Here is a 55,778-nt window from a genome sequence, read left to right on the forward strand (position 1 = left end):
ATGAAAGAATTCTGGCAGACCTGCGTCAGTCGTCTTGAGCAGGAACTCCCCCCCCAACAAATCAGCGCGTGGATACGACCGCTGGTCCCGCTTGCGTACGACGAAACGCAGGCGGTGCTGCGCGTTGCCGCGCCCAACCGCTTCAAGCTGGATTGGGTGCGCAAGAACTTTTCCCACCAGATCGAAGCGTTGGCCGCGGAGTGGTTCAAGCGTCCGGTGCAGGTTCTGTTCGAGCTGCCTTCGCACGGCGCCGCGCCGCGCATGCCGGTCGCGCCCGTGCGCGCCCAGCAGCCCGCCCAGCAACCGCACCTGTCCGCTGCTCCTCCCTCCGGCGCCGCGCCGCCAGTGACCGTCACCGTGACGACCGCGCCGCCGGCGCCCGCCACGACCGCCGCTGCGCAGGCCGTGAACGCGGACGCCGCCAACATCGTGTACGAGCGGTCGCGCCTGAACACCGACCTCACGTTCGAGAACTTCGTGACCGGTAAGGCCAACCAGCTCGCGCGCGCCGCCGCGCTGCAGGTCGCCGAAAACCCGGGCACCTCGTACAACCCGCTGTTCCTGTATGGCGGCGTCGGCCTGGGCAAGACCCACCTGATCCACGCCATCGGCAACGCCATGGTCGCGGCGGGCACCGGGGTGCGCGTGCGTTACGTGCATGCGGACCAGTATGTGTCCGACGTGGTGAAAGCCTACCAGCGCAAGGCGTTCGACGATTTCAAGCGTTATTACCATTCGCTCGATCTGCTGCTGATCGACGACATCCAGTTCTTCTCCGGCAAGAACCGCACACAGGAAGAATTCTTCTATGCGTTCGAGGCGATGGTTGCGCAGCGCAAGCAGATCATCATCACCAGCGATACGTACCCGAAGGAACTGTCGGGCATCGACAGCCGCCTGATTTCGCGCTTCGACTCGGGCCTGACGGTGGCCATTGAGCCGCCGGAACTGGAAATGCGCGTGGCGATTCTGCTGCGCAAGGCCGAGTCAGAAGGCGTGCCCATGCCCGAGGAAGTGGCCTTCTTCATCGCCAAGCATCTGCGCAGCAACGTGCGCGAACTGGAAGGCGCGCTGCGCAAGGTGCTTGCCTATGCGCGTTTCCACGGCCGCGATGTGCTGACGGTCGATGTCTGCAAGGAAGCGCTGAAGGATCTGCTGTCGGTGTCCAACGGCCAGATCACCGTCGAAAACATCCAGAAGACGGTGGCGGACTTCTACAAGATCAAGGTCGCCGACATGTACTCGAAACGCCGGCCGGCCAATATCGCCTTGCCGCGCCAGGTCGCGATGTACCTGGCCAAGGAGCTGACCCAGAAAAGCCTGCCGGAAATCGGCGATTTATTCGGCGGCCGTGATCACACCACGGTGCTGCACGCCGTTCGCAAGATTTCCGATGCCCGCGCCAAGCAAGCGGAGCTCAACCATACCCTGCACGTGTTGGAACAAACTCTAAAAGGATGAACATGCAACTCGTACAAACCACACGCGATGCATTGCTGAAACCGCTGTCGACTGTGGCGGGCATCGTCGAAAGACGCCATACCCTGCCCATTCTTGCGAACATCCTGATGCGCAAGGAAGGCAACAAGGTTGCCTTCATTGCGACCGACCTGGAAGTGCAGATCACCACGCACGCCGACTTTGGTGTCGGCCAGGACAACGAGTCCACCACGGTGGCCGCGCGCAAGCTGCTGGACATCCTGAAAGCCCTGCCCGATACCGGCGACGTGCGCCTGGCCCTGGCCAGCAACAAGCTGTCGGTGCAGTCCGCCAAGAGCCGCTTTGCGCTGCAGACGCTGGCCGCCAGCGAATTCCCCACCGTCGCTCAGCCCGAGCAGTGGGACGTGTCGCTGACCATGCCGCAGCGCACCCTGCGCCACCTGTTCAACATGGTGCATTTCGCCATGGCCCAGCAGGACATCCGCTACTACCTGAACGGCATGCTGCTGGTGTTTGAACCGGGCCGCGTGCGCGCCGTGGCCACCGACGGTCACCGCCTGGCGCATTGCTCGACCGAAGCCGACGGCATCGCCGAGCGCCACGAAGTCATCGTGCCGCGCAAGACCGTGCTGGAAATGCAGCGTCTGCTGGAAGACTCCGACGAGACCGTCTCCATCGACGTGGCGCCGGGCCAGATCCGTTTCCGTTTCGGCGACGTCGAGCTGGTGTCCAAGCTGGTCGAAGGCAAGTTCCCCGATTTCACGCGCGTGATTCCCACGAACTACACCCGCCATTTCCTCGTCGGCCGCGAAGCGCTTCAGGGCAGCCTGCAGCGCGCCGCCATCCTGACCACGGACAAGTTCAAGGGCGTGCGCCTGCAACTGGCGCAGAACCAGATGAAGATCTCGTCCTCGAACGCCGAGCAGGAAGAGGCGCAGGAAGAAATCGACATCGACTACAGCCATGAAGCGCTGGACGTGGGCTTTAACGTCGGCTACCTGCTCGACGTGCTGTCCAACGTGAAGGTCGACAACATCCAGTGGTCGGTCATGCCCGATGCCAACGCGTCGGCGCTCATCACCCTGCCCGAAGACGACCAGTTCAAGTACGTCGTCATGCCCATGCGGATCTGATCCGCACTCCCCCCGTGGGTTTGTGCCGCTTGCGGACCGGTTGGTCCGCGGGCGGTCCGGCCGCCAGGCCGTTCTTTAAAGCGTTATCGATACAGACATGTCAGATCAGCAGAACACCACTCCCGAGACCAGCGGCTACGGCGCTGACTCGATCAAGATGCTCAAGGGGCTGGAGGCCGTGCGCAAGCGCCCCGGCATGTACATCGGCGACACGTCCGACGGCACGGGCCTGCACCACATGGTGTTTGAGGTCGTCGATAACGCCATCGACGAAGCCCTGGCCGGCTATTGCGACGACATCGTCGTAACCATCCACACCGACAATTCCATTTCCGTCACGGACAACGGCCGCGGCATCCCGACCGATATCCACAAGGACGACGAGTTCCACCGCAGCGCGGCCGAAATCGTCATGACCGAACTGCACGCCGGCGGCAAGTTCGACCAGAACTCGTACAAGGTGTCCGGCGGCCTGCACGGCGTGGGCGTGTCCTGCGTGAACGCACTGTCCGAATGGCTGCGTCTCACCATCCGCCGCAACGGCCAGGTGCACCAGATGGAATTCCGCCAGGGCGAGCGCGTGGCGCCCCTGGCCGTGACCGGCACGACCGACAAGCGCGGCACCGAAGTGCGCTTTTTGGCCGATCCGATCATCTTCAACAACATCGAATACCACTACGAGATCCTCTCCAAGCGCCTGCGCGAGCTCTCGTTCCTGAACAACGGCGTCAAGATCCGCCTGATCGACCAGCGCCAGGGCAAGGAAGAGAACTTCGCCTTCTCGGGCGGTGTGAAGGGTTTCGTCGAATACATCAACCGCGCCAAGACCGTGCTGCATCCGAACGTGTTTTCGGTCACCACGGAATCGGCGGCCGGCGGCGTGCCGGTGGGCGTGGAAGTGGCGATGCAGTGGAACGACAGCTACAGCGAAAGCGTGCTGTGCTTTACCAACAACATCCCGCAGCGCGACGGCGGTTCGCACCTGACCGGCCTGCGCGCCGCGATGACGCGCATCATCAACAAGTACATCACCGACAACGAACTGGCCAAGAAGGCCAAGGTCGAGACGTCCGGCGATGACATGCGCGAAGGCCTGGCCTGCGTGCTGTCGGTGAAGGTGCCCGAGCCCAAGTTCAGCAGCCAGACCAAGGACAAGCTGGTGTCCAGCGAAGTGCGTCCGGCCGTTGAAGAAGCCGTGGCCCGCACGCTGGAAACCTGGCTGCTCGAACACCCGAACGACGCCAAGGCCCTGTGCAACAAGATCGTCGAGGCCGCCCGTGCCCGCGAAGCCGCGCGCAAGGCGCGCGAGATGACGCGCCGCAAGAGCGTGCTGGAAGGCGCCGGCCTGCCCGGCAAGCTGGCCGACTGCCAGGAAAAGGATCCCGCGCTGTGCGAGCTGTACATCGTCGAGGGCGACTCCGCAGGCGGCTCGGCCAAGCAAGGCCGCGACCGCAAGTTCCAGGCCATCCTGCCGCTGCGCGGCAAGGTGCTGAACGTCGAGAAGGCGCGCTTTGACCGCCTGATCGCCAGCGAACAGATCGCCACGCTGATCACGGCGCTGGGCACCAGCATCGGCCCGGACTTCAACGTGGAAAAGCTGCGCTACCACCGCCTCATCATCATGACCGACGCGGACGTGGACGGCGCGCACATCCGCACCCTGCTGCTCACGCTGCTGTACCGCCAGATGCCCGAGCTGGTGCAGCGCGGCTACGTGTACATCGCCCAGCCGCCGCTCTACAAGGTCAAGGTTGGCCGCGAAGAGCGCTATCTGAAGGATGACCAGGAAGAAGCGCAGTTCATGCTGACGCTCGCGCTGAAGGACGCCGAGATCATCTCCGGCGGCAACATCATCCGCGGCGAAGAGCTGAGCGACCTGGCCCGCCAGTACGTGGCGGCCGACGGCGTCATCGCCCGCCTGTCGCGCGTCTTCGACGTGGGCGCGCTGTCGGCCATGGCCGAAGGCGTGGAGATCAACCTGGAGACGGCCGAATCCACCGCGGACTCCGCCAAGCGGTTGGCCGACGCCATGCGCGATCCCATCAACGGCAACGGCGTCGAAGTCGTGCCGCAATTCGACGAGGCCACCGAGCGCCATCGCCTGTCCGTGCAGCGCATGCACCACGGCAACGTGCGCGTCAGCATCATCGATGCCGACTTCATCAATGGCTCGGATTACGCCATCCTGTCCAAGGCCGCCAAGAGCTTCCTGGGCAAGGTCGGTCCGCGCTCGCTGGCCGCTCGCGGCGAAGGCGACAAGCGCAAGGAGCAGCCGGTGTCCGACTTCCGCGAGGCCATGCAATGGCTGCGCAGCGAAGCCGACCGCAGCATCTCCAAGCAGCGCTACAAGGGTCTGGGTGAAATGAACCCCGAGCAGCTGTGGGAAACCACGATGGACCCGAAGGTGCGCCGCTTGCTGCGCGTGCAGATCGAGGACGCCATCGCGGCCGACGAGGTCTTCACCACGCTGATGGGCGACGACGTCGAACCGCGCCGCAACTTCATCGAAACGCACGCGCTGTCGGCGGGTAATATCGACGCCTGATCGTGTTGTTGGGTGACAGAGAAAGTGAAAATCTCGATAGGTTGGTGAAAATGCATTGACGCAGTTAGTAGAAAAATCCAACAAATAAAGATCGAGAACGCCCGGCTATGCCGGGCGTTTGCGTTAGAAATCAGTGTTCGAGGCACGTAAGACCAAAAGGTGTCTAACCCGGCGATCGATCAAGGCACTCCCGAAATTTTCTTGACGCCCACCCTTCAGTTTTAGGTTTCCATCTGGGAACGGGCGTCCGGATGGCACTGCTGCCGCACGCTGCGAGATTGCGAATAAATCTGAAATATTGGCTGTGATTTTTTGGTGTCACGCCACGGCTTCGTCGCTATTCACTCGATATCCCATCGCACGGTAACCGCGCTGCCGCTTATCCCACATTCGCAGCAACGCAGTGTGACCCGTGTCCACGAAGTCGATGATCCGCACGTCAGTCTTGCTGGCATGCTCGCGATGCAAGCGCCCGGCGTATTGCTGCAGCGTACCCTTCCAGGAAACTGGCATCGCCAGTACCAGTGTGTCGAGCGGCGGATGATCGAAACCCTCACCAACCAATTTCCCGGTCGCCAGAAGCACGCGCGGTGCATCGGGCGGCAGTCCGTCCATGTCAGCGACCACAGCAGTCCGCTGTTTTCTGGACATACGGCCGTGTAACACGAAGGGCGCTGGAGTCAGATCGCCGAGGGCTGCCCTCAGCGCATCGAGGTGTTCCGTGCGTTCTGTGAGAACGAGCACCTTGCGACCCTGCTCATAGGCATCTTTGACTTCTGCCGCAATGGCCTCGGTTCGCGCCGGATCATTGGCGAGATGGCGAAATACATCCTGAATACCCGTATTAGTTGGCAGGTCAATTCGAGTGAGTCGTGATCGAGGCACTACTTCAAGATCATGAGGTGCGCCAGCCGGTTTGGCTGCGGTGTATCGAATTGGCCCGCATTGCATGAAGATGATCGGCTGCAGGCCATCGCGACGGATCGGTGTCGCTGTCAGCCCCAACAAGAATCTAGCTTTGGTCCGTTTCAAGATGGCGTCGAACGAAACTGCGCCGACGTGGTGGCACTCGTCCACGATCACCTGACCGTAGCTCTCGACCAGCGGATTGACCTCACCCTGTCGGGAGACGGATTGCATCACGGCGATGTCAATTTTTCCGGTGGGCTTGGCCTTGCCGCCGCCGATGGTGCCCACTATGCCTTTGCCAACGCCCAGAAAAGCCTGAAGGCGCTCCTGCCACTGCTTGAGCAATTCGGTTCGATGCACCAGCACCAGGGTGTTGACACCTCGGCGCGCGATCATCGCGGCGGCAGTGACTGTCTTGCCAAACGCGGTCGGTGCGCACAGCACGCCGATGTCGTGATGCAGCATTCCCGAAACGGCGGACTCCTGGTCCAGACGCAAATTGCCGACGAAGGAGACCTCAATCGGCTTACCGCCGAAGCGCTCATCGAGCAGATCAACGGCGATGCCGTTATTGCGCAGCAAGTTCAACGCGGTATCGAGGCATCCGCGAGGCAAGGCGATGTGCTTTGGATAGTTTTCCGCGTTGCTGATGACACGCGGCTTATCCCATACCGACATGCGCATGGCTTGGGCCTTGTAGAACTCTGGATTCTGGAAGGCGGCCAGGCGGATTAGGCGGTTGGCCAGGGCCTGCGGCAGTTGAGCCTTTTCAAAGTAGATGAGGTTGGCCAGCGTCACCGTCAGTGATTTCGGCATTTTCCCGGCCAGCTTTTTTGTTGGCGTGGTATCTCGCTTCCAGGGTGTGGCCAAGTCCTCGTCATCAATGAAGTTGACATCCAGCGGATGCACGCCGCCCGTGGCCCGTAGGATGGTCGAATCGATGTCGTGCGCGGCCATTGGTTGAATGGACGCCAAGAATGCCCATTGGTCCGGGTATGGCCGCAGCTCTGCATCTACGAACACGCTGCCGCCGCTTTCGCGTGGCCGCTTCTGCAGCGGTAAGGCGATCAGATTGCCAAAGCCACCCTTGGGCATCGTGTCCTGGTTGGGAAAAAGGCGGTCATACGAATCCAACTTCAATTGCCGGGTGCGCGAGCAGGCATGGCTGATCACGGCCGTGCCCAGGCGCCGGGCATCGCGGGCCGAAACGCGGTTGGCGAAGAACACCCACACATGCGCGCCGTTGCCTGATCTCGAAACTTCCATCGCGGCCGGCACTCCCAGCTCTTCACAAGACTGACTGAAGGCTCGCGCGTCGTCGCGCCACTCGGCCTCGTCAAAATCGACTGCCAGAAAATGGCAGGTGTCATCCTCCAGCAGTGGATAGACGCCGACCGTATGTTTGCCGGCCAAATGGTCGTAGATCACCGCATCGGACAACGGGATCAGCAGCCGGTTGCTGCAATCGCCGCATCTAATGCGTGGCTTTTCACAGATGCCGGCTCGCCATTCGTTGGCGCAGGCGGGGGTGTAGCCTGCTTTTCCTGAGGTCATACTCTCCCATCGAATGGGATAAACATCCGTACGACCGCGAAATCGCCGCCGAAACAGCGCCACCTTCTCAGCGGTAGAAAACCGGGATGGTCCCGGTTCTTGAACCGTAGCCGCGGCAGGTTGCGGCAAACGCCAATCAATGCCGTGGGCTTCGAGTAGTGCGATCAGGCGGGCGTTCTCGGCCTGGAGAGCGGTAAGTGGATCTGGTTTGGGCATGAGGCGTTCTTCATGCCGCCAGCCGTTCGCGGAACCCCTCTCGCTTCGACCAAATAATCGGAGTGATGTCGTAGCTGAGCAGGGCTTCTTTCACGGGATCGCTGACCTTGCGATCACGATCATTGAGGACGGCGAATGCCAAGGAATCGGCTGGCCGAACATCCTTGGTATCTACCCAAGCGAATGCAGCGCTTTGGGCATTGTCTTTGTTGGGGTTGTTGATCACCCGAAGAATCCGCTCCGGCGCACGCCTGGACTTGGGCACGACGAAATCGAACTGGTGGTTATAGCGGCTATGCCCTACGAAGTTCACCTTTGGCGTGTAACGCACATCGGCATCATCCAGCCAGAGCGCCACATCTTCAAAGAAGAAGCTCTCGACATTGGCGCGTGCCACGTAGAACAGATCGTTGACGGCCAGGATTGCCTGCAACAGGCTGTGCTTACGCAGCGCAAAGTTGTCTTCAGTTGCCTTGATCTCCAATGAATCGTCTTTCTGCTGCACGCCGAACCCATTCAGTGTGGAGGCCAGCAGTGCCTTGCGGCGTGGAGTGTCGATTTCGCAGCCTGACTGAGCAAGGTCAGTCAAGGTGTAGCCGTCGTCGGTCAGCATCCATTCATTGCCCTGTTGGCGCAAATAGATCTGGATGTAGTCGTTGTGGCGGTCCAGGTATGGCGTTGTGATCTCCACCCAGCCATTGATCTCTCGCCACGCTGTCTTCGCTTTGAGCCAGTCGTAGTAGTTGCGGATCAGGTCGTCAGTGGTTCTCATGAGAACAGCCCTCTCACAATATTTGGCCGCTCCTCAACGACGCAATAGGTCATGAAGTCGTGCAGCACCTGCCAGGCGTCCTCTGGCTTGCTGAGCATGCCAGAGGGGATTGCCACCGCCCATTTGTCGCCGAATCCTTCTCGGTAGACGTGCAAATGCGGCACGCCGATCTCGGTACCGTCGGGGTTCCGATGCGGTGCGGCGAAGTCGAGTCGAGCCAGTACGACGACCTGTCGGCCGCGCGCTTGGTACCCCGTGGTCAGTGCAATGCGCTTGCGGTTGATGTCCAGCGAGAAGCGTTCGCGCTCATCGCGCGATACCAATGGAACCTCGATGCGCCCGCCCAAGTCGGGAAAGCTGAAAGCATCCGCCGTCGCAGGCTTTTTGGGCATGCGCAATAGGGTTTCGGCATCCGCTTGTGAAAGTGCATCATCGGCCAATGGCTTCTCCCTTGTCTATGTTTTGAATACCTGCTCCAGCGTCGCGGGCAACAGTGTGGCGTTGGCTTTGCGAATGGCCGTGTGTTTGGCCTTGACGGTCAAAGTTTCGGCCAGCAGGCGATCAAAGGCTTTCTGCTCGGACAAGCGGGGCATTGGTACTTCGATGGCCATCAGTTTTTCTAGCCCGAGCGTGCGGTTGCGACCTGCTCCGCCAGGCGATGCCTCGCCGATCTTCAGCAGCCCCTCGTCAGTCAAGAAGTAGTCGCGCAGGAACGCGGCCGTTGTCAGTTCCGGGTTTGCCAGGCACGTAATGAAGCGGTGTGACCCAAAGCGGCCGGAATCGTCAGTTTGCGCGATTGCAATCGCGCCCTCCCATGCTTTCATACGCAGCCCTCCGTATCGTCAACGCGTACGATACGCCGCGCTTCCAACTCCCGCCGTGTTTTATCCAGTTCCTTGGCCAGCAGCTTCTCATCCGGCAACACGGTCTGGTACTCGGCAGCCAGCACCTTGTTGGGCAGGCCTTCCAGCGCGTAGTGCGCCTCGTTGCTGCCTTTGCTCGCACACAGGATCAGGCCCACGGGCGGGTTCTCGCCCGGCTTCATCCAGTGCGCGCGGGCATAGTTCAGATACAGGTGCATTTGTCCGGCATCGGCATGGCTGAACTTGCCGATCTTCAGGTCGATGATCAGCAGGCACTTGAGTCGGCGGTGGAAGAACAGCAGGTCAACGCGGAACCAGGTGTCATCCAGGCGCAGGCGGCGCTGACGGCCGACAAAGGCGAAGTCGTCGCCCAGCTCCAGCAGGAAGTCGGCCAAGTGCTGAATCAGGGCGTCTTCCAGGTCGGACTCGGAATACTCATCCTTGAGGTTGAGAAACTCCAGCACGAAGGGATCTTTGATGGCCTGCTCGGGCGTGATGGCATCACCGGGTTCGGCCACTTCCCCCTTTTCCAGCATCGCCGCCTTGTTGTGCGACAGAGCGGTGCGTTCGTAGAACTGGCTGTTGACCTGGCGGTCAAGCTGGCGCACCGACCAGCCGCAACGCAATGTTTCGGTCTCATAAAACGCCCGCGCCTGCAGGTTCTTGACCGAGAGCAGGCGCACATAGGCCGACCACGGCAGCGGAAAGGCTTGCGCCAGCGCCGCCAGGTCGAAGGATGGCCGAGGCGTGCCGGGTGTCGTACGCGACACCAATTCCGGAGACGTTGTCTGCGAAATCTGGATTAGGGGCAATTTCGCAGACGCTGTCTGCGAAATGTGCTCCGGTGGCCAAGCGAGGTAGAACAGCCGCATTTGTTCGAGATTCCGCTCGGAAAACCCCTTGCCAAATCTTCCGGACAGGTCGATGGATAGACGCTTGAGCAGGGCCTGTCCGTACTCGGCCCGTTCCTTGCCGCCCTGTTCCAATTCGACGATGCGCCGCCCGATTTCCCAATATGAGGCGGTCATCAGCGCATTGACGCTGCGCGCGGCGGCATGGCGCGCCGCTTCCAGCAACGCGACGATGTCGGCATGGACGGCGACATAGGCGGTCTGATGCTTTGGGAGCGGCATGGTGGGTGTTGTCATGCCTGCACCTCGGCGACCAAGGCCTCGATCTCACCCAGCTGGCGCATGACATCTGCCTCGTGGCTGGGCATGGCGCCGATCAGGTCTTTCGGGGCGGCGTGCTCCAGTCCGGCGCGGGCGTGCGGGTTGTTGATGTCCAGGTTGTAACTGGGCCAGTACAGGTTGTCACCTTCGGCCTGGGCCACCTTGGCTGATTGCTCAAGCGCTTGCTGCTCAGCCTTCAAGGTGTGCGGTTGATCTTGCAGCGTTGCCTTGTTGCCCTCCTCCAAACGGGGCGTCACAAATTCGCGGCAGATATCCACTTCGGTGGCCATGCCTTCTCGCATTGACTCCCCTCCCATCGTGTCGTCCCTCAGTCAATCAGGAACTTGAAACTGGTTGCCAGCGCGACAGGCTCGATCTCGCGCACGTTCTTGTTCAACTCGACCAACCCGTAACCCTCCATCATTCGAAGAGAGCGTGACAGGTTGGGCACCTGCCGTCCCGTCATTTCGGCCTGCTCGGTGAACGACTTGGGGCGCCGGTCACGGATAAGGCGAAGCAAAGACTGATTGTCCTCAGACAGCACCGCGGCCATCGAGGGAAACCAGACCGTCGGCGTTTCTTTGCCCGGAGGCGATTTCGTGTCACTGGGACGGCGAATGCCGACGACGCAGCGCTTCATTTCGGGTGTCCTGATCGACTTGGTACAAGTTCTTCATTTTATGAGTGTGGCACAACTGCGGGCAGCTGATGATGAGCGGCTCGACTTTCGGATCGTTCAGCGCGTGGATGGTCGCGCCATCAATCCAGACGCCGCCGTGACGACATGGCGAACCGGGTCTCACACCGTTCGGTACCACGTCAGAGACCGGCTCCACTAGCCGGCTGTAGATTTCTCGATCTACAGACTTTCGCGAGCGAAAGTTCTTGACTGGTCCTGTTCGCCCATCGGTACTTTTGGCGCAGTCTGTCGCGCAGGAACAAGCTGAACGAGTACCTTCTCCAGAGGAGGTCACCCACGTTTCGGGCGCTGATGTCCGAGGTTATCGCCGGTGTCGCTGATGCTATGACCATCGATGCCAAGGACTTCGGTCCCGAGCGGGTCTCGGTAGCACTGCCATGGTCGTTCGGCAGCATGATCTTCTTGCTCAGCCTTCGCGGCACGCCTGAGCGGGTAGCCAGCGCATTGCGTCAGCTAGCGACGCATGACGAAATTAGTGAAAGACCTTTTGCGTCAACGACCTGCTTTTCACTTTGTGCGTCATCCGACACACACGCCTGCTTAGTCATCGAAGGCCAGCCCCGCAAGGGCCTGCCTTTGGCTTTGCTGCCCCGAGAGTCGGCCAGACACCTAATCAGTGGGCGTCGGACCCAGATCGAAGTGCTTCGCCGCCGCGTACGGCTACCGCGGCGGCCGCGCCTTCAGATCCCCCATCTCTTCCTGCATCAGTTGATGCGCATACCGCGAGAACACCGTGACCAGCCGGGTGCGCGTGTGATACGGCGGATACAGCAGCGCCACCGTGACCGGCACCGCCGGGCTGAAGGGCCGGACTTCCACGCCGTTGGCTTCGTATTCCTCGCGTGCGGCCAGCGGGTTGATCAGCGCCACGCCCAGGCCCGCGCCCACCAGCGCGCAGACTGACGAACCCAATCCGGCCTCGGCCACCGTGTGGCGTTCGACCTTGGCGGACTTGAAGACGGCGTCGATCTTTTCGCGCAGCGGCGTGCCGCTGGGAAAGGCGATGAAGGGCTCGCCCGCGAAGTCGGCGGGCTTGAGCTTTTTCAGTTTGGTCAGGCGGTGTCCGCGCGGCAGCACGGCCACGCAGCTCATCGTGAGGACGGGTTCGACCTGGATGCCGGGGGTTTCGCCCGACAGCATGGCCAGGCCGGTGTCGCAGAAGCCCGAACTGATCCAGTTGTGGACCGTGCTGGCGTTGCCCGAGTGGATCGCCACCATGACTTCCGGGTACTCGGTCTTGAAGGCAGCCACGATGCGCGCCAAGAGGCCGCCCGCCAGGCGCGGCATGGCGGCCACGCTCAGTCGGCTGGCGCTGAACGAGCGGATGCTGGCCGCCGCCGACTCGAGGCCGGCCAGGCCGATGAAGGTCTTTTCCACCTCCTGAAAGAAGCGCGACCCGTCCTGGGTTGGACTGAGCCGGCTGCCGTTGCGGTCGAAGAGAGGAAACTGGGTGATGGCTTCCAATTGCGCAATTAAGCGGCTAACGTGCGGCTGCGAGGTATGCACTCGACGGGCTGCTGCCGTCATGGAACCGGTCATCATGACGGCGCGGAACGCCTCGATGTGTCGCAAGCCCATCCGGGGAATGGCCATGTCAAATCCGTATAGAGGAATACTTGATTGGAACTGGATAAAACCATACTGCTAGTTGATACTTTTTGCCAGCCGCGGGGCTCATCGCGGGACGCGGCGGTCACCAGCAAGCCTGGATCCGCCGATCGTGAACATAAACACGCGCCGCACGCACGGCGCCAAGGGAATCAGATGAAAGCACTTGCCGCGATCTCCGTCGCCGCCACCCTTCTGGGCAGCGCCGCGACGGCTCATGCCGAAGGTCCCAGCCGTCTGGACAAGATCCGGGAAACCGGCGTCATCACGCTCGGCCACCCCGAGACGTCGGTGCCGTTCGCGTACCTGGACGGCAATCAGAAGCCCATTGGCTACACGGTCGAGATCTGCCAGGAAGTCGCCAAGTACGTGCAAGCGGCGCTGAAGCTGCCCAAGCTGGAAGTGCGCTACAACCCGACGACGTCGGCCACGCGCATCCCGCTGCTGGCCAACGGCACGATCGATCTGGAATGCGGCAACACCACCAACAACGAAGCGCGCCACAAGCTGGTGTCGTTCGCGCCCACGACCTTCGTGGCGCAAGTGGTGCTGGTGGCGCGCAAGGACGGCGGCGTGGACCCCAATGACCTGTCCTCGTTCCGCGGCAAGACCATCGCGGCGCAGGCCGGCGGCCAGACGTTCAAGCTGATCTCGCAACTGAATGCGCAGGGCAACCTGGGCATTTCGATGGCGCCCACCAAGGACACCGCCGAAACCATCCTGATGGTGGAATCGGGCCGCGCGGCCGGTTCGGCCAACGACGACGGCATCGCCTATGGCGCGGTCGCGTCGTCCAAGAACCCGGATGCGTTCGTGATCGGCAAAAAGGGCCTGGAAATGGCGCCCTACGGCATCATGGAGCCCAAGGATGATCCGAAGTTCAAGAAGGTCGTTGACGACGCCGTGATCGATCTCATGAAGACCGGCAAGGTCGCCGCGCTGTACGACAAGTACTTCAATTCGCCGATCCCGCCCAAGCAGATCAACCTGAAGTACCCCATGAGCGACGCGCTCAAGCGCGCGTTGGCCAACCCCACCGACTCCGGCGATCCCAAAGCCTACGAGTAAGCAGCATGCCGCGGGGCGCAGCGCGCGCCCGCGGCGCATGAAGGGGCAAGGACGCCGGCAGCGACCGGCGCCGCGATCAAGGGCGAGGGCATGAATTACAACTGGAGTTGGAGCGTCTTCCTGGAGATGTCGCCGGACGGCGTGCATACGTTCCTGGAGACGATCCTGATCGGCGTGGGCTGGACGCTTGCGCTGGCGTTGACGGCGTGGGTGTTTTCGCTGCTGCTGGGATCCTGGCTGGGCGTGATGCGCACGGTGCAGTCCCGTCTGATGAACGCCATCGGCGCCACCTACGTGGAATTGTTTCGCAATATCCCGCTGCTGGTGCAGATGTTCCTGTGGTATTTCGTGCTGCCCGAATTGCTGCCGCATGCATGGGGCCTGGCGATGAAGCAGATGCCCCAGCCGTGGGGGCAGTTCGTGCCCGCGGTGCTGTGCCTGGGTTTTTACGGGTCGGCGCGCGTGGCCGAGCAATTGCGCGCCGGCATCCAGTCGCTGCCGCGCGGCCAGTTTCAGGCGGGGACCGCCCTGGGGCTGACCGAGGCGCAGGTCTATCGCCACATCATCCTGCCGGAGGCCTATCGCATCGTGCTGCCGCCGCTGACCTCGGAGTTCATGGGCACGATCAAGTATTCGTCGGTGGCGCTGACCATCGGCCTGTTGGAGCTCACCGGACAGGCGCGCTCGATGGCGGAGTTCAGCTTTCACATCTTCGAGGCGTTTTCGGCCGCGACCGTGATCTACCTGATTCTGAACGGCATCGTCGTGCTGGGGATGCGCACGCTCGAGCGCCGCGTGGCGGTGCCCGGCCTGATCGGTGCGTCGGCAAAGTCGCCTGCGGGATTGGGGCGCTAGCATGGGCAAGTTCGATTTCGATGTGATCTGGGGCGCGCTGCCGTACCTGTTCCAGACCGGCATGACGTTCACGCTGACCCTGACCGTGCTGGCGGCGGTGATGGGGCTGGCGCTGGGCACGCTTCTGGCGATGATGCGGCTGTCGCGCTACAAGATCCTGTCGGTGCCGGCGGGCATCTACGTGAACGTGATGCGGTCCATCCCGCTTCTTTTGGTGATCTTCTGGTTCTACTTCCTGATGCCGTACATCGCGGCATGGGTCGTGGGATCGCCCACGCCGCTGCGCGTGGGGGCGTTCAATTCGGCGGTGATCACGTTCACGCTGTTCGAGGCCGCGTACTTCTGCGAGATCATGCGCGCCGGCATCCAGTCCATTGCACGCGGCCAGGTGTCGGCCAGCATGGCGCTGGGCCTGAACCACTGGCAGGGCATGCGGTATGTGGTGCTGCCGCAGGCGCTGCGCAACATGGTGCCGGCGCTGCTCACGCGCGTCATCATCCTGTTTCAGGACACCTCGCTGGTCTACGTGCTGTCGCTGACCGACTTCCTGGGCGCGGCGTCCAAGATCGGCCAGCGCGACGGACGGCTGGTCGAACTCTATCTCTTCGTGGCGGTGGTGTATTTCGTGATTTGCTTCACGGCATCGCGTCTGGTCAAGCATCTGGAAAAGCGCACGCGCGTGCTGCGCTGAGTCGTCCAGGTTATCCACAGGTTCAACGATGCAACTCTCTTCCAATCCTCCGATGATCGAGATCCGCCAGGTCAGCAAGTGGTACGGCGACTTTCAGGTGCTGGACGAATGCTCGACCACGGTGCGCCGCGGCGAGGTCGTGGTGGTGTGCGGTCCGTCGGGCTCGGGCAAGTCGACGCTCATCAAGACCGTGAACGCGCTCGAGCCCTTCCAGAAGGGCGAGATCGTGGTTAACGGCGTGTCCGTGGGCGACCCGCGCACCAACCTGCCCAAGCTGCGCGCCGTGGCCGGCATGGTGTTCCAGCACTTCGAGCTGTTCCCGCACCTGTCGGTAACCGAAAACCTGTGCCTGGGCCAGATCAAGGTGCTCAAGCGCGGCAAGGACGAAGCGCGCCAGCGTGCGCTTGCCCTGCTCGAGCGCGTGGGCCTGTCGGCGCACAAGGACAAGCATCCTGGCGAACTGTCAGGCGGCCAGCAGCAGCGCGTGGCGATTGCGCGCGCGCTGTCGATGGACCCGGTCGTGATGCTGTTTGACGAACCCACGTCGGCGCTGGACCCGGAGATGGTCAACGAGGTGCTGGACGTGATGACCGACCTGGCGGGCGAAGGCATGACCATGATGGTGGTGACCCACGAGATGGGATTCGCGCGCCGCGTCGCCGACCGTGTGATCTTCATGGACGGCGGCAAGATCGTCGAGGACTGCCAGAAGGAGCAGTTCTTCGGCAACGTCGAGGAACGTGCCCCGCGCACGCGCCAGTTTCTTTCCAAAATTCTGCAGCACTGAACGCCATGACCCAGCGGACACCCGCCGAACCTCCCCCACCGCCCGTCGACCTGCGCAGCGACACGGTCACCCACCCGACCGCGGCCATGTACGAGCGGATGCGCACCGCCCCCATCGGCGACGACGGCCTGGACGGTGACCCCACCGTGCGCGAGCTGGAAGCCTGTGTGGCGGCCAGCCTGGGCAAGGAAGCGGGCCTGTTCGTGCCGAGCTGCACGATGGCCAACCTGCTGGCCGTGCTGGCGCAGACGCAGCGTAGCGAGCAGGTGGCGCTGGAATCGACCGCCCACATGTACACGTCCGAACGCGGCGCGGCCACGTTCACGGGACTGTTCTATCAAGGCGTTCCGGGCACCGCGGGCGCGATGGACCTGAACCGCCTGGAGGACGCCCTGCTGACCGGCGGGCATCGGCTCCAGACCGCGCTGGTGGCGATGGAGACGTCCCACAACAACGCGGGCGGCACCGTGCTGCCGCTGGACCACATGCAGGCTGTGTACGGCATGGCGCGCGCGGGCGGCGTGCCGGTGCACCTGGACGGGGCGCGGCTGTTCAACGCGGCCGTGGCGCTGGGCGTGCCGGCCAGCGAGATCACCCGCCACACCGATACGGTGTCGCTGTGCCTGTCCAAGGGCCTGAGCGCGCCGGTGGGCGCGGTGCTGGCCGGCAGCCAGGCGGTGGTGGCCAAGGCGCGCTCGCTGCGCCGCATGCTGGGCGGCACGCAGCGCCAATCCGGCATCATGGCCGCCGCGGGCCTGGAGGGCGTGCAGCACATGAGCGGCCGGCTGGCCGAAGACCACGTGCGGGCGCGCCGCCTGAGCGACGGCATCAACAAACTGGCCCCGGCGCTGACGGCCACGGTGCCGCAAACCAACATCGTGCAGGTCGAGACCGCGGATACCGGCATGACCAACGCGCAGTGGGTCTCGGCCCTGCAGGCGCAAGGTGTGCTGACGCGCCCCTGGGGCCGCACGCGGCTGCGTTGCGTCACGCATCGGCATATCGGCGATGCCGATATCGATGCGGCCGTCCAGGCGTTTGCTGCGGTGCTGGACGCGCGCTGATTCAGCCGGCTTTGGGGTGGGCGATGCGATAATGCCCCGCATGTCCACCCCCACTCATCTTTCCCGAAAAGACTATTTCTGCGCCCTTGCGGTGGTGGTCATCTGGGGCCTGAATTTCGTCGTCATGAAGGTCGGCATGCGGGGCCTGTCTCCCATGATGCTGGGCGCGTTGCGATTCGCGCTGGCGGCCTTCCCCCTGATCCTTTTCGTGCGCATGCCGCGGCTGCCGTGGCACTGGGTCGCGGCCTATGGGCTGGTCCAGGGGCTGGGCCAGTTTGGCCTGCTGTTTACGGCGTTGAACTTCGGCATGCCCGCCGGCATGGCCTCGCTCGTCATCCAGACCCAGGCGTTCTTCACGCTGCTGCTGGCCGCGCCGGTCCTGCATGAACGGGCGCGCCGGCATCACTGGTTCGGTCTTGGCGTGGCGGCGATGGGTCTGGCCGTCATTGCCGGGGGGCGCGGCGAAGGGCCCGGGCAGATGACGATGCTGGGCTTTGTGCTGACGCTTGGCGCCGCGTTCATGTGGGCGGTGTCGAACATGATCGTGCGGCTGGCCAGCCGCAAGGCGCCCGGCTACGACCCCTTCGCATTCATTGCCTGGAGCAGCGCCGCGCCGGTGCTGCCCTTCCTGGCGCTGGCCGTGCTGATCGACGGCTGGGAGCCGGTGGTGGGCATGGTGACCGGCATCGGCTGGGGCGAGGCGCTGTCGGTGCTGTACCTGGCGGTGTTGGCGACCCTGCTGGCCTACACGTTGTGGACGCAGCTGCTGTCGCGCCACCCCGCCGCAAAGGTTGCGCCGTTCTCGCTGCTGGTGCCGGTGGTGGGACTGTGGGCCGCGTCCATGGCCTTCGGCGAGCGCCTGCAACCGCTGCAATGGTTGGGCGCCGCCTGCGTGCTGGCCGGTCTGGTCATCAACCAGGTTGGCGGACGCTGGATGCGCTCGCGCTGACGCCGTCAGCCCTTGCGGCGTGGCCGCCTCATCCGGCCGGATTACATCGTGCCGGCTAGGGCGGCGCTGTTCAAAGTTGTTCGAAGCGGATGTAACGCTTATCGGTGTACTCCCGTCGCGTGATGATTTCCTGCACGGATGCGCCGGGCGGACCGCGCCGCAGCCATTCCAGCATATGGTCCACCTGGTCGGGCGTGCCCTGAACCAGCGCCTCGACCGTCCCGTCCAGCATGTTTTGCACCCAACCCTTCGCGCCCAGCATGTGGGCGCGCCGCACCGTCGCGTGACGGTAGCCCACGCCTTGGACCGTGCCGCTGACGGTGACGTGGACGGTTTCGATATGGGAATCGGCCTTAGGGTCTTGCATGGTTTTTCCTTCGGATGATGCGCCGCCACGCACGAGATACGTAGGCGGAATCGGCTACAGCGGATGGTCTATAGGCCCGGCGGGCTTCGAAGCGATACGTTAGAGCACATGTCAAAACGTGCCAGCTTAGAAATACCCATTACCGAGAGCTTGGAGAAGCCATTATGGAAGAGACCAGTTTGTTGTCGGATGCCGAGACAGCGCGCTACAGGGATCAGGGCTACCTGGCCTTGAAGGACATGTGCCCTCAGGATGAGGTCGGCTACATCCGCAGGACGCTGCTGGACTTGTTCGCGAACAAGACGGGTTACAACGAGGGCGCGCAGTATGACTTCGTCAGCCGCGACGACCCGACCAAGCCCGCCAAGTTTCCCAGTCTGCATGATCCGCGCCATTATGCCCCGGGCCTGTTGAAGACGGTTTACCACGAACGCACGCTGGAACTGGCGCGGCAGCTGCTGGGCCCGCAGGCGGCGCTCTATGGCGAGCACGCGTTGCTCAAGCCGGGTCCGCACGGACCAGAGACGCCGTGGCATCAAGACGAAGCGTTCCGTTCGCCGGACTTCGTCTACAACGAATTGAGCATCTGGCTGGCGCTGCAGCCGGCCACCATCGAGAACGGCTGCATGCAGTTCCTGCCGGGTTCGAACAAATGGGACGTGCTGGAGCACCGTTCGCCGGGAGGCGACAAGAGCCTGCATCCGCTGGAATGCTGCGGCGATTTTCCGCGTGAACAAGCCGTGGCCGAACCGCTCGATCCGGGCGGCATCACGGTGCACGATGCGCGCACGCTGCACTTCACGGGGCCCAATACGTCGCAGACGCCGCGGCTGGCGTACATCCTGATCTACAACACGCCGCCGGTCTATAAGCCGGGGCGCCGCGAATTCCCATGGCTGGAGGGCCGCTGGACCGACAGCCAGACGCGCAAGAAGCAATGGCACAAGCGCGGCGGGCTGGCGGTGGACGTGATGCGCCGGTTGCCAGGCGCGCGGCTGACCAGCCCGCGCTGGGTCGCATGGGCGACCATCCGCGCGGTCACCAAGGTGTGGCCGCGCTAAGGCTGGGCGTGCAGGGACCGTAGAGTCTTTGCGCAGGGGGGCGAACGGGGCCGGCAAGCGACGCTTGCCGGCCTCGGCGCGTATACTGGGCGGCGCTGGCGCCCCCCTATCACTCCACAGACACCCCATGACCGCTAACCTTTCTACGATCACCTGCATCGAAGATTTGCGCGTCGTCGCGCAGAAGCGCGTGCCGCGCATGTTCTATGACTACGCCGATTCCGGCGCCTGGACAGAAGGCACCTACCGCGCGAATGAAAGCGACTTTCACAAGATCAAGCTGCGCCAGCGCGTGGCGGTGAACATGGAAGGCCGGTCGCTGCGCACCACGATGGTGGGCCAGGATGTGGTGATGCCGCTGGCGATTTCCCCCACCGGCCTGACCGGCATGCAGCACGCCGACGGCGAGATCCTGGCTGCCAAGGCCGCCGCCGATTTCGGCGTGCCCTTCACGCTGTCCACGATGAGCATCTGCTCGCTGGAAGACGTGGCGCAGGCCACCGGCAAACCGTTCTGGTTCCAGCTGTACGTGATGCGCGACCGCGAATTCGTCGGCAACCTGATCGACCGCGCCAAGGCCGCCGGCTGCTCGGCGCTGGTGCTGACGCTGGACCTGCAGATCCTGGGCCAGCGCCACAAGGACATCAAGAACGGCCTGTCGACGCCGCCCAAGCCCACGCTGCGCAACCTCATCAACCTGGCGACCAAGCCGCGCTGGTGCATGGGCATGCTGGGTACCAAGCGCCGCACCTTCGGCAACATCGTCGGCCACGCCAAGGGCGTGAGCGACCTGTCGTCGCTGTCGTCGTGGACGGCCGAGCAATTCGATCCGCGCCTGAGCTGGGACGACGTGGAATGGATCAAGCAGCGTTGGGGCGGCAAGCTCATCATCAAGGGCATTCTTGACGTCGAAGACGCGCAGCTCGCCGCCAACAGCGGCGCCGACGCGCTCATCGTCAGCAATCACGGCGGACGCCAGCTGGACGGCGCCATGTCGTCCATCGCGGCCTTGCCTGCCATTGCCGATGCCGTGGGTTCGAAGATCGAGGTGTGGATGGACGGCGGCATCCGCTCCGGCCAGGACATCCTGAAGGCCGTGGCGCTGGGCGCGCGCGGCACGATGATCGGCCGCGCCTTCCTGTATGGCCTGGGCGCGTATGGCCAGGCCGGCGTGACCCGCGTGCTTGAGATCCTGTACAAGGAAATGGACACGACGATGGCGCTGTGCGGCCGCCGCACGATCGAGCCGGGCGACCGCAGCATCCTGCTGCCGGGCACGTACCCGACCTGATTGCAGACGCGCGTGACAACAACCCGGACTGCCAGCGTGTCCGGGTTTTTTTATGCGCCGATGCCGGCGCTGGCTACGCCCCGTTGCCGGTGCCCAGAAACTGGCTGGGCCGGCGCAGCGCCGGATCGAAGGGATTGATCTGCGCCCCTACCGCGTCGGCCTCGCGCCGCAGCATTTCCACGATCAGCGGCAGGCGTTCATCGCTGATGCGTTCGATGGGCGCGGCCACGCTCAGCGCGGCGACCGTGACGCCGTTGGGGTCATAGACCGGCACGGCCAGCCCGGCGATATTGGGAAACACGCCCTGCCCCTGGCTGCGCGCGTAGCGTAGTTCCAGGCATTCCTTGATGCGCACGCGCATCGAGATCTCGTCCACGAAGCCCAGATGATGCAGGCGCGGAATGTTGAAGCGCATGACCTCTTCGCGCTCGGCCTCGGGCAAGCTGGCCAGCAGCACCAGGCCGCCCTGTCCCATGCCCAGCGGCACGCGCCCGCCGATGTCGCCCGTGTGCGAGCGCACCGGAAATGCGCCATCCACGCGGTCGACGCAGACGGCGTCAAAGCCGCTGCGCACCAGCAGAAAAATGGTGTCATTGAGCATGCCGGACAGCCGCAGCATGGCGGGACGGTACAGGGTGCGCAGGCTGGACTGGTGGGTGCCGGCGGCCGCGGCCAGCGAAAAGAAGGCGACGCTGAGCTGATACCCCTTGCTTTGCGCCGGCTGCTCCACCACGCCCTCCTGCATGAGCCCTTGCAGCACCCGATGCACCGTGGCCTGCGCCTGTCCCGTGCGGGCGGCGATATCCGTCAGGCGCAGCTTTTCGCCCTTGGCGTCGGCCAGCACGCGCAGCACCGCAAACGCCCGCTGCAGCACGCCCTGGCCTGCGGAATCCTCCGAAGCTTCTGATTTCTTCATTCTTCAGTTCCGATAATCAAAATAGTCAGATGCGTTTTTATCAAGAAATTCAGTCTAACGGAATTATTAGATAAAAAATTCGATTCTTCGGAAAACCCTAATTGCCCTGCATTTTTTCGGCTCCTAGACTGCCCCCATCGATCAAGCAGCTGGGGTGAAGTCAAATCCCCCGGCGGCGTAAGGCCCGGATGGGTCACGGGGTGTGGAACATGGCATTTCTGCGGCTGGACAACGTCTCCAAGAACTATGGCGACCTGCGTGTCGTCTCGGACCTGAACCTGTCGGTCGACAAGGGCGAGTTCGTCTCGCTGCTTGGCCCCTCCGGTTGCGGCAAGACCACCACGCTGCAGATGATTGCCGGCTTTGCCGACGTGACCTGCGGCACCATCACGCTGGACGGGCGCGACATCACGCACGCCAAGCCCAACACACGCGGCCTGGGCATCGTCTTCCAGAGCTACGCGCTGTTCCCGCACCTGACCGTGACCGACAACGTCGCCTTCGGCCTGAAGATGCGCAAGGTCGAACGCGCCGAGCGCCAGGACCGCGTGCGCGAGGCGCTGGCGCTGGTCAAGCTGGACAAGCATGCGGACCGGTTCCCGCGCGAACTGTCGGGCGGCCAGCGGCAACGCGTGGCGCTGGCGCGCGCGCTGGTGATCCGCCCGCCCGTGTTGCTGCTGGACGAGCCGCTGTCCAACCTGGATGCCAAGCTGCGCGAGGACATGCAGTTCGAACTGCGCAGCATCCAGCGCAAGATCGGCACCACGACCGTCATGGTCACGCACGATCAGGCCGAAGCCCTGTCCATCAGCGATCGCGTCGTGGTCATGCAGGATGGCCGCGCCACGCAGGTGGACGCGCCCTATCGCATGTACGAGCACCCGCAAACCGAGTTCATCTCGCGCTTCGTGGGCAAGACCAATCTGCTCGCCGGGCGCGTGACGCGCTGCGGCGCGCAGGCAGAAGTCCAGACCGGCGCGTTGAGTCTCCTGGTCGACGGCGAAGGCCTGCGCCACGGCGACAGCGTGCAGTTGTCGCTGCGGCCCGAAAAGCTGGTGCCCGTGCCGTCCGGGCAAGGCAAGCTTGCCTGTGTGGTCAACACGCGCTACTTCCTGGGCAGCCAGTGGATGTACGACCTGGATTCGCCCGTGGGGGCGCTGACCATCCTGACGCCCAACGACGGCCGCCGTCCGCACGACGACGGCGAAGCCATCGGGCTGGACTGGGCGGACGGCGTGCTGCGCGTGCTGCGCGCGCCCGCCGCGGCGGTGGCGGCGGACTGACATGGCGACGCTCACGCAACGCGGCGCTGCCGCCAACCTGCCCAAGCCGCGCAACGACGGCCTGCTCGCCATCCTGGGATCGATCCCGCTGGCGCTCGTGTTCCTGACGCTGGTGCTCACGCCGCTGGCGCTGACGTTCGCCTTGTCCTTCCGGCCGTTCGATTACGCTGCGGGCATCCAGCCAGGTCACACGTTCGAGCACTACCTGGCCGTCGTCACGGACAGCTATTTCATCGAGATCTTCTGGCGCACCTTCTGGATCGCCGGCGTCACCACGCTGATCTGCGTGCTGATCGGCGCGCCCGAAGCCTACATCCTCTCGCGCATGGGCAAGCCCTGGCGCTCGATCTTCCTTCTGGTGGTGCTGTCGCCGCTGCTGATCTCGCTGGTGGTGCGCGCGTTCGGCTGGAGCATGCTGCTGGGCCCGGGCGGACCGCTGGGCAAGGCGGCCGCCGCGTTAGGGCTGGGAACGCTGCTGTACACGCCCACCGCCGTGATCATCGGCCTGGTGCACGTCATGCTGCCCTTCATGGTGATCCCCGTCTGGACGTCGCTGCAGAAGCTGGATTCCACCGTCGAGCATGCGGCGCTGTCGCTGAACGCCTCGCGCTTTCAGACGCTCACGCGCATCGTGCTGCCGCAGGCCATGCCGGGCATCCTGTCGGGCAGCCTCATCGTCTTCGGCCTGTCGGCCAGCTCGTTTGCGATTCCGGCGCTGCTGGGCGGACGTCGCCTGAAGATGGTGGCCACCGTCGTGTACGACGAATTCCTGACCGAGCTGAACTGGCCGCTGGGCGCGGCCATCGCGATCGTGCTGCTGATCGTGAACGTGATCGTCATGATGGCGTACAACCGCGTCGTCGAACGCTCTTACCGCCGCAGCCTGGGCTGAGCCGCGCAAGGAATCGAACATGCAGAAGAACGGTCCTTTCGCGCTGGCGTTCAACTTCCTGGTGGTGGCTTTCGTGCTGGCGCCGCTGGTCATCGTGTGCCTGGTGGCGTTCACGCCGGACTCGACGCTTACCGTGCCCACCACAAGTTTCTCGCTGCGCTGGTTTTACGCGGTATTCGAGCATCCCAACTTCATGCAGGCGTTCAAGAACAGCCTGTGGCTGGCGTTCCTGTCGGCCAGCATTGCCGTGTGCCTGGCCGTGCCCGCGGCCATCGCCATCACGCGCTACCGCTTTCCGGGGCGCGACGTGCTCAACGGCCTGTTCCTGTCGCCGCTCATGATCCCGCACCTGGTGCTGGGCGTGGCGCTGTTGCGTTTCTTCGCGCTGATGGGCATGGCCGGCAGTTTTCCGTGGCTGGTCGCCAGCCACGTGGTCGTCATCACGCCTTACGTGATGCGCCTGGTGATCGGCGCGCTGGTCGGCTTTGACCGGTCCATCGAGCACGCCGCGCTGTCGCTGGGCGCCAGCCGCGCCACGGTGTTCTTTACGGTGACCCTGCCGCTCATCATTCCCGGGGTATCCGGCGGCTGGCTGCTGGCATTCATCAACAGCTTCGACGAACTGACCATGTCGGTGTTCATCACGGCGCCGTCGACCATCACGCTGCCCGTGCGCATGTACATGTACGCCACCGAATCCATCGATCCCATGATGGCCGCCGTGTCCGCGCTGGTGATCGCGCTGACGGCCGTGACCATGCTGCTGCTGGACCGGGTGTACGGACTGGACCGCGTCCTGGTGGGCCAGAAATGAAATCGCTGCCGACAGCCGCAAAGGAGCCGCGCGCGCCATGGCAATCCTGAAACGCCTGGCCGAAACCGGCCGGCCCGCGTTGACCTTCACGTTCGACGGACAGCCCTGCACGGCGCTTGCCGGCGACACGGTCCTGACCGCCGTCCTGACGCAGGGCGAGCGCCTGCGCGTCTCGGAATTCGGGGGCGGGCCGCGCGCCGGCTTCTGCATGATGGGCGCCTGCCAGGACTGCTGGGTGCAGCTTGAAAACGGCGAGCGCGTGCGCGCCTGTTCCACGTATATCGAGCCCGGCATGCGGCTGCAGAGCGCCGCGCTGGCGCCGGCAGCCGCGCCCGGCACGCTGTCGGCCGCCGCCTGGCCCGAGGACGACACGCCATGACCGCCGTGATGCCCGTGATCGTCGGTGCGGGGCCGGCCGGCATCCGCGCGGCCCAGACGCTGGCCGCGCAAGGCCTGCGGCCCGTGATCCTGGACGAAGGCCTGCGGCCCGGCGGCCAGATCTACCGGCAGCCGCCGCCCGGCTTCTCGCGGCCCAAATCCGCACTGTACGGCTTCGAACACCGCAAGGCCGACGCCGTGCACCGGACCATGCAGGCGTTGCAGGGCAGCGTGGAATACCGCCCCGGCTGTCTCGTCTGGAACGCCGAAGGCAGAACGCTGGACGTGCTGCGCGACGGCGTCAGCACCACTGTGCCCTACACCCACCTCATCCTTGCCACCGGGGCCACCGACCGCGTGCTGCCGTTTCCCGGCTGGCTGACGCCCGGCGTCTACACGCTGGGCGGATCGCAGGTGGCGCTCAAGCACCAGGGATGCGGCATCGGTTCGCGCGTCGCGTTCATGGGCACCGGCCCCCTGCTGTATCTGGTGGCCTATCAGTACGCCAAGGCGGGCGCGCAAGTCGCAGCCGTCCTGGACACGTCCCGCTTTGCCGACCGCGCCGCCGCGCTGCCCGGCATGCTGCGTGCGTCCGCGCTGCTGGCCAAGGGCCTTTACTACATGGCGTGGCTGCGCGCGCACGGCGTTCCGTTGCGCAGCGGCGTGCGGCCCGTGGCCGTTGCGGGCACAGACCGCGTCACGGGCCTGTCCTACCGGCAGGGTGCACGCACCCATACGGTCGATTGCGATGCGGTCGGCTTTGGCCTGTCGCTGCGGCCCGAAACCCAGCTTGCCAGCCTGATCGGCTGCGACTTTGAATTCAACGAACGTGACCGCAACTGGCTCCCGCGGCGCGACGCCGCCGGCCGCAGCAGCGTGGCGGGCGTCTACGTCGCCGGCGATGGCGCAGGCATCGGCGGCGCAGACGCCGCCGAACTGGCGGGCGAACGCGCGGCGCTGGCGCTGCTTGAAGACACCGGGTATCCGCACAACGCGCGACGCGCGCGCATGCTGGAATCGCAACTGGCGGCCAACGGCCGCGTGCGCGACGCGCTGGAACGCGCCTTCCCGTTTCCCGAGGACTGGGCCGCTGGCATCGCCGACGACACCGTCGTCTGCCGCTGCGAGGAAGTCACCGCCGGCACCATCCGCCAGGCCGTGCACGAGAACGGCGTGCGGGAGATGAATCGCCTGAAAGCGCTGACGCGCGTGGGCATGGGCCGTTGCCAGGGCCGCATGTGCGGCGTTGCCGGCGCGGAAGTCCTGGCCCACGCCGTGGGCTGCGCGCCGCGCGCCGTGGGCCGGCTGCGCAATCAGCCGCCGGTCAAACCCATCCCGGTCAACGTCGTGTGCCTGGAACGGCCCGCGAAAAGGGCCGCATGATGGAGGCCGCATGATGGAACGCATCGACACCGAAGTCGTGATCATTGGCGGCGGCATCGTCGGCGGCAGCGCCGCGCTGTTCCTGCGCCGCCAGGGCGTGCCCGTGGTGCTGCTGGACGCGGCGCTGTGCGGCGCCAAGGCCAGCGGCGTCAACTACGGCGGCGTGCGGCGGCAGGGCCGCGGCGTTGAGCAGCTGCCGCTCGCGCGGCGCGCGCATGAGCTGTGGGGCAAGCTGCCCGAGCTGATCGGCATCGACGGCGAGTATGTGCGCTCCGGACATTTGAAGCTTGCCTGCAGCGACGCCGACCTGGCGCTGCTGCAGGCCTATCGCGACAGCACGCGCGGCTTTGGCATGGATCTTCAAATCCTGGACCGCCGCGCGCTGGCGCGGCGCTTCGGCTGGCTGGGCCAGGGCGTGGTGGGCGGCTCGTTCTGCCCGCAGGACGGCCACGCCAACCCTCGGCTCGTGTCCCCGGCGTTCGGGCGTGCCGCGGCCGCGCTGGGCGCCGACGTGCGCGAAGGCGTGCGCGTCACATCAGCCACGCACGACGGCACGCGTTTCATCGTGCGCGCCGGCGACACGCTTGAAGTGCGCGCGCGCGTGCTGCTCAATTGCGCGGGCGCCTGGGCCGGCCGCTTCGCCGAAGGCTTTGGCGAACCCGTGCCCGAAACCTCCATTCATCCCCTCATGATGGTGACCGAACCCCTACCGCTGTTCATGAACGTCAGCCTGGGCATGCAGGGCGGCGGCATCTACGCGCGCCAGGTCGCGCGCGGCAACTGCGTCATCGGCGGCGGGCGCGGCGTCTCGGCAGACCCCGACCATGCACGCCCGGGGCGCGACAACCTAGGCGCGCTGATGGCCAATGCGGCAACGCTGCTGCCTGTGCTGCGCGGCGCGCAGGTCATCCGCTTCTGGACGGGGGTGGAAGGCAACATGCCCGACCACAATCCCGTGCTCGGACCCAGCGCCATCGTGCCCGGTCTCTTTCATGCCTTCGGCCTGTCCGGCGCGGGCTTTCAGATCGGCCCGGCCGTCGGCGAAGTCCTGTCCGAACTGGTCGTGCACGGCCGATCCTCCATTCCCATCAATGCCTTCCGCATTGAACGGTACGCGCCCGCCGCTCACGGCGCCGCGGCCCGGCCTGAGAGTCTTCGTGAGCAAACGCTGGAGTCACCATGATGCACAAGAAACAGGGCGCGCAGCGCCTGACCAAGGGGAAGCGCCTGCTGGGCGCGGCGGTGCTGGCATTGCTGTCCGCCGGCGCAATGGCGCAGCAAAAGACGTTGTACGTCGGCATGAACGGCGGCGACATGGAACGCGCCTTCACGCAGCACGTGTTCCCCGACTTCGAGAAGGCCAACAACGTCAAGATCGTCGTCGTGCCCGGCACCTCGACCGACGTGCTGGCCAAGGCGCAGGCCTACAAGGACAACCCGCAGATGCACGTCATGTTCCTGGATGACGGCATCATGGCCCGAGCGATCTCGATGGGCCTGTGCGAACAGCTCAACGACGACCCCGTCCTGAAAGAGCTGTATCCCACCGCCCTGATGAAAGACCGCATGGCCGCCGGCATCGACATCGGCATGACCGGCCTGGGCTACAACACCCGCCTCTTCCAGAAGAACGGCTGGACGCCGCCGACCTCGTGGCTGGACCTGGCCGATCCCAAGTACAAGGGCAAGGTCGTCTTCCAGTCTGCTTCCGGCAGCACCTTCGGCCTGCATGGCTTCCTGATGTTCAACCGTATCGAAGGCGGCAACGACCAGAACTACGAGCCCGGCTTCAAGAAGTGGCCCTCCACCATCGGCCCCAACGTGCTCGAGTACATCCCCAACTCTGCCAAGCTGGCCGAGATGATCCAGTCCGACGAGGCCGCCATCTTCCCGCTCACCCCCACCGCCATCGCCCGCCTGAAAAAGCGCGACATCCCGGTGGAATACGCCCAGCCCAAGGAAGGCTCCGTCATCCTCATGGTCGGCGAATGCGTCATCGCCAAGAACAGCGAACCCGAACTCGCGCAAAAGCTCGCGCTGTACCTCTTGTCCGCCAAGGCCCAGGCCAAGGCGCTGGAAATGGGCGGCCACTTCCCGTCCAACAAGAACGTCCAGGCGTCCGCCGACAACGCCGAGACGCTCAAGCGCTTCCAAGGCTACATGGCCAACGCTAAGATCCTGGACTGGGACCAGATCAACGCGGCCCGGCCCGCCTTCAACGCCCGCTGGAACCGCACGGTCGAACGTTGAGGCCAACGCGCGGCGTCCTGTGGGCAACCCGCAGGTGCGCCGCGCCGGCCTTCCAGCAGCAAGGACACGCATGCGCCTCATCATCAATTCCGGCGGCCCTCAGGCGACAGAAGAATGGCGCGCGCATTTCCGCGCGCTCGCGCCGGAACTGGACGTTGCCGGCTGGCACGAAGACCCCGACCCCGCCACCATCGACTACGCCCTCGTCTGGGCCCCCGACGCCGGCCGCCTGGCCACCTTCCCCAACCTGAAACTCATCATCAGCGCCGGCGCCGGCGTCGACCACATCCTCGCCGACCCCGCCCTGCCGCGCCACCTGCCCATCGCCCGCATGGTCACCGCGCGCACGCAGACCGAAATGGCCGAGTACGTGCTCACCAGCGCCCTCATGATCACGCGCAACGTCAAACGCATCACCGACAACCAGGCCCGCCGCCACTGGGAATTCTTCGACTCCCTGCGCGTCGCCGCCGACGTGCGCGTCGGCATCATGGGCCTGGGCCACCTTGGCATCGCCTCGGCCCAACTCCTGTCCCGCGCAGGCTTTCCCGTCAGCGGCTGGTCCCGCGGCGCCAGCAAGCTACCCGGCATGCCGTCCTACGCAGGCCAGGACCAGTTCGCCGACTTCCTCGCCAACACCGACCTCCTCGTCTGCCTCCTGCCCGCCACCGAAACGACGCGCGGCATCCTCAACCGCACGACGCTGTCCCAGCTCCCCAAAGGCGCCAGCCTCATCAACGCCGGCCGCGGCACCCACATGGTCACCCAGGACATCCTGGATGCGCTGGACAGCGGCCATCTGGATCAAGCCATCCTGGACGTCTTCGAGCAAGAACCCTTGCCTGAAGACTCCCCACTGTGGACGCACCCAAGAATCACCATCACGCCCCACTGCGCGGCGATCCCCGACCGAAAGGAGCGCGCGCGCCACACCGCGCTGCTGATCGCAGCCAACGAGCGCGGCGAGGCGCTTCCCAACATCTACGACCCTCAGCGCGGCTACTGACACCGCGCAGCCCACAGCAATCCAGAGCGAAGCGCGCAGCGCCAACGCGTGCCGCAAGACACCGCGTAAGCGCCACCAGGCCGCCCGCGCGGCCGCCGTGGCGCGGGCCCCGCAAGACCTTCCGCCACACCCCACTGCTTGCGAGAACGCCAAGCAAACAACTCGCCCCAGCAATGCCGGAACCCGAACCACCCGAGCACGGCGTGGCGGTGGCCTTGGGGCGCGGGGCGTGTAGATGCGCCCGAGGGAATCGGAAGGCAGTCGCCGGAGGCGACAACGACGATGACGAAGGGGCAGTCCGGAGCGAAGGCTCCGGACCGCAATCGTAGCCCCGCGCCCCAAGGCCACCGCCGCGCCGTGCGTCTAAAGAACCGAACCGGCGCAACCCAGAGAAAAAAACCGCAAAATCTGCAAACCCCCAAAAGCTAAATTGCCCCTACCAAGGAGCAACCCATTGAAACCTGCAACGCGATCCCAACACGCCCAACGCCTGGACCCCGTCCTACGCTGGCTAGCCGCCAACCCAGACGCCCCGCCAGACCTGCACCACCTGGCCGACCTGGCCTGCCTATCCCCCTACCACTTCCACCGCGTCTACCGCGCCATGATGGGAGAAACGGTCAACGCCACCGTCCAGCGCATCCGCATGCACCGCGCGGCCGCCGCCCTGGCCAGCTCCGAAACCCCATTGAGAGACATCGCCCAACGCGCCGGCTACGAATCCGACGCCGCCTTCAACCGCGCCTTCGGCGCCCTCTTCGGCACCCCGCCCGGCCGGTATCGCGCCGCCCGTGCCCAGTCTTCCACCCCCAAGGAGCTGACCATGTACCCCGTCGTCATCGAGAACTTCCCTGGAACCACCCTGGCCGTCCTGCCCCACCGCGGCAGCTACCAGGACATCGGCCCCGTCTTCTCAAGGGCCTTCATGCTCGCCATCGGCCGCGGCATTGCCACCCCCGACACCATCGGCTACGGCATCTATTTCGATGACCCCGAGCAGGTCCCCGAAAGCCAGTTGCGATCGCTTGCCGGCATGCCCGTCGCGCCCGATGCCGACATCGGCCAGGAACTCGAACGCTTCGAAATCCCCGCCGGCCGCTGCGCCATCCTCACGTACACCGGCCCCTACAACGAAATGCGCAAGCCCTACGACTGGCTCTTTGCCGAATGGCTCCCGTCCAGCAGCATGGCCCCCGCGGACTTCCCCATGTTCGAGCAATACCTGAACGACCCGCGCACCACCCCGCCCGCGCAATTGCAGACCCGCATCTGCCTGCCGCTGCAATAGCAGACAGCGCCTCCCGCTACCCGAGCACGCCTGCCAGATATTGCCGCAGCCAGGCGTGCGCCGGATCGTCCTGATAGCGCTCGTGCCAGTACAACGACACCGCAATGGGCGGCAACGTCAGCGGCACCTTCTGCGTCACGATGCGCGCGCTGCCCGACATCGCCTTCGCAATGCTCACCGGCATCGTCGCGATCAGGTCAGATCCCTCCACGATGAACGGACACACCAGATAGCTGGACAGCGTCGCCACGATCTTGCGGCTGCGGTTCTGGCCCATCAGGATGCGATCGATCGCCGTGCTGAAGTAGCGCGTGTGCGCGGCCAGATCCAAATGCCCGTAGCTCAGGTAGGCGTCCAGATTCCAGCGCTTGCGCAAACACGGATGTCCTTCGCGCACGATGCACACCGCCGGCTCCTGGTACAGAAAGCGCGTGCGCAGGTCCGGCGCCGGGTCCGGAAAATAGCCCGCGATCAGCTCCACATGATTGGTGTCCAGCATGCTCAGCCCGTGCTGCGGCCGCGCCGGCACGATCTGCAACTGGAAGTGCGGCGCGTCCACCGCAAGCCGCGGAATCAGCTTGGGCAGCAGCGTGTACTGCACATAATCGGTCGCATACAGCGACAGCGTGCGCGACGAATGCGCCGGGTCGAACGCCTCGCGGGTGCGCGTCGCGCGGTGCCAGCCCTCCAATAGCGGCTTGAAATGCTGGTGCAGCTCCAGCGCCCGCAGCGTCGGCTGCCACGCGCCGCCCTCGCGCACCAGCAGCGGATCGCCGAACAACTGACGCAGCCGGTTCATTGCCGCGCTCATGGCCGGCTGGCTGATGTTCATCGCCTCGGCCGCGCGCGACACATTGCGGCATGCCATCAGCGCATCGAAGTGCAGAAGCAGATTCAGGTCCGGATTCTTCATCGCCGCGCGTCCATAAATGGCATCTATACAAATATAAACCTGTAGGACTGCTGTCATCGCGGCGCCGGGCCTAGCATGACTTCGTTGTTGCAGCGAACCAAGGTCGGACACGCATGATCCGGCCATAAGGAAGTTCTATCAACAAGGGGAAACCAAGCCATGAAAACAGGGCTACTTCGCAGTTGCTGTCGCATTGCCGCCGGCGTCGCGCTCTTTGCCGCCGCCGGAACCGCCAGCGCCGCCTGGCCTGACAAGGTCATCCGTATCGTCGTGCCGTTCGCGGCCGGCGGCTCCACCGACGTGGTGGCGCGCAAGATCGCCGAAGGACTGAGCCAGCGCCTGGGCGCCAACGTCATCGTCGAAAACCGGCCCGGCGCGGGCGGCACCGTTGGCACCGAGTACGTCGCGCGCCAACCCGCCGACGGCTACACCATCCTGATGGGATCGGTCAGCACGCACGGCAGCGCGCCCTGCGTCTATTCCAAGCTGCCGTACGACGCGGTCAAGGACTTCACGCCGCTGACGGTCGTGGCCACGATCCCCAACGTCATGTCGGTGAACCAGTCCGTCCCCGCCAACAACCTGCAGGAGTTTGTGGCCCTGCTGAAGAAAGAGCCCGAGAAGTATTCCTTCGCCTCCAACGGCCAGGGCACGTCCAATCACCTGGCCGCCGAACTCTTCAAGTCCACCGCCGGGGTGTCGATGGTGCATGTGCCTTACCGCGGCTCCGGCCCCGCGCTAATCGACCTGGTGGGCGGACAGATCAACATGATGATGGACGTCGTGATGACGTCGTACCCCTACATCAAGGACGGCAAGATCAAGGCGCTGGCGGTGACCTCGCCGCAGCGCTCGGCCATGTTGCCCGACGTGCCCACCGTCGCCGAGTCCGGCTACCCCGGTTACGAGGCCATGGTGTGGTTCGGCATGCTGGCGCCCGCCAACATGCCCGAACCCTTGCGCGCCAAGCTGACCGACGGCCTGGTGCAGACCCTGCACGCGCCCGCCATGAAGACCTATCTCGAGCAGCAGGGCGCTCAGGTGTCGGATGTTGCGGGCCCGGCGTTCGGCTCGATGATCAAGGACGAAATCAGCAAGTGGTGCCAGGTGGTGAAGAAAGCCGGCATTCGTCTGGACTGACCCTCATTTTTGGAAAGAACGATATGTATCGCATAGGGATAGACGTCGGAGGCACGTTTACCGATTTCACGATGATCGACGAGGACGCCGGCGTGGTGCACTTTCACAAGGTGCCCTCCACGCCGCACGATCCCTCCGAGGCCATCGCCACGGGCATCGGGCAGATGCTTGCGGATCATGGCGTCGCGCCTTCGCAGGTGTCGCACGTGGGCCACGGCACGACGGTGGCCACCAACCTCATCATCGAACGCAAGGGCGCGCGCGTCGGTCTGATCACCACACGGGGCTTTCGCGACGTGCTGGAGATTGGCCGCCAGACGCGCCCGCACCTGTACGACTACAGCGTGGGCAAGCCGCCCGTCGCGGTGCCGCGCGAATTCCGCGCCGAAGTCGACGAGCGCGTCAACGCGGCGGGCGAGGTCCTGACGGCGCTGGACGAAGCGCAGGTGCGCGATGCGGCGCGGCGCTTCGCCAAGGCCGGCATCGAGGCCGTGACGATCTGTTTTCTGCATGCTTACCGCAACCCGGCGCACGAGCGGCGCGCGGCCAGCATCGTCCAGGAAGAAATGCCGGATGCGTACATCAGCCAGTCGTCCGAGGTGTTGCCCGAGTTCCGCGAATACGAGCGCCTGTCCACCACCGTGCTCAATGCGGCGGTCGGGCCGAAGATGGCGCGCTACCTGGAGCGTTTCCTGAAGCGGGTGCGGGAACTGGACATCGGGCATGAACCGCACACCATTCACTCCAACGGCGGCCTGATGTCGATCGCCACGGTGCGCCAGTATCCGGTGCGCACCTGCCTGTCCGGCCCCGCCGCCGGCGTGGTCGGCGCCGCGGCCGTGGGACGCGCCATCGGCAGCCTGAACCTCGTGACGTTCGACGTGGGCGGCACCAGCACGGACGTGTCGCTGGTGTGCGAAGGCAGGCCGCTCTTCACCTCGCACCGCCATGTCGCCGGCTATCCGGTCAAGACGCCGATGGTCGACATCCATGTCATCGGCGCGGGTGGCGGCAGCATTGCGTGGCTGGACGATGCCGGCGCGCTGAAGGTGGGTCCGCACAGCGCGGGCGCGGTGCCGGGCCCGGTGGGCTACGGCCGTGGCGGCCAGGAGCCCACCATCACCGACGCCGAAATCGCGTTGCAGCGGCTCAACCCCGTGGCGCTCTTGAATGGCCGCATGCCGGTGTACGCCGATGCGGCGCGCGAGGTCATCCGCGGCCGCGTCGCCGAACCGCTGGGATTGACCATGGAGGCGGCTGCCGAGGGCATCCTGCGCATCGCCGCCGCCAACATGAGCCGCGCGATCCGGGCGGTTTCCACCGAGCGGGGCTACGACCTGTCGCGCTTTTCGCTGTATGCCTACGGCGGCGCGGGTCCGCTGCACGCCGTGGAAGTGGCCGAGGAATGCGGCATCCCCGTGGTCATCGTGCCGCAGGAACCCGGCACGATGTGCGCGCGCGGCATTCTGCTCAGCGACATCTCGTTCGACTTCGTGCAAAGCGAGATATCGCTCGCCAGCGAGGACACGTGGCCCGCCATCACCGCCATCTTCGAAGGGCTTGCCGCGCAGGCGCGCGACTGGCTCGCGTCCGAACGCGTCGATCCCGCGCTGCGCGTGTGCCACAGCGCGATCGACGCGCGCTACGAGGGGCAGAACTTCGAGGTGCAGGTCAGCCTGGACGACACGGGCCCGGGCGGCTACGCGCAATTCGCGCGGCGCTTTGCAGAGGCCCATGAGCGCGAATACGGCTACACGGTGGACGATCGCAAGGTGCAGATCATCAATTGCCGCATGCAGGCGGTCGGACAGGTGGTGAAGGCGCCGCTCGCGCCACGCCATGTGGGCGGCACGCTGCAGGACGCGCGGCTGGGCGAGCGCAAGGCGTACTTCGGGCCGGCGCATGGCTGGCTGCAAACGCCCGTGTATGACCGCGACCGCGTGCCGACCGGCGCGCGCTTTCAGGGCCCGGCGCTGCTCGAGGAAATGAGCTCGACCACGGTGGTCGGCGTGGGCCACGAGGCCAGCGTCGACGAATTCGGCAACCTGATCATCCGTTTGCAAGGAGGCTCGCATGAACAAGCCTGATTCCATTGAACCGTGCGAGGCGGACAGCGCCTCGGTCCTGGCGGATCCGATCGGCATGGAGGTGTTCTGCAACCGCCTGCTGTCGATCACCGAAGACATGAACAACACGCTGGTGCGCGCCTCGTTCTCGACCAACATCAAGGAGCGCAAGGATTGCTCGGTGGCGCTGTTTGACGCGGCGGGGCGGCTGGTCGCGCAGGGCACGCAGATTCCGCTGCACCTCGGATCGCTGGACGGCGCCATGCGCGCCATCCTGCGCACGTTTGCCGAAGACCAGATCCGCGACGGCGACGTGTTCATCTGCAACGATCCGTACCTGGCTGACGGCAGCCACCTGCCCGACATCAACATCATCACGCCGGTGTTCTGGGAAGGCACTCTGCGATTTTTTGCCGCCAACATCGCGCATCACTCCGACGTGGGCGGCGCCGTGCCTGGCTCTATTGCCGGAGGGCTGAAGTCGATCTTCGAGGAAGGCATCCGCATCCCCGCCTGCCGCCTGGCCCGCGCGGGCCAGACCGACGAGGATCTGCTGCGCCTCATCTGCGCGAACACCCGCGATCCGGAAGAGCGCGTGCTAGACCTGCGCGTGCAGATGGCGACAAACCGCCGCGGCGCGGCTGCGGTGCAGGGATTGATCCGCCAGATGGGGCTGCAAGCTGTGCTGCGCTCGGTGGACGACGTGATCGCCTACACGCGCAAGCGCCTCTTGAACCGCATCGCCGAGCTGCGCCCCGGCAGCTACACGTTCCGCAGCGATCTTGACGACGACGGCATGGGCGGCGATCCGGTGCCCATCCAGGTGACGTTGACCGTCGGCCCGGACAATCTGCATTTCGACTTCGACGGATCGGGCAAGCAGGCGCGCGGCGCCATGAACCTGCCGTTCAATGCCCTGCGCGCCTGCGTCTACTACGCGGTGAAGGCGCTACTGGATCCGGACCTGGCGCCCAATGCCGGGCTGTTCGATCCCATCACGCTGTCCGCGCCCGTGGGCACCATCACCAATCCCGAGCATCCGGCCGCGGTGGGCGCGCGGTCGATCACCGCGCAGAAGGTGGCCGGCGCGATCTTCGGTGCATTCCGGGGCCTGCTTCCGCCGGAAAAGACCATGGCTTCCAGCAACGACTGCTGCCCCGCCATCGTGTTCTCGGGCCGGTGGCGAGAGCGCGCGGGACACTTCGTGTACCTGGAAACGTTGGGCGGCGGCGCGGGGGCGCGCTTCGATGCGGACGGCATGGATGCGGTGCATGTGCACATGACCAACACGTCGAACCTGCCGGTCGAAGCGCTGGAAAACGAGTATCCCCTGCTGATGGACGAGTACGCGATGATTCAGGACTCGGGCGGCGCGGGCCGCACGCGCGGCGGCATGGGCATCGCCAAGCAGATACGCGCGGTGGGACCAGGCATCGTGTTCTCGGCGCGCTCGGACAGCCACACCGTCGGCGTGGCCGCGGGCGTTGACGGCGGTGGAGATGGCCGCCGTGCGCGCCTGATCCGCAACTTCGGAACGCCGCAGGCCGAGGAGCTTTTTTCCAAGACCGCCAACATTGCGCTTGCGGCTGGCGATAGCGTGCGCATCGAAACGCCGGGGGCCGGCGGTTATGGCGCGCCGTCGGAGCGGCCGCGGGCGCGCGTGGAACAGGATCTGGCTGACGGCAAGATCAGCCCTCACGCGGCGCGTGCGGACTATGGGCTGTCCGCGTAGACCGAGCCGCGCGTCAACTGACGTTCAGGGTCATCGAGTACTTCATCTTGTCGTGCGGAAACGTGGTGATGGTGGCAAGCAGCAGCACGCCGCCGTCGCCGTAGTACCGGCGGGTGATGACAAAGCCGGGCGTGCCGGTATCGACTTGAAGTTGCCTGGCGATCGCCGCGCCGATCGGCGTGGCGGAGAACTCCTGGTTGACCTCGGTGATGCGGTCGCCGAAGTGGTCCTCGATCAGCCGCAGCAGCGAGATCCGGGACTTCACGTCCACCAGCACGTCCGAATGCGCCGGGTTCGTGTAGATGAGCGTGCTGGCGGCCGGCACGTCGGGATCGTCCAGCGTCTTGATCGAGTTGATGTGCAGCCATTCTTGCCCGGCTTCGCACCCCAGCGTTTCGGCAAGGCGCTTGGTCAGCTTGACGGTGCGCACGTCCTGCACCAGCAGCGCCGCGTTGCGCGCGTACTGCAGCAGATCGGGAAACTGCGAGATGCGCTGCGTGAAACGGGTCGTCGCGCGGGCCGTTTCGACACGCGTGCCCACGCCCGGCCGGCGCGACACCACGCCAGCCACCGTCAGCATGCGGATCGCTTCGCGGATGGTGTGACGGCTGGCGCCGAATTGTTCGCACAGTTCGTGCTCGGTGGGAAGCAGCGTCATGACGGGGTAGCGCCCGGAGCTGATGTCCTGCGAGAGCGACTGATAGATGCTCTTGTAGCGGGGGCCACCCGACATGTCTGCCGGGAGCGCCGCGCCGGGCCGGCCGCGGGCTTGCCGCTCCCCGCCGGGGCTGGCAGCGCGCTCGGAGGATCGGGTCATGAGGTTGGCTCCTTGATTGGTTTTATAGGGTTTGTCCGGACAATAACCGATTGACAAGGCAGTCATGCGGGATTCATTATTTGTCCGGACATTCATGTACGGACAAATTGTACGGCGGACATGAGGTCGCCGGGCAACAAATCAGTCGGTTCTTGCAGTTCTCTTCCAAAATTCGGGGGTTCTCATGAGCAAGGTACTTGCAGTGCTCGCGGCGGCGGCGGTAGCGGCCGGGCTGGGCGCAAACGCACAGGCGCAGCAGAAACTGGTGGTGGCCGGCTACGGCGGCTCGTTCGAAGACATCATGCGCAAGGACATCTTCCCGCCCTTCGCCAAGCAGCATGGCGTCGAGCTGGATTACGTGGCCGGCAATTCCACCAACACCGTGGCGCGCCTGCAGGCGCAAAAGAGCAACCAGCAGATCGATGTCGCCATCATCGATGACGGCCCCATGTACCAGGCCATTGCGCTGGGTTTTTGCGAACCCATCAAGAACCTGCCCGCCGACGACATCTACACCACCGCGCGCTACAAGGACGACAAGGCGGTCGCCATCGGCATCGTGGCCACGGGCATCATGTACAACAAGAAGGTCTTCGACGAGAAGAAGTGGGCGCCGCCCACGTCCTGGAAGGACCTGAAGGATCCCAAGTACAAGAAGCAACTGGTCATTCCGCCGCTGAACAACACCTATGGCCTGCACACGCTGGTGGAATACGCCCGCGAAGGCGGCGGCGGCGAAAAGAAGATCGATCCGGGCTTCACCACGTTCAAGAACGAGGTCGGTCCCAATGTGCTGGTCTATGAGCCCTCGCCTGGCAAGATGACCGAGCTCTTCTCCAGCGGGCAGGCCACCATCGCGGTCTGGGGCAGCGGCCGCGTCAAGGCGTTTGCCGACACGGGCTTTCCGGTCGGATTCGTCTATCCGCAGGAAGGCGCCTACGCGCTGCTGTCTTCCGTGTGTCCGATCGCCAAACCCAATGCCAACCCGAAGGCGCAGGCCTTCGTCGAATACCTGGTGTCGCCCGAGGTCCAGGAAAAGCTAGCTTCCGCGTACGGCTATGGTCCGGTCAACAAGAAGGCCAAGGTCACGGACGATCCCCGTGTACCGCTGCCCATCGGCAAGCGCGCCGCCGATCTCATCGTGATCGACTGGGATACGGTCAACCAGAATCGGGACGACTGGAACAAGCGCTGGACGCGGGAAATCGAGCGCTGACGCGTGGGCATACGGGCGGCGCCACTGCCGCCCACCAGGAGCATTCATGACCTATCTTGTGCTTGACCGCCTGAGCAAGCGCTACGGCGACACCACGGCCGTCGAAAACCTGAGCCTGTCGGTAAACAAAGGCGAATTCATCTCGCTGCTGGGGCCCTCCGGCTGCGGCAAGACGACGACCCTGCAGATGATTGCCGGCTTCGTCGAACCGTCCGGCGGCAGCATCGTGCTGAACGGCAAGGACGTCAGCAAGGTGCCCGCCAACAAGCGCGGGCTGGGCATGGTGTTCCAGAACTACGCGCTCTTTCCGCACATGACCGCGGCCGAGAATGTGTCGTTCGGCCTGGAGATGCAGCGCGTGAAAAAGGACGAGCGCCAGGCCCGCGTGGCCGATGCGCTCAAGCTCGTGGGCCTGTCGCATCTGGCCGACCGGCACCCGGCGCGCATGTCCGGCGGCCAGCAGCAGCGCGTGGCGCTGGCGCGTGCGCTGGTCATCCGGCCCAGCGTGCTGCTGCTGGACGAACCGCTCTCCAACCTGGACGCCAAGCTGCGCGAAGAGATGCAGCTGGAATTGCGCAGCATTCAACGCACGGTCGGCACCACCACCATTCTCGTCACGCACGATCAGTCCGAGGCGCTGGCGCTGTCGGACCGCATCGTGGTGATGAACCAGGGCCGCGTCGAACAGGTGGCCGAACCCTTTGCCGCGTACGAAGGGCCCGCCAGCCATTTCGTGGGCGGGTTCCTGGGCAAGGCCAACGTTTTCACGCCGCAGGCCGAGCAGTACGAGGGCGAGACCCGCGCGCGCATCGGCGAGGCCCACATTGGTCTGGCGGGCGCACCGGTGCCGCAGGGCGCGGTGATCGTGCGGCCCGAGAAGATCCTGTTTTCCGAGCCCGCGGCCTGTGCATTGCCGGGCCGCATGAAGACACGTGTCTTCCAGGGCAACCATTGGTTGTGCCAGGTGGAAACGTCGGTCGGTGAAGTGATGGTGATCCGGCAGAACGACGGCGTGCCGGTGCCTGCCGAAGGCCAGACCGTGCATCTGCGCTGGCGCGCGCAGGACATGTGCTCCGTCGATCCGGCGGCCGCGCCGCAAGGCAACGCGTCATGAGCGCGCGCACCAATCCGTGGGTGCTGAGCGCCCCGGCGCTGGTGGTGTATGCCACGTTCCTCGTGGTGCCGATGGCGCTGGTGTTTCTGATCAGCTTCTTCGACTTTCAGTTCTACGGCGGCATCGAGGCCACCTTTACCTGGAAGAACTACATCGAGATCTTCTCGGACGGCTACTACTACGAGATCTACGCGCGCACGTTTGGCGTGGCCGCGGCTGTGACCGTGGCGTGCCTGGTACTGGGCACGGCCGAAGCCTACGTGCTGTCGCGCATGGCCAACCCGTGGAAGGGCCTATTTTTGATGGTGGTGCTGGGCCCGCTGCTGATTTCGGTGGTGGTGCGCACGCTGGGCTGGGCGTTGCTGTTCGGGTCCACCGGCCTCATCAACAAGGCGCTGATGGGCATCGGGCTGATCTCCACCCCCATCGACCTCATGTACAGCAACCTGGGGGTGGGCATTGCGCTGACGCACGTGCTGGTGCCCTTCATGGTGATCTCGGTGTGGGCCTCGCTGCAGCGGATCAACCCCGCTACTGAGGCGGCCGCGCTGTCGCTGGGCGCCAGCCAGTTCACCGTCATCCGGCGCGTGATCGTGCCGCAGGTGATGCCCGGCATCCTCTCGGGCGCGATCATGGTGTTTGCAATGGCGGCCAGCTCGTTCGCCACGCCAGCCATCATCGGCGGACGGCGCTTGAAGAACGTGGCCACCGCCGCCTACGACGAGTTCCTGAACACCTTGAACTGGCCGCTGGGCGCAGCGCTGGCCGTGGTGCTGCTGGTGGCGACCGTGGTGGTGCTGCTGTCGGCCAACCGCATCATCGAGCGCCGCTACGGGGCCGTGTTCAACCAGGCCGGAGGCTGACATGCAATTTCGCAACGGCCCCATCGGCCTCGTCTTTCACACGCTGTTCATCCTGTTCATCCTGGCGCCCATCGTCATGGTGTGCGCGGTGGCGTTCACGTCTGAAGGCTTTATTTCGCTGCCTTCGGGCGGGCTGTCGCTGCGCTGGTTCCGCGCCATCCTGGACAACCCGCGCTTTGTCGATGCGTTCTGGTTCAGTCTGGGCCTGGGCACGCTGTCGGCCACGCTGGCGATCGGACTGGCCGTGCCCAGCGCATTGGCGATCGCGCGCAACCGCTTCACGGGCCGCGAAGCGCTGGTGGCGTTCTTCCTGTCGCCGCTGATGATTCCGCACGTGGTGCTGGGCCTGGCGTTCCTGAAGTTCTTCACGACCGTGGACCTGGCCGGCACGTACTTCGGCCTGGTCGTGGCGCACGTGATTCTGGTCATGCCGTACGCGCTGCGGCTGGTGCTGGCCTCGGCAACGGGCATCGATCCGGCGCTGGAGCGCGCGGCGCAGTCGCTGGGCGCGTCCAACTGGACGGCATTCCGGCGCGTGGTGCTGCCGCTCTTGCTGCCGGGCGTGGTCAGCGGCTGGGTGATCGCGTTCATCACCAGCTTCGACGAACTGACGATGTCGATCTTCATCGCCTCGCCGTCCACCACGACGCTGCCGGTGCGCATCTTCCTGCATATCGAAGACACCATCGATCCGCTGGTGACGGCGGTGTCGGCGGTGCTGATCTACGTGACGATCATTGCCATATTCATCCTGGACCGCGCGGTCGGCCTGGAGAAGCTGTTTGTAGGAAAGGGACGCTGATGACGGAAGAGAAAGAACTGGCGCCGCGCGCGCCCGTGCACCGCGGCATCTACGATGCGGCGGTGATCGGGGGCGGTCTGGTCGGGTCGGCCGTGGCCTACGGGCTGCGCCGCGAACTGGACCACGTGGCCGTGCTGGACGAAGGCGACGTGGCCTATCGGGCTTCGCGCGGGAACTTCGGCCTGGTGTGGGTGCAGAGCAAGGGCATGGGCCTGCCGCGCTACGGCGTGTGGACCATGACGTCGGCCACCGGCTGGCCCCGGCTTGCCGCCCTGCTGCAGGAAGAGACCGGGGTCGACGTGCACCTGGAGCAGCGCGGCGGTCTGCACGCGCTCCTGAGCGACGAAGAGGTCGAGGCGCGCACGCGCTTCATGGACACGCTGCTGGCGCAGCCGGGCATGGCGCAGTACGAGTGGAAGATGCTGGATCGCGCCGAGGTCGCGGACCTGGTGCCGGGCATCGGACCCGAGGTGCGCGGCGCGACGTGGACGCCGGTGGACGGCATCGCCAATCCGCTCAAGCTGCTGCGCGCGCTGCACATGAGTTTTGCACAGCGGGTTGTGGATTACCTGCCGCAGCGGCCGGCGCAAAGCATCAGCCTGCGTGACGGCGTGTTTGAAATCGCCACACCCGGTGGCACGGTGCGCGCGCACAAGGTGGTGCTGGCCTCGGGGCTGTCCAACAAGCAGCTTGGCGAGCAAGTCGGGCTGGATGTGCCGGTGCGGCCGCAGCGCGGCCAGATCGTCGTGCTGGAGCGCACGCGCCGCATGCTCGAGACGCCGTTGTCCACGCTGCGCCAGACCGACGAAGGCACGTGGCTCATCGGCGATTCGCAGGAAGAGGCCGGCTATGTGGACAACCTGGTTGGCCTGCCGATCCTGGGCACGCTTGCCGACCGCGCCGTGCGCACGCTGCCCGCGCTGCGGGACGTGCGCGTGGTCCGCAGCTGGGCGGCGCTGCGTGTCATGTCCAAGGACGGCTTTCCGATCTATCAGCAATCCGAAACGTGCCCGGGGGCCTTCGTCGCCACCTGTCACAGCGGCGTGACGCTCGCCGCCGCGCACGCGCTCAACTTGGCGCCCATGATCGCCGCCGGCAAGCTGGCCGACGACATGGCGCCTTTCTCGACCCGGAGGTTTCATGTTCAAGCGGCTTGACGAGGCGCAGCGGCAGGCGCAGGGCGCGCCGGTGCGGGTAACGGTCAATGGCGCCGAAATGCTGTGCCGCCAGGGCGACAGCGTGGCGGCGGCGCTCTTTGCGGGCGGCGTGCAGGCCTGCCGCGACACGGCCGTCAACGAGGTGCCGCGCGGCCCCTATTGCATGATGGGCGTGTGCTACGACTGCCTGGTCACCATCGACGGACAAGCGAACCAGCAGGGCTGCATGACGCCCGTGCGGGAAGGAATGAAGATCGAGCGCCAGTTGGGCGCGCGCAAGGTGCAGGCATGATCGACACGATGCAATGCGATTTGCTGGTGGTGGGCGCCGGTCCGGCCGGTTTGGCAGCGGCGACGCTGGCCGCGAACCTGGGCGTGGATACGATGCTGCTCGATGAGCAGCCCGCGCCCGGCGGCCAGATCTACCGCGCCATCACCACCACCCCGGTCACCAACCGCGGCATCCTGGGTGAAGACTACTGGCACGGCGCGACGCTGGTGCCGCCGTTCCAGCAGTCCGGTGCGCGCTACGTGCCGGGGGCGACCGTCTGGGCCGTGGCGCAGCGCACCGCGCCCGAGCCGGCCGACGGTTTCGAGGTGGCGTACTCGGTGGCGGGCGAGGCCCGCATCGTGCACGCGCGCCGCCTGCTGCTGGCCACCGGCGCGCAGGAGCGGCCCTTCCCGATTCCGGGCTGGACGCTGCCGGGCGTCATCACCGCGGGCGCGGCGCAGATCCTGCTGAAGTCCTCCGGCGTCGTGCCGTCCGATCGCACGGTGCTGGCCGGTTGCGGTCCGCTGCTGTATCTGGTGGCCTGGCAATACCTGAATGCAGGCGTGAAGGTCGACGCGCTGCTGGAAACCACGCCGCCCGGCCGCATGGGCCAGGCTCTGCCCAAGGTCTGGGGTTTTCTGCGCTCGCCGTATCTGGGCAAGGGGCTGAAGCTGCTGCGCGCGGTCAAGGCCGTCGTGCCCATCGTCAAGGGCGTGACGGCGCTGCAAGCGCTGGGCGACGGCAAGCTGCAAAGCGTGCGCTACACGGCTGGCGGCGTCACCAAGACGTTGCCCGCAGATCAGCTGATGCTGCACCAGGGCGTGGTGCCCAATGTGAATCTGTCTCGCGCGGTGGGCGTGGCGCACCGCTGGAATGACGCGCTGGACTGTTGGGAGCCTGACGTCGACGAATGGGGCACGACAGGGGTGGACGGGGTCGGCATGGCCGGTGACGGCGCGGGCATCGCCGGGGCGCTGGCGGCCGAGCATCGCGGCCGGCTGGCCGCTCTGCAGGCCGCGCATCTGCTGGGCCGCATCGATGCGGACAAGCGCGACAGCGAAGCAGCTGCGCCGCGCGCGGCGCTGGCGCAGGCCGTGCGCGGCCGCGAATTCTTCGACACGCTCTACAAGGCGCCGGAGGCGTTCCGGCGGCCCACGGGCGACACCATCGTGTGCCGCTGCGAGGAAGTGACCGCCGCGCAGGTGCGCGAGACCGTCAAGCTGGGCTGCAGCGGGCCGAACCAGATGAAGGCTTTCCTGCGCTGCGGCATGGGTCCGTGCCAGGGCCGCTTCTGCGGCCTGACGGTGTCGGAACTCATTGCCGAGGAGCGCGGCGTGCCGACCGAGGAAGTGGGCTATTACCGGCTGCGCTTTCCGACCAAGCCGCTCACGCTGGGCGAACTGGCCTCGCTGCCCCAGACCGACGATTCGCGCCAGGCCGTCGTCCGCCTGAAGAAATGACGGGTGGACACCATGACCGTTCACCCGCGGGCGGCTGAAGTCATCATCATCGGCGGCGGGCTGCATGGCAGCTCGGCCGCGCTGCATCTGGCGCGCGCCGGCGTGCGCGCGCTGGTCATCGAAAAGAACTACGTGGGGCGTCACGCCTCCGGCGTCAATGCGGGCGGCGTGCGCACGCTGTCGCGCCATCTGGCCGAAGTGCCGCTGGCGCTGGCCTCGCGCGAACTCTGGTATCGCATCGGCGAGCTGGTGGATGACGATTGCGGCTTTGAGCAGCACGGGCAGGTGCGCGTCGCCGAAAATGCGGCGGATGCCGAGACGCTGCGTGCGCGGCTCAAGACCATGACCGACCACGGCTATACCCACGAGCAGTGGATAAGTCGCGAAGACCTGCTGGACTTGATTCCCGCGATTGCGCCCACGGTGCAAGGCGGCCTGATCGCGCGCGAGGACGCGGCGGCCGATCCCTACCGCACCACCCTCGCCTTTCGCATGAAGGCCGCCAGCCTGGGCGCGCGCTTTCTGGAAGGCGTACGCGTGCAAGGCGTGACGCGGCAGGACGGGCAATGGCGCGTGCAGACGGATGACGGCGTGTACACCGCGCCGCAGGTGCTGAACTGCGCGGGCGCGTGGGCGGATCGCATTGCCGCGCAATGGGGCGAGCCGGTGCCGCTGCTACCCATCAGTCCGATGATGCTCGTCACGCTGCGCATGGATCACTTTCTGGATCCCGTGGTGCTGGGCACGGGCCGCGCGCTGTCGTTCAAGCAGCGCACCAATGGCACCGTGCTGATCGGCGGGGGCCGGCGTGCCTGGGTGGACCGGGATGCCGAATGGACCGAACTGGATTTCCGCTCGCTGGCCGAGGGCGCACGCACGGTGGTGGACCTTTTCCCGCATATGCGCGACGCCATCGTGAACCGCGGCTGGGCGGGCATCGAGGCGGCCATGCCCGACGAAATCCCCGTGATCGGGCGCAGCAGCCGGCATGAAACTGCCTTTCACGCCTTCGGGTTTTCGGCGCACGGCTTCGAGCTGGGGCCCATCGTGGGCCGCATCATGGCCGACCTGATCACGACCGGCGCGACGGACCTGCCGATAGCGCCATTCCGGATTGAACGTTTTTCGGATGCCGGCATGGCATCCGCCCCATCGACCAAGGAGCAAGACGAATGAACGATATCGTGCGCAGGGAAACCAACGAGCGCCTCTCCCGCATCGTGATTCACGGCGACACCGTCTATATCGCGGGGGTGACGTCGACCGCGGAGGGCGGCATCGAGGCCCAGACGCGCGACGTGCTGGCCAAGATCGACGGCTATCTGAAGCAGGCGAGCACCGACAAGTCGCGGCTGCTGTCCGTGCAGATCTGGCTCAAGGACATCGCGCGCGACTTTGCCGGCATGAACGCCGTGTGGGCCGAGTGGGCGCTGCCGCGCGCGATGCCCACCCGCGCCACCTGCGAGGCCAAGCTGGCCTCGCCCGACATGCTGGTGGAGATCATCGTGACGGCCGCGGCGCAGCCGGCTTACGTCAACGGGCCGACGTCTGAAAGCTGACTTGGCCGGGGCGGCCCGGCAGGTGCAGCGTGGCGGTGGCCGGCGGCGTGGTCGCCACCACCTTGCCCGCGCGCAGCACCATCAGGCGCGTGGCGCGCAGGCGCAATGCCTCGACCGCGTCGCGCGCCTGCAGCAGCACCAGGTCGGCGCGCTTGCCGACCGCCAGGCCCGTCTCGTCCAGGCCCAGGATCTTGGCGGGCGTGGTCGTCACCGCTTCAAAACAGGCGCGCATCGCGTCCTGTCCCGTCATCTGGCCCACGTGCAGGCCCATGTGCGCGACTTCCAGCATGTCGCCTGAACCCAGGCTGTACCACGGGTCCATCACGCAGTCGTGGCCGAAGGCGACCGGCACGCCGGCCGCCATCAGCTCGGGCACGCGCGTCATGCCGCGGCGCTTCGGATACGTGTCGTGGCGGCCTTGCAGCGTGATGTTGATGAGCGGATTGGCAATCGCCGACACGCCCGCTTCGCGGATTAACGGAATCAGCTTGGACACGTAGTAGTTGTCCATGGAATGCATGGACGTCAGGTGCGAGCCCGTCACCCGGCCGGAGAGGCCGAGCCGCTGCGTGTGATACGCCAACGTTTCAATGTGACGCGACAGCGGATCGTCGCTTTCGTCGCAGTGCATGTCCACGCGCAGGCCGCGTTCGGCGGCCAGTTCGCACAGGATGCGCACGGATTCGGCGCCGTCCTGCATGGTGCGCTCGAAATGCGGAATGCCGCCCACCACGTCCACGCCCATGTCCAGCGCGCGTTTCAGGTTGTCCAGCGCCCCGGGCGCGCGCAGCACGCCGTCCTGCGGGAAGGCGACCAGTTGCAGGTCCAGGTAGGGTTTGACCTTTTCGCGCACGTGCAGCAGCGCTTCCGTTGCCAAGAGGCGCGGATCGCAGACATCCACGTGCGAGCGAATGGCCAGCAGCCCGCGCGCCACGGCCCAGTCGCAATAAGCCAGCGCGCGTTCGACCAGCGCTTCCTGCGTGAGCAGCGGCTTGAGCTCGCCCCACAGCGCAATGCCTTCGAGCAGCGTGCCCGACTGGTTCACGCGCGGCAGGCCAAAGGACAGCGTGGAGTCCATATGGAAATGCGCGTCGACGAAGGGTGAGCTCACCAGTTGCCCGGCGGCGTCCACCGTCTGCGCGGCCTCGGCTTTCAGGGCCGGTTCCAGCGCGGCGATGCGGCCATCGGCCACGCCGATGTCGATGTTGGTGCGGCCGTCGGGCAGCGTGCAGTGCTTAAGAATCAGGTCAAGCATGCGTGTTCCTTGCGAAGAATGTCAGTGGCGTCATGGCGTCCCGTCACCGTTCGCCTTTGCGGTAAGGCTTCATCAAGGCCTGCGGGTAGGCGGCGCGGCGCGCCATGAACACCAGGGCCAGGATGGACAGGATGTAGGGCAGCATCAGATACACCTGATACGGCAGTTCGGGCATGCCCGGCAGCGCCGCGCCGCCTTGTTGCAGGCGCAGTTGCAGCGCGTCGAAGAACGCGAAGATCAGGGCGCCTAGCAGCGCCTTGCCGGGCCGCCACGACGCAAACACCACCAGCGCCACGCAGACCCAGCCGCGGCCGTTGACCATGTTGAAGAAGAACGCGTTGAACGCGGCCAGCGTCAGGAAGCTGCCCGCCACGCCCATCAGCGCCGACCCCGCCACGATAGCGCCGATGCGCAGACGCGTCACGGACAGGCCCTGGCCTTCGGCGGCGGCGGGGTTCTCGCCCACCATGCGCACAGCCAGCCCCACCGGCGTGCGGTTCAGCACCCAGGCAAGGATCGGCACGGCGGCCAGCGCGATCAGCGTCATGGGCGTCTGCCCGGCCAGGACGGGGCCGATCAGCGGAATTGCCGCCAGGAACTTCATCTCGGCAAAGGGGGTGATCGTCGGCGGCGCGGACACGCTGGGGAACGTGACGCGGTAGGCAAAGTAACTGAGGCTGGTGGCCAGCAGCGTCACGCCCAGGCCCGAGACGTGCTGCGACAGGCCCAGCGGCACCGTCAGCACGGCGTGCAGCAGGCCGAACACGGCGCCGGCCAGCGCGGCGGCCAGCACGCCCACGTACAGCGGCGCGCCCAGGTAGACGACCAGCCAGCCTGTGAAGGCGCCGGCCACCATGATGCCCTCGATGCCCAGGTTCAAGACGCCGGCGCGCTCGCACAGCAGCACGCCCAGCGTGCCCAGAATCAGCGGCGTGGCCAGGCGCAGCACGGCCACCCAGAACGCCGAGGAACTCATCAGATCCATCCATTCCATGGCGTGCTCCTCAAGCCTTGTTGCGGCGCAGGCGGTACTGCGCGAATAACGTCGCGACCAGCATGGCGAGCAGCGAAGTGGCGACGATGACGTCGGCGATGTAGTTGGGCACGGCGATGGCGCGGCTCATGCTGTCGGCGCCGACCAGCATGCCGGCCACGAAGATGCTGGCCAGGATCACGCCCAGCGGATGCAGGCCGGCCAGCATGGCGACGACCACGCCCGTGTAGCCGTACCCCGGCGACATATCCAGCGTGACGTAGCTGGTGCGCCCCGCGACCTCGATGGCGCCGGCAAGGCCGGCCAGCGCGCCGGACAGCATGGCGGTGCCCAGCATCACGCGGTTCACCGGCAGGCCCAGAAAGCGCGAGGCGTGGGCATTGGCGCCCACCGCGCGCATCTGGAATCCAAAGACGGTGTAGCGGTTCAGCAGCCACAGGCCCAGCGCCAGGCCGGCGGCCCACAACAGGCCCGTGTGGGCGCGCGTGCGTTCGATGAGCTTGCCCAGTTCCAGGTCGCCGTTTAGCGCCACCGATTGCGGCCAGCCCATCGCCATCGGATCCTTCATCGGGCCGTCCAGCATCATCGACACGAACAGCAGCACGATGAAGTTGCCCAGCAGCGTGGTCACCACCTCGTCGACGCCCAGGCGGGTTTTCAGGAGGGCCGGAATCAGCAGCAGCAACGCGCCGGCCAGCGCCGCGGCCAGCATCATGCCGCCAAACAGCACCGGCACCGGCAGGTCAAAGCCCGTGCCGTCATGCAGGCCGCCCACGGCCACCGCCGCCAGCGCGCCCAGGTAGAGCTGCCCTTCCGCGCCGATGTTGTAGAAGCGCGCGCGGAAGGCCACGGCACAGGCAAGGCCCGTCAGCATCAGCGGCGTGGCGCGCGTCAGGGTTTCGGACAGCGCGAAGCGCGTGCCGAACGCGCCCTCGAACAGCAGCGCGTAGGTGCGGCCGACGGGGGCGCCCGCCCAGGCCACCAGCAGCGTGCAGACCGCCAGCGTGAAGAGGATGGCCGCGATGGGCGCCAATGCCAGCGCAAGGCGGCTGGGCTCGGGGCGGCGTTCCAGGATCAGTTTCATGGGATGCTCAAAAGTGAAGAAAGCCGGGCGGTACGGTTCGCACCGTCACGCCCGGGTTCCCGTCATGGCCAGGCCGACGGTGGCCGGCGTCCATTCGGCCACCGGCTTGACCGCGACCAGCTTGCCGCCGCACAGCACGGCGATGCGGTCGGCCAGCGCAAAGATCTCTTCCAGGTCCTCGGACACCAGCAGCACGCCGGCGCCGCGGGCGCGGGCGGCCAGAAGCTGCTCGCGCACGTAGGCGACCGCGCCGATGTCCAGGCCCCAGGTGGGCTGATCGGCCACGATGAAACGCGGCTCGCGCGCCAGCGTGCGTCCAAGGATCAGCTTTTGCATGTTGCCGCCCGACAGGCTGCGCGTGCGCACGTCCAGCGAGGCGGCGCGCACGTCGAACTGCTTGGCCAGCGACGCCGCGTAGGCCTTGCCCGCGCGGGCGCGGATCAGGCCGTGACGCGCGAAGCGCTTGTCTTTCAGGTCTTCGATGATGGCGTTTTCCCACAAGGGGCTGTCGCCGATCATGCCTTCGCCGTGGCGGTCTTCCGGAATGCGGCCCACGCGCGCGGCGGTCCAGCCGGCGGGCGTCGTCGGCGCCGCAGCGTGTTCCGGACCCAGCCGGATCGTGCCGTCCGAGGGCTGGCGCAGGCCGGTCAGCACCGACACCAGCGCCTGTTGGCCGTTGCCGGCCACGCCGGCGATGGCCACGATTTCATGCGTGTGGACCACGAGGTCCAGGCTGTCCAGGCGCGGCGCGCCATCGCGGCTGTCGCGCACGGTGACCTGGGACAGCGTCACCACGGGCGCGGCCTGCTCGGCGGCCGAAGCGGCCTCGGCGCGCGGCATGACCACCTTGCGGCCCACCATCAGTTCGGCCAGTTCCGCGGGATTGGTGCCCGCGGTGTCGCGCTCGGCGACCAGCTTGCCTTGCCGCAGCACGGCCACGCGGCGCGATACGGCCATCACTTCGTCCAGCTTGTGCGAAATGAAGATGACCGCCAGTCCTTCGTCGACGAAGCCGCGCAACGTGGCAAACAGGTCCTGCACTTCCTGCGGCGTGAGGACGGCGGTGGGCTCGTCCAGAATCAGCACGCGGGCGCCGCGGTACAGCGCCTTCAGGATTTCGACGCGCTGTTTTTCACCGACCGACAGCGTGCCCACGCGCGCGTCCGGGTCCACGCCCAGGCCGAAGCGCTGGCCCAGTTCCACGAGGCGCTTGCGGGCCTGGCCGCGGCCCGAGGCCAGCTTCCAGAGCGATTCGGTGCCCACCATGATGTTGTCCAGCACGGTGAGGTTGTCGGCCAGCGTGAAATGCTGGTGCACCATGCCGACGCCCGCCGCCAGCGCGGCGTCGGGCCGGCCGGCGGGCAGGGGCTTGCCGAAGACTTCGATACTGCCGGCGTCGGCCACGTAGTGGCCGAACAGGATCGACACCAGGGTCGATTTGCCGGCGCCGTTCTCGCCCAGCAAGGCCAACACTTCGCCCTGGCGCAGCGTGAGCGAAACATCGTCGTTGGCCGTCAGGCTGCCGAAGCGTTTGGTGATCCCCGTCAGTTGCAGGGCGAGAGGCGCTTGATTCATCGTGCCGAGGACTTGGGTTCTTTGTCGTTGACCTTGACGGTGAAGCTGCCGTCCAGGATCGCCTTTTCCTTGGCCTGGACCTTGGCGATCAGGTCGGCCGGGATCTTCTGTTCAAAGGTGCCCAGCGGCGCGAGCGACGAGCCCTTGTGCTTCATCAGCGAGTACTGGCCGAAGTCTTCGGCCTTGAACGTGCCGGCCTTGACCTGCTTGAGCGCTTCGTCGATGGTCGGCTCCATGCTCCACAGCGCCGAGGCGACGACCGTCTCGGGGTATTGCGGCTGGGTGTCGATCACGTTGCCGATGGCCAGCTTGCCGCGTTCCTTGGCGGCGTCCGACACGCCGAAGCGTTCGGCGTACAGCACGTCCGCGCCCTTGTCGATCATCGCGAAGGCGGCTTCCTTGGCCTTTGGGGGATCGAACCACGAGCCGATGAAGGTCACGGTGAATTCGGCCTTCGGATTGATTTCCTTGGCACCCTCGATGAAGGCCTGCATCAGGCGGTTCACTTCGGGGATGGGATAGCCGCCCACCAGGCCGATCTTGCCGGTCTTGCTCATGCCGCCGGCGATCATGCCGGTCAAGTAGGCCGGTTCCTGGATGTAGTTGTCGAACACCGAGAAGTTGGGCTGCTGGGGCTTGCCCGACGAACCCATCAGGAAGGCGGTCTGCGGATAGTCCTTGGCGACCTTGCGGGCGGCGGCTTCCACGGCGAAGGCCTCGCCCACGATCAGCTTGTTGCCTTGTTCAGCGTACTGGCGCAGCACGCGCTCGTAGTCGGCGTTGGTGACGTTTTCCGAGAACGTGTACTCGATGTCGCCACGGTCGCGCGCGGCCGACAGCGCCTTGTGGATGCGCGATACCCATTGTTGTTCGACCGGCACCGTGTACACGGCGGCGACCTTGGTCTTGGCGGGCGCCTGGGCCAGGGCCGCGCCCGAGAACAGCGTTGCGCCGGCTGCAGCCAAGGCCAGCTTGAGCAGGCCGCGGCGGGCGATGCCGCCGGCGGTCGAAAGGGAAAGGGATTTCATGCAGGTGACTCCTACGCGGGGAAGGACAGGGAATGGGGATGAGGGGGGATGACGCCCGCAGCACGGAGGCCGCTGCGGCCGGCAGGCATGCCGGGCAGATCGTGCGTGAACGGGGGCGTGGGCTCGGTCATCGGATGGGAGCGCCAGGCGGCGCACCCGCCCGAATGGTCGAGTTCTCAGCCTGTCCTGGCGAAGCAATTTGTATGCCACGGGGCAGTCCCGCGACAAGGCGGGCAAACCTGATGGCCGGGCAGAATTATAGGCACCCTGGCGGGGAAGCGTGGCACCACATTGGTGCGCCGCGTCTCTGAAGGCGGGGCATGGGCGGGGATGCCGGGCGTGAATGGAACAGACCGTTGCCGCGCGGCTGGCAGGGTCTATGGTCCCGGCGCGCAGCCGCGCGCCTAAAATCCGCGGATGAGCCGCGCCGCGCGCGGCAAGCTGGAAATCCCATGCAAGATATTCAATTGCTGCTCGAGCAGTACGGCGGGTGGCTGGTGTTCGGCAACGTCCTCATCGAGCAGGCCGGTCTGCCGGTGCCCGCCTATCCCATGATCATCGCGGCCGGCGCGCTGGCCGGCGCCGGCGGCTGGCTTGTGCCGCTCCTGGCCGCGACCGCCGCCTGCCTCATCGCCGACAGCCTGTGGTACTGGGCCGGGCGGCGTTACGGGTCGCGCCTCTTGGGCGTGGTCTGCAAGGTGTCGCTGTCGCAGGATTCGTGCATCCGCCAGACGCAGCGCCTGTATCTGCGCATCGGCGTGCGCGCGCTCTTGGTGTGCAAGTTCCTGCCGGGCGCGGGCGCGTTGTCCACCGTCATGGCGGGGCTGACCAACACGCCGTACCGCCGCTTCTTTCTCTACGACCTGGCCGGCGCGCTGATCTGGGTAGGCTCGGCCCTGCTGCTGGGCGGCCTTTTTCACAGCGTAGTAAACGACGTGCTGGACATCCTGGGCACCTACGGCCCGATGGGGCTGGCGGTGCTGGCGGGCGTGCTGGCACTGTACATCGTGGCGCGCTTTCTGCGGCGCAAGATCCTGCTGCGCAGCCTGCGCGTCATTCCGCGGCTGTCGGTGGACGAACTGATGCAGTGGCGCCAGAGCGGACGCGATGCGCTGGTCTTCGACGTGCGGCCAGAGGCCCAGCGCGATGCCGCACGCATTCCGGGCGCCGTGGCCGTGGACCTGAAGCAGCCGCTGCCCGCGCTCGATCCCGGCGCGATCGATTCCGACATCGTGGTCTATTGCGCATGCCCGAATGAAGTGTCGGCCGCCCTGCTGGCCTCGCGGTTGCGTGCGGCGGGCTACCGCAAGATCTGGGCGCTGCGCGGCGGCTACGATGCCTGGGCCGAACGCGAACAGCAGGCCTGAAGCGTCCGGCGCATGGCCCCTCGGGGGGGCGGGCGCTGGGCGGCGCGCCAGACCCGGGCGCATAATGCGCGCATTGGCCCGCGCCCGACGCGGGCAGCCAACAGGAGACAGGCATGCGGTTGTTGTTCTTGGGCGCCGGCGGCACCGGCGGATACTTTGGCGGACGCGCGGCGCAAGCCGGCGCGGACGTGACGTTCCTGGTGCGCGAGCCGCGCGCCGCGCGCATCCGCGAACACGGACTGCGCATCCAGAGTCCGCTGGGCGATGCCACGCTGCACCCCAAGCTGGTCACGCAGCAGACGCTGAAGGACAGCTACGACATCGTCGTCTTGTCGTGCAAGGCCTACGACCTGGACAGCGCCATCGAGGCCATCCGTCCGGCCGTGGGTCCCGACACCGCCGTGCTGCCCATCATGAACGGCGTGCTCCAGTACGACGTGCTGGACCGCGAGTTCGAGCCGCATCGCGTGCTGGGCGGCCTGTGCCAGATCAACGCCACCCTCGGTCCCGAAGGCGAAGTGGTCCACCTGGGCAAACACGCCAACCTGGTGTTCGGTGAACGCGCCGGCCCTGCCCGTAGCGAGCGCTGCGTGGCGCTGGAGCAGGCGTTGGCGGGCGGCGAATACGTCAGCCGCCTCAGCGAAAACATCTACCAGGACATCTGGGAAAAATACGTCATGCTGACGACGCTGGCCGCCGCCACCTGCCTGATGCGCGGCTCGGTCGGCGAGATCGCATCCACCGACGACGGCGTGGACTTCCTGCTCGGCCTGCTGCAGGAATCGCAGGCGGTCGCCGCGGCCTCCGGCCATACCGTGCGGCCCGAGGCGGACGCCACCGTGCGCAAGCTGCTGTCCGACCGCACCCAGCCCATGACTGCCTCCATGTTCCGCGACCTGCGCCAGGGCCTGCCCGTGGAAGCCGACCACATCGTCGGCGACATGGTCCGCCGCGCCCGCACGCTGGGCGTGGACGCCACCTACCTGCGCGTGGCTTATTCGCACCTGCAGGTCTACCAGGCGCAACGCGCCGCCCGCTGATCGCGGGAGCGGCCCCCTGTTCAAGCGGGGCCGCCGGGCGCACACTGATTGCGCGTGCCGCGGCGTGCGGCGCGCGTCCGGTCATCTCGCGCGGCTGCCGGTTCGCACCCATTGGTGCACGGTTTGCAAAAAACTCTTCCTGGTTAGCGGGTTTTTCGTTCGGATTTGACCGAATAGTATGGCTTGGCCTGAGCCGAAGCCCGCGCCGCCGCAATCGTGCGGCGGCCGCTCCCGGCCCATCCCTCCCAGGAGCAAGACCATGAAAATCGCATTGATCGGCATTACCGGCCGCGTGGGGTCCCGCGTGGCGGACGAATTGTTGAAGCGCGGCCACCAGGTGACGGGCATCGCCCGCAACCCGGCCGACGTCAACGAGCAGCCGGGCTTGACGGTCCGGCAGGGCGATGCCACCGATCCCGAAGGCCTGACCCCGATCCTGACCGGCCATGACGCCGTCATCAGCGCCACGCGTTTCGTGTCCACCGATGCCAAGCCCCTTCTGGCCGCCGTGAAGAACGCCGGCGTGCCGCGCCTGTTGGTGGTGGGCGGCGCGGGCAGCCTGCTGGTCGCGCCCGGCAAGATGCTGATCGACACCCCCGAGTTCCCGGACGCCTACAAGCCCGAGGCGCGCGCAGGCGTCGTGTTCCTGGACACGCTGCGCCAGGAAAAGGTGCTGAACTGGACCTTCCTGTCGCCCTCGGCCATGTTCGAGCCCGGTGAGCGCACCGGATCCTTCCGCGTGGGCGACGACAATCTGCTGGCCGACGACGAGGGCAAGAGCTGGATTTCCATGGAAGACTACGCAATCGCCCTGGCCGACGAAGTCGAAACGCCGCGGCATTCGCGCCGCCGCTATACCGTCGGATACTGATGCTGCGCCGCGTTTGTTTGTAAACTGGCAGGCCGCCAGCCGGCGTCATTTGAGTAGTCCTGTATGCGTATGAAGTGGAAATCCTTGGCTGCCTGCCTGCTGGTCGCCGCCAGTTGCGTGGCGGCTGCGCCGGCGCTTGCGGCCGCGCCGCAGTCGAACAAGGAAATTGCCGTCGCGTTCTTCCGCATGATGTTCCAGG

At 65.8% G+C, this 55,778-nt stretch carries 53 protein-coding genes (1 of these 53 running past the window's edge); 36 read left to right on the top strand and 17 right to left on the bottom strand.

Features of this window, described 5'->3' with window-relative positions; genetic code table 11:
• From dnaA to gyrB, 3 genes are all read left to right on the top strand, one after another.
• Positions 1-1,461 carry a chromosomal replication initiator protein DnaA gene (gene dnaA / locus LN047_RS00005; protein ID WP_152383045.1) on the top strand — a complete coding sequence of 487 codons (1,461 nt, stop codon included), beginning with the start codon at positions 1-3 and terminating at the stop codon, positions 1,459-1,461.
• A gap of 2 nt (positions 1,462-1,463) precedes the next feature.
• Entirely contained in the window at positions 1,464-2,573 is a 1,110-nt protein-coding gene (dnaN, locus tag LN047_RS00010; RefSeq protein WP_056327779.1) for a DNA polymerase III subunit beta, read from the top strand.
• A gap of 97 nt (positions 2,574-2,670) precedes the next feature.
• On the top strand, positions 2,671-5,118 hold the full coding sequence (gene gyrB, locus LN047_RS00015; RefSeq protein ID WP_373980855.1) for a DNA topoisomerase (ATP-hydrolyzing) subunit B: 2,448 nt from the start codon (positions 2,671-2,673) through the stop codon (positions 5,116-5,118).
• Between the two features lie 318 nt (positions 5,119-5,436).
• On the opposite strand, the gene LN047_RS00020 is transcribed toward gyrB, so the two are convergent.
• From LN047_RS00020 to LN047_RS00055, 8 genes are all read right to left on the bottom strand, one after another.
• Entirely contained in the window at positions 5,437-7,797 is a 2,361-nt protein-coding gene (locus LN047_RS00020; RefSeq protein WP_373980856.1) for a DEAD/DEAH box helicase family protein, read from the bottom strand.
• Positions 7,798-7,807: 10 nt separating this feature from the next.
• Positions 7,808-8,569: a DUF1829 domain-containing protein gene (locus tag LN047_RS00025; protein WP_373980857.1), complete on the bottom strand. Its 762-nt coding sequence runs from the start codon at positions 8,567-8,569 to the stop codon at positions 7,808-7,810.
• A complete protein-coding gene (locus tag LN047_RS00030; protein WP_373980858.1) occupies positions 8,566-9,009 on the bottom strand; it encodes a hypothetical protein in 444 nt (147 codons plus the stop codon). The genes LN047_RS00025 and LN047_RS00030 overlap by 4 nt, the downstream gene beginning before the upstream one ends.
• Before the next feature lie 15 nt (positions 9,010-9,024).
• Positions 9,025-9,393: a hypothetical protein gene (locus tag LN047_RS00035; protein ID WP_373980859.1), complete on the bottom strand. Its 369-nt coding sequence runs from the start codon at positions 9,391-9,393 to the stop codon at positions 9,025-9,027.
• Positions 9,390-10,565: a YhcG family protein gene (locus tag LN047_RS00040; protein WP_373982195.1), complete on the bottom strand. Its 1,176-nt coding sequence runs from the start codon at positions 10,563-10,565 to the stop codon at positions 9,390-9,392. The genes LN047_RS00035 and LN047_RS00040 overlap by 4 nt, the downstream gene beginning before the upstream one ends.
• 11 nt (positions 10,566-10,576) lie before the next feature.
• Entirely contained in the window at positions 10,577-10,894 is a 318-nt protein-coding gene (locus LN047_RS00045) for a hypothetical protein (protein ID WP_373980860.1), read from the bottom strand.
• A 38-nt stretch (positions 10,895-10,932) separates the two neighbouring features.
• Entirely contained in the window at positions 10,933-11,244 is a 312-nt protein-coding gene (locus LN047_RS00050; RefSeq protein WP_373980861.1) for a transcriptional regulator, read from the bottom strand.
• A 720-nt stretch (positions 11,245-11,964) separates the two neighbouring features.
• Positions 11,965-12,897 carry a LysR substrate-binding domain-containing protein gene (locus tag LN047_RS00055; protein WP_142052116.1) on the bottom strand — a complete coding sequence of 311 codons (933 nt, stop codon included), beginning with the start codon at positions 12,895-12,897 and terminating at the stop codon, positions 11,965-11,967.
• Between the two features lie 171 nt (positions 12,898-13,068).
• Here LN047_RS00055 and LN047_RS00060 point away from each other — a divergent pair, with 171 nt between their 5' ends.
• The 6 genes from LN047_RS00060 to LN047_RS00085 all read left to right on the top strand — a co-directional run bounded on the left by LN047_RS00060 (position 13,069) and on the right by LN047_RS00085 (position 18,326).
• On the top strand, positions 13,069-13,980 hold the full coding sequence (locus LN047_RS00060) for an amino acid ABC transporter substrate-binding protein (RefSeq protein ID WP_062839306.1): 912 nt from the start codon (positions 13,069-13,071) through the stop codon (positions 13,978-13,980).
• 90 nt (positions 13,981-14,070) lie between these two features.
• Positions 14,071-14,835: an amino acid ABC transporter permease gene (locus LN047_RS00065; RefSeq protein WP_373980862.1), complete on the top strand. Its 765-nt coding sequence runs from the start codon at positions 14,071-14,073 to the stop codon at positions 14,833-14,835.
• Between the two features lies 1 nt (position 14,836).
• Complete coding sequence (locus LN047_RS00070) at positions 14,837-15,526, top strand: amino acid ABC transporter permease (protein ID WP_056327649.1); 690 nt, start codon at positions 14,837-14,839, stop codon at positions 15,524-15,526.
• A gap of 52 nt (positions 15,527-15,578) precedes the next feature.
• Positions 15,579-16,313, top strand: coding sequence for an amino acid ABC transporter ATP-binding protein (locus LN047_RS00075; protein ID WP_056327650.1), 735 nt, complete (start codon positions 15,579-15,581; stop codon positions 16,311-16,313).
• A gap of 5 nt (positions 16,314-16,318) precedes the next feature.
• A complete protein-coding gene (locus LN047_RS00080) occupies positions 16,319-17,377 on the top strand; it encodes a low specificity L-threonine aldolase (RefSeq protein WP_373980863.1) in 1,059 nt (352 codons plus the stop codon).
• Between the two features lie 40 nt (positions 17,378-17,417).
• On the top strand, positions 17,418-18,326 hold the full coding sequence (locus LN047_RS00085) for an EamA family transporter (protein WP_056327652.1): 909 nt from the start codon (positions 17,418-17,420) through the stop codon (positions 18,324-18,326).
• A gap of 70 nt (positions 18,327-18,396) precedes the next feature.
• Here LN047_RS00085 and LN047_RS00090 read toward each other — a convergent pair whose 3' ends face one another.
• Entirely contained in the window at positions 18,397-18,693 is a 297-nt protein-coding gene (locus LN047_RS00090) for an acylphosphatase (RefSeq protein WP_056327653.1), read from the bottom strand.
• Between the two features lie 164 nt (positions 18,694-18,857).
• On the opposite strand from LN047_RS00090, the gene LN047_RS00095 reads away from it, so the two are divergent.
• Together LN047_RS00095 and LN047_RS00100 are read left to right on the top strand one after the other, a co-directional pair.
• Entirely contained in the window at positions 18,858-19,754 is an 897-nt protein-coding gene (locus LN047_RS00095; RefSeq protein WP_180099921.1) for a phytanoyl-CoA dioxygenase family protein, read from the top strand.
• Positions 19,755-19,881: 127 nt separating this feature from the next.
• Positions 19,882-21,045, top strand: coding sequence for an alpha-hydroxy acid oxidase (locus tag LN047_RS00100; RefSeq protein WP_056327655.1), 1,164 nt, complete (start codon positions 19,882-19,884; stop codon positions 21,043-21,045).
• 73 nt (positions 21,046-21,118) lie between these two features.
• On the opposite strand, the gene LN047_RS00105 is transcribed toward LN047_RS00100, so the two are convergent.
• Positions 21,119-21,961, bottom strand: coding sequence for an IclR family transcriptional regulator (locus LN047_RS00105; protein WP_128829685.1), 843 nt, complete (start codon positions 21,959-21,961; stop codon positions 21,119-21,121).
• A 209-nt stretch (positions 21,962-22,170) separates the two neighbouring features.
• On the opposite strand from LN047_RS00105, the gene LN047_RS00110 reads away from it, so the two are divergent.
• The 9 genes from LN047_RS00110 (at position 22,171) to LN047_RS00150 (ending at position 31,255) form a co-directional block, all read left to right on the top strand.
• Positions 22,171-23,244: an ABC transporter ATP-binding protein gene (locus LN047_RS00110; protein WP_062839312.1), complete on the top strand. Its 1,074-nt coding sequence runs from the start codon at positions 22,171-22,173 to the stop codon at positions 23,242-23,244.
• Between the two features lies 1 nt (position 23,245).
• Positions 23,246-24,136: an ABC transporter permease gene (locus tag LN047_RS00115; protein WP_373980864.1), complete on the top strand. Its 891-nt coding sequence runs from the start codon at positions 23,246-23,248 to the stop codon at positions 24,134-24,136.
• A 19-nt stretch (positions 24,137-24,155) separates the two neighbouring features.
• Positions 24,156-24,950: an ABC transporter permease gene (locus LN047_RS00120; RefSeq protein ID WP_056327659.1), complete on the top strand. Its 795-nt coding sequence runs from the start codon at positions 24,156-24,158 to the stop codon at positions 24,948-24,950.
• A 37-nt stretch (positions 24,951-24,987) separates the two neighbouring features.
• Positions 24,988-25,329: a (2Fe-2S)-binding protein gene (locus LN047_RS00125; protein ID WP_142052102.1), complete on the top strand. Its 342-nt coding sequence runs from the start codon at positions 24,988-24,990 to the stop codon at positions 25,327-25,329.
• Positions 25,326-26,711 (top strand): FAD-dependent oxidoreductase, encoded by a 1,386-nt coding sequence (locus LN047_RS00130; RefSeq protein WP_373980865.1) that lies wholly within the window; start codon positions 25,326-25,328, stop codon positions 26,709-26,711. The genes LN047_RS00125 and LN047_RS00130 overlap by 4 nt, the downstream gene beginning before the upstream one ends.
• Positions 26,712-26,721: 10 nt before the next feature.
• Positions 26,722-27,894: an NAD(P)/FAD-dependent oxidoreductase gene (locus tag LN047_RS00135; RefSeq protein WP_373980866.1), complete on the top strand. Its 1,173-nt coding sequence runs from the start codon at positions 26,722-26,724 to the stop codon at positions 27,892-27,894.
• A complete protein-coding gene (locus LN047_RS00140) occupies positions 27,891-28,961 on the top strand; it encodes an ABC transporter substrate-binding protein (RefSeq protein WP_056327663.1) in 1,071 nt (356 codons plus the stop codon). Before LN047_RS00135 ends, LN047_RS00140 begins: the two co-directional genes overlap by 4 nt.
• A 70-nt stretch (positions 28,962-29,031) precedes the next feature.
• Complete coding sequence (locus LN047_RS00145) at positions 29,032-29,967, top strand: 2-hydroxyacid dehydrogenase (protein ID WP_373980867.1); 936 nt, start codon at positions 29,032-29,034, stop codon at positions 29,965-29,967.
• Between the two features lie 454 nt (positions 29,968-30,421).
• Complete coding sequence (locus tag LN047_RS00150) at positions 30,422-31,255, top strand: GyrI-like domain-containing protein (protein WP_373980868.1); 834 nt, start codon at positions 30,422-30,424, stop codon at positions 31,253-31,255.
• Between the two features lie 16 nt (positions 31,256-31,271).
• Here LN047_RS00150 and LN047_RS00155 read toward each other — a convergent pair whose 3' ends face one another.
• Positions 31,272-32,168, bottom strand: a complete 897-nt coding sequence (locus LN047_RS00155; RefSeq protein ID WP_180099905.1) for a LysR family transcriptional regulator — start codon at positions 32,166-32,168, stop codon at positions 31,272-31,274.
• A gap of 159 nt (positions 32,169-32,327) precedes the next feature.
• Between LN047_RS00155 and LN047_RS00160 the strand changes: the two genes are divergently transcribed.
• From LN047_RS00160 to LN047_RS00170, 3 genes are read left to right on the top strand one after another with little or no spacing between them, the layout of a single operon-like run.
• On the top strand, positions 32,328-33,308 hold the full coding sequence (locus LN047_RS00160) for a Bug family tripartite tricarboxylate transporter substrate binding protein (protein ID WP_373980869.1): 981 nt from the start codon (positions 32,328-32,330) through the stop codon (positions 33,306-33,308).
• A 23-nt stretch (positions 33,309-33,331) separates the two neighbouring features.
• Positions 33,332-35,395, top strand: coding sequence for a hydantoinase/oxoprolinase family protein (locus LN047_RS00165; RefSeq protein ID WP_373980870.1), 2,064 nt, complete (start codon positions 33,332-33,334; stop codon positions 35,393-35,395).
• The gene (locus LN047_RS00170; RefSeq protein WP_373980871.1) at positions 35,382-37,106 is read left to right on the top strand and encodes a hydantoinase B/oxoprolinase family protein; all 1,725 of its coding nucleotides are present in this window, start codon (positions 35,382-35,384) and stop codon (positions 37,104-37,106) included. Before LN047_RS00165 ends, LN047_RS00170 begins: the two co-directional genes overlap by 14 nt.
• A 13-nt stretch (positions 37,107-37,119) precedes the next feature.
• On the opposite strand, the gene LN047_RS00175 is transcribed toward LN047_RS00170, so the two are convergent.
• Positions 37,120-37,923 carry a GntR family transcriptional regulator gene (locus tag LN047_RS00175; RefSeq protein WP_062839324.1) on the bottom strand — a complete coding sequence of 268 codons (804 nt, stop codon included), beginning with the start codon at positions 37,921-37,923 and terminating at the stop codon, positions 37,120-37,122.
• A gap of 184 nt (positions 37,924-38,107) precedes the next feature.
• On the opposite strand from LN047_RS00175, the gene LN047_RS00180 reads away from it, so the two are divergent.
• Genes LN047_RS00180 through LN047_RS00220 form a run of 9 tightly spaced genes read left to right on the top strand, consistent with a single transcriptional unit; the run spans position 38,108 to position 46,365 of the window.
• Positions 38,108-39,139 carry an ABC transporter substrate-binding protein gene (locus LN047_RS00180; protein WP_056327670.1) on the top strand — a complete coding sequence of 344 codons (1,032 nt, stop codon included), beginning with the start codon at positions 38,108-38,110 and terminating at the stop codon, positions 39,137-39,139.
• A gap of 46 nt (positions 39,140-39,185) precedes the next feature.
• Positions 39,186-40,253, top strand: coding sequence for an ABC transporter ATP-binding protein (locus LN047_RS00185; protein WP_373980872.1), 1,068 nt, complete (start codon positions 39,186-39,188; stop codon positions 40,251-40,253).
• Positions 40,250-41,116, top strand: a complete 867-nt coding sequence (locus tag LN047_RS00190) for an ABC transporter permease (RefSeq protein WP_056327672.1) — start codon at positions 40,250-40,252, stop codon at positions 41,114-41,116. Before LN047_RS00185 ends, LN047_RS00190 begins: the two co-directional genes overlap by 4 nt.
• Before the next feature lies 1 nt (position 41,117).
• The gene (locus LN047_RS00195; RefSeq protein WP_056327673.1) at positions 41,118-41,918 is read left to right on the top strand and encodes an ABC transporter permease; all 801 of its coding nucleotides are present in this window, start codon (positions 41,118-41,120) and stop codon (positions 41,916-41,918) included.
• Complete coding sequence (locus LN047_RS00200; RefSeq protein WP_373980873.1) at positions 41,918-43,075, top strand: NAD(P)/FAD-dependent oxidoreductase; 1,158 nt, start codon at positions 41,918-41,920, stop codon at positions 43,073-43,075. Before LN047_RS00195 ends, LN047_RS00200 begins: the two co-directional genes overlap by 1 nt.
• Positions 43,059-43,367, top strand: coding sequence for a (2Fe-2S)-binding protein (locus LN047_RS00205; protein WP_056327675.1), 309 nt, complete (start codon positions 43,059-43,061; stop codon positions 43,365-43,367). The genes LN047_RS00200 and LN047_RS00205 overlap by 17 nt, the downstream gene beginning before the upstream one ends.
• A complete protein-coding gene (locus LN047_RS00210) occupies positions 43,364-44,806 on the top strand; it encodes an NAD(P)/FAD-dependent oxidoreductase (protein WP_373980874.1) in 1,443 nt (480 codons plus the stop codon). The genes LN047_RS00205 and LN047_RS00210 overlap by 4 nt, the downstream gene beginning before the upstream one ends.
• A 12-nt stretch (positions 44,807-44,818) precedes the next feature.
• Positions 44,819-45,982, top strand: a complete 1,164-nt coding sequence (locus LN047_RS00215; RefSeq protein WP_373980875.1) for an NAD(P)/FAD-dependent oxidoreductase — start codon at positions 44,819-44,821, stop codon at positions 45,980-45,982.
• Complete coding sequence (locus LN047_RS00220) at positions 45,979-46,365, top strand: RidA family protein (RefSeq protein WP_313689324.1); 387 nt, start codon at positions 45,979-45,981, stop codon at positions 46,363-46,365. Before LN047_RS00215 ends, LN047_RS00220 begins: the two co-directional genes overlap by 4 nt.
• Here the strand turns inward: LN047_RS00220 and LN047_RS00225 are convergent.
• From LN047_RS00225 to LN047_RS00245, 5 genes are read right to left on the bottom strand one after another with little or no spacing between them, the layout of a single operon-like run.
• Positions 46,340-47,620 carry an amidohydrolase family protein gene (locus LN047_RS00225; RefSeq protein ID WP_226847648.1) on the bottom strand — a complete coding sequence of 427 codons (1,281 nt, stop codon included), beginning with the start codon at positions 47,618-47,620 and terminating at the stop codon, positions 46,340-46,342. The two genes, LN047_RS00220 and LN047_RS00225, sit on opposite strands and share 26 nt — an antisense overlap.
• Positions 47,621-47,663: 43 nt before the next feature.
• A complete protein-coding gene (locus tag LN047_RS00230; RefSeq protein ID WP_062839334.1) occupies positions 47,664-48,614 on the bottom strand; it encodes an ABC transporter permease in 951 nt (316 codons plus the stop codon).
• 10 nt (positions 48,615-48,624) lie between these two features.
• The gene (locus LN047_RS00235; protein WP_056327680.1) at positions 48,625-49,698 is read right to left on the bottom strand and encodes an ABC transporter permease; all 1,074 of its coding nucleotides are present in this window, start codon (positions 49,696-49,698) and stop codon (positions 48,625-48,627) included.
• 45 nt (positions 49,699-49,743) lie between these two features.
• Positions 49,744-51,273, bottom strand: coding sequence for an ABC transporter ATP-binding protein (locus LN047_RS00240; RefSeq protein WP_373980876.1), 1,530 nt, complete (start codon positions 51,271-51,273; stop codon positions 49,744-49,746).
• Positions 51,270-52,301 carry a BMP family protein gene (locus tag LN047_RS00245; RefSeq protein ID WP_223573782.1) on the bottom strand — a complete coding sequence of 344 codons (1,032 nt, stop codon included), beginning with the start codon at positions 52,299-52,301 and terminating at the stop codon, positions 51,270-51,272. The genes LN047_RS00240 and LN047_RS00245 overlap by 4 nt, the downstream gene beginning before the upstream one ends.
• Positions 52,302-52,753: 452 nt before the next feature.
• On the opposite strand from LN047_RS00245, the gene LN047_RS00250 reads away from it, so the two are divergent.
• The 4 genes from LN047_RS00250 to LN047_RS00265 all read left to right on the top strand — a co-directional run.
• Positions 52,754-53,668, top strand: coding sequence for a DedA family protein/thiosulfate sulfurtransferase GlpE (locus LN047_RS00250; protein WP_180099877.1), 915 nt, complete (start codon positions 52,754-52,756; stop codon positions 53,666-53,668).
• 113 nt (positions 53,669-53,781) lie between these two features.
• On the top strand, positions 53,782-54,708 hold the full coding sequence (gene panE / locus LN047_RS00255; RefSeq protein ID WP_056327684.1) for a 2-dehydropantoate 2-reductase: 927 nt from the start codon (positions 53,782-53,784) through the stop codon (positions 54,706-54,708).
• Between the two features lie 259 nt (positions 54,709-54,967).
• On the top strand, positions 54,968-55,579 hold the full coding sequence (locus LN047_RS00260) for an NAD(P)-dependent oxidoreductase (RefSeq protein ID WP_062839340.1): 612 nt from the start codon (positions 54,968-54,970) through the stop codon (positions 55,577-55,579).
• A gap of 63 nt (positions 55,580-55,642) precedes the next feature.
• Positions 55,643-55,778: the 5' end (the start) of a nuclear transport factor 2 family protein gene (locus tag LN047_RS00265; protein ID WP_056327686.1), read on the top strand. It continues 323 nt past the right edge of the window; the window shows 136 of its 459 coding nt (coding positions 1-136); it begins with the start codon at positions 55,643-55,645; the stop codon falls past the right edge of the window.

The organism is Achromobacter sp. JD417 (assembly GCF_041879325.1).
Taxonomy (GTDB): Bacteria; Pseudomonadota; Gammaproteobacteria; order Burkholderiales; family Burkholderiaceae_B; genus Achromobacter; species Achromobacter mucicolens.

Excerpts from the sequence above, each read along its gene's own strand:
- LN047_RS00230 (WP_062839334.1), bottom strand. The coding sequence starts at position 48,614 with ATGGAATGGATGGATCTGATGAGTTCCTCGGCGTTCTGGGTGGCCGTG.
- LN047_RS00135 (WP_373980866.1), top strand. The coding sequence starts at position 26,722 with ATGATGGAACGCATCGACACCGAAGTCGTGATCATTGGCGGCGGCATC.
- LN047_RS00075 (WP_056327650.1), top strand. The coding sequence starts at position 15,579 with ATGATCGAGATCCGCCAGGTCAGCAAGTGGTACGGCGACTTTCAGGTG.
- LN047_RS00080 (WP_373980863.1), top strand. The coding sequence starts at position 16,319 with ATGACCCAGCGGACACCCGCCGAACCTCCCCCACCGCCCGTCGACCTG.
- dnaN (WP_056327779.1), top strand. The coding sequence starts at position 1,464 with ATGCAACTCGTACAAACCACACGCGATGCATTGCTGAAACCGCTGTCG.
- LN047_RS00070 (WP_056327649.1), top strand. The coding sequence starts at position 14,837 with ATGGGCAAGTTCGATTTCGATGTGATCTGGGGCGCGCTGCCGTACCTG.
- LN047_RS00155 (WP_180099905.1), bottom strand. The coding sequence starts at position 32,168 with ATGAAGAATCCGGACCTGAATCTGCTTCTGCACTTCGATGCGCTGATG.
- LN047_RS00045 (WP_373980860.1), bottom strand. The coding sequence starts at position 10,894 with ATGGCCACCGAAGTGGATATCTGCCGCGAATTTGTGACGCCCCGTTTG.
- LN047_RS00220 (WP_313689324.1), top strand. The coding sequence starts at position 45,979 with ATGAACGATATCGTGCGCAGGGAAACCAACGAGCGCCTCTCCCGCATC.
- LN047_RS00050 (WP_373980861.1), bottom strand. The coding sequence starts at position 11,244 with ATGAAGCGCTGCGTCGTCGGCATTCGCCGTCCCAGTGACACGAAATCG.
- LN047_RS00040 (WP_373982195.1), bottom strand. The coding sequence starts at position 10,565 with ATGCCGCTCCCAAAGCATCAGACCGCCTATGTCGCCGTCCATGCCGAC.
- LN047_RS00245 (WP_223573782.1), bottom strand. The coding sequence starts at position 52,301 with ATGAAATCCCTTTCCCTTTCGACCGCCGGCGGCATCGCCCGCCGCGGC.
- LN047_RS00085 (WP_056327652.1), top strand. The coding sequence starts at position 17,418 with ATGTCCACCCCCACTCATCTTTCCCGAAAAGACTATTTCTGCGCCCTT.
- LN047_RS00035 (WP_373980859.1), bottom strand. The coding sequence starts at position 9,393 with ATGAAAGCATGGGAGGGCGCGATTGCAATCGCGCAAACTGACGATTCC.
- LN047_RS00060 (WP_062839306.1), top strand. The coding sequence starts at position 13,069 with ATGAAAGCACTTGCCGCGATCTCCGTCGCCGCCACCCTTCTGGGCAGC.
- LN047_RS00185 (WP_373980872.1), top strand. The coding sequence starts at position 39,186 with ATGACCTATCTTGTGCTTGACCGCCTGAGCAAGCGCTACGGCGACACC.
- LN047_RS00175 (WP_062839324.1), bottom strand. The coding sequence starts at position 37,923 with ATGACCCGATCCTCCGAGCGCGCTGCCAGCCCCGGCGGGGAGCGGCAA.
- LN047_RS00225 (WP_226847648.1), bottom strand. The coding sequence starts at position 47,620 with ATGCTTGACCTGATTCTTAAGCACTGCACGCTGCCCGACGGCCGCACC.
- LN047_RS00260 (WP_062839340.1), top strand. The coding sequence starts at position 54,968 with ATGAAAATCGCATTGATCGGCATTACCGGCCGCGTGGGGTCCCGCGTG.
- LN047_RS00235 (WP_056327680.1), bottom strand. The coding sequence starts at position 49,698 with ATGAAACTGATCCTGGAACGCCGCCCCGAGCCCAGCCGCCTTGCGCTG.
- LN047_RS00200 (WP_373980873.1), top strand. The coding sequence starts at position 41,918 with ATGACGGAAGAGAAAGAACTGGCGCCGCGCGCGCCCGTGCACCGCGGC.
- LN047_RS00130 (WP_373980865.1), top strand. The coding sequence starts at position 25,326 with ATGACCGCCGTGATGCCCGTGATCGTCGGTGCGGGGCCGGCCGGCATC.
- LN047_RS00210 (WP_373980874.1), top strand. The coding sequence starts at position 43,364 with ATGATCGACACGATGCAATGCGATTTGCTGGTGGTGGGCGCCGGTCCG.
- dnaA (WP_152383045.1), top strand. The coding sequence starts at position 1 with ATGAAAGAATTCTGGCAGACCTGCGTCAGTCGTCTTGAGCAGGAACTC.
- LN047_RS00145 (WP_373980867.1), top strand. The coding sequence starts at position 29,032 with ATGCGCCTCATCATCAATTCCGGCGGCCCTCAGGCGACAGAAGAATGG.
- panE (WP_056327684.1), top strand. The coding sequence starts at position 53,782 with ATGCGGTTGTTGTTCTTGGGCGCCGGCGGCACCGGCGGATACTTTGGC.
- gyrB (WP_373980855.1), top strand. The coding sequence starts at position 2,671 with ATGTCAGATCAGCAGAACACCACTCCCGAGACCAGCGGCTACGGCGCT.
- LN047_RS00095 (WP_180099921.1), top strand. The coding sequence starts at position 18,858 with ATGGAAGAGACCAGTTTGTTGTCGGATGCCGAGACAGCGCGCTACAGG.
- LN047_RS00105 (WP_128829685.1), bottom strand. The coding sequence starts at position 21,961 with ATGAAGAAATCAGAAGCTTCGGAGGATTCCGCAGGCCAGGGCGTGCTG.
- LN047_RS00165 (WP_373980870.1), top strand. The coding sequence starts at position 33,332 with ATGTATCGCATAGGGATAGACGTCGGAGGCACGTTTACCGATTTCACG.
- LN047_RS00110 (WP_062839312.1), top strand. The coding sequence starts at position 22,171 with ATGGCATTTCTGCGGCTGGACAACGTCTCCAAGAACTATGGCGACCTG.
- LN047_RS00065 (WP_373980862.1), top strand. The coding sequence starts at position 14,071 with ATGAATTACAACTGGAGTTGGAGCGTCTTCCTGGAGATGTCGCCGGAC.
- LN047_RS00205 (WP_056327675.1), top strand. The coding sequence starts at position 43,059 with ATGTTCAAGCGGCTTGACGAGGCGCAGCGGCAGGCGCAGGGCGCGCCG.
- LN047_RS00100 (WP_056327655.1), top strand. The coding sequence starts at position 19,882 with ATGACCGCTAACCTTTCTACGATCACCTGCATCGAAGATTTGCGCGTC.
- LN047_RS00250 (WP_180099877.1), top strand. The coding sequence starts at position 52,754 with ATGCAAGATATTCAATTGCTGCTCGAGCAGTACGGCGGGTGGCTGGTG.
- LN047_RS00115 (WP_373980864.1), top strand. The coding sequence starts at position 23,246 with ATGGCGACGCTCACGCAACGCGGCGCTGCCGCCAACCTGCCCAAGCCG.
- LN047_RS00160 (WP_373980869.1), top strand. The coding sequence starts at position 32,328 with ATGAAAACAGGGCTACTTCGCAGTTGCTGTCGCATTGCCGCCGGCGTC.
- LN047_RS00190 (WP_056327672.1), top strand. The coding sequence starts at position 40,250 with ATGAGCGCGCGCACCAATCCGTGGGTGCTGAGCGCCCCGGCGCTGGTG.
- LN047_RS00195 (WP_056327673.1), top strand. The coding sequence starts at position 41,118 with ATGCAATTTCGCAACGGCCCCATCGGCCTCGTCTTTCACACGCTGTTC.
- LN047_RS00240 (WP_373980876.1), bottom strand. The coding sequence starts at position 51,273 with ATGAATCAAGCGCCTCTCGCCCTGCAACTGACGGGGATCACCAAACGC.
- LN047_RS00125 (WP_142052102.1), top strand. The coding sequence starts at position 24,988 with ATGGCAATCCTGAAACGCCTGGCCGAAACCGGCCGGCCCGCGTTGACC.
- LN047_RS00180 (WP_056327670.1), top strand. The coding sequence starts at position 38,108 with ATGAGCAAGGTACTTGCAGTGCTCGCGGCGGCGGCGGTAGCGGCCGGG.
- LN047_RS00120 (WP_056327659.1), top strand. The coding sequence starts at position 24,156 with ATGCAGAAGAACGGTCCTTTCGCGCTGGCGTTCAACTTCCTGGTGGTG.
- LN047_RS00020 (WP_373980856.1), bottom strand. The coding sequence starts at position 7,797 with ATGCCCAAACCAGATCCACTTACCGCTCTCCAGGCCGAGAACGCCCGC.
- LN047_RS00170 (WP_373980871.1), top strand. The coding sequence starts at position 35,382 with ATGAACAAGCCTGATTCCATTGAACCGTGCGAGGCGGACAGCGCCTCG.
- LN047_RS00090 (WP_056327653.1), bottom strand. The coding sequence starts at position 18,693 with ATGCAAGACCCTAAGGCCGATTCCCATATCGAAACCGTCCACGTCACC.
- LN047_RS00140 (WP_056327663.1), top strand. The coding sequence starts at position 27,891 with ATGATGCACAAGAAACAGGGCGCGCAGCGCCTGACCAAGGGGAAGCGC.
- LN047_RS00025 (WP_373980857.1), bottom strand. The coding sequence starts at position 8,569 with ATGAGAACCACTGACGACCTGATCCGCAACTACTACGACTGGCTCAAA.
- LN047_RS00055 (WP_142052116.1), bottom strand. The coding sequence starts at position 12,897 with ATGGCCATTCCCCGGATGGGCTTGCGACACATCGAGGCGTTCCGCGCC.
- LN047_RS00215 (WP_373980875.1), top strand. The coding sequence starts at position 44,819 with ATGACCGTTCACCCGCGGGCGGCTGAAGTCATCATCATCGGCGGCGGG.